This window comes from Gemmatimonadaceae bacterium, assembly GCA_019637355.1.
Lineage (GTDB): Bacteria > Gemmatimonadota > Gemmatimonadetes > Gemmatimonadales > Gemmatimonadaceae > Pseudogemmatithrix.
On record JAHBVT010000001.1, the window covers coordinates 286,301 to 343,971 of the forward strand.

Annotated in this window: 41 protein-coding genes, 2 tRNA genes and 1 pseudogene (2 of these 44 running past the window's edge); 25 read left to right on the forward strand and 19 right to left on the reverse strand. The window is 69.2% G+C overall.

What is annotated here, in order from left to right:
* The 4 genes and pseudogenes from KF689_01270 to KF689_01285 form a co-directional block, all read left to right on the forward strand.
* Positions 1-232, forward strand: the final stretch of a protein-coding gene (locus KF689_01270; GenBank protein ID MBX3132001.1) for a serine/threonine protein kinase. The gene continues 1,427 nt to the left of window position 1, outside the view; 232 of the gene's 1,659 nt are visible here — the last part of the coding sequence; its start codon lies off the left edge, out of view; it ends in the stop codon at positions 230-232.
* The gene (locus tag KF689_01275) at positions 232-1,854 is read left to right on the forward strand and encodes a hypothetical protein (GenBank protein MBX3132002.1); all 1,623 of its coding nucleotides are present in this window, start codon (positions 232-234) and stop codon (positions 1,852-1,854) included. The genes KF689_01270 and KF689_01275 overlap by 1 nt, the downstream gene beginning before the upstream one ends.
* An 8-nt stretch (positions 1,855-1,862) precedes the next feature.
* Complete coding sequence (locus KF689_01280) at positions 1,863-11,774, forward strand: hypothetical protein (GenBank protein ID MBX3132003.1); 9,912 nt, start codon at positions 1,863-1,865, stop codon at positions 11,772-11,774.
* 10 nt (positions 11,775-11,784) lie between these two features.
* Positions 11,785-11,994, forward strand: a pseudogene (locus tag KF689_01285) (DUF72 domain-containing protein).
* Positions 11,995-12,204: 210 nt separating this feature from the next.
* On the opposite strand, the gene KF689_01290 reads toward KF689_01285, so the two are convergent.
* Positions 12,205-12,744 (reverse strand): hypothetical protein, encoded by a 540-nt coding sequence (locus KF689_01290; GenBank protein MBX3132004.1) that lies wholly within the window; start codon positions 12,742-12,744, stop codon positions 12,205-12,207.
* Positions 12,745-12,763: 19 nt separating this feature from the next.
* Positions 12,764-18,067, reverse strand: a complete 5,304-nt coding sequence (locus tag KF689_01295) for a hypothetical protein (protein MBX3132005.1) — start codon at positions 18,065-18,067, stop codon at positions 12,764-12,766.
* A 223-nt stretch (positions 18,068-18,290) separates the two neighbouring features.
* Between KF689_01295 and KF689_01300 the strand changes: the two genes are divergently transcribed.
* Both KF689_01300 and KF689_01305 read left to right on the forward strand, forming a co-directional pair.
* On the forward strand, positions 18,291-18,986 hold the full coding sequence (locus KF689_01300; GenBank protein MBX3132006.1) for an SURF1 family protein: 696 nt from the start codon (positions 18,291-18,293) through the stop codon (positions 18,984-18,986).
* A 69-nt stretch (positions 18,987-19,055) separates the two neighbouring features.
* Positions 19,056-20,987, forward strand: coding sequence for an acyl-CoA dehydrogenase family protein (locus tag KF689_01305; GenBank protein MBX3132007.1), 1,932 nt, complete (start codon positions 19,056-19,058; stop codon positions 20,985-20,987).
* On the opposite strand, the gene KF689_01310 is transcribed toward KF689_01305, so the two are convergent.
* The 6 genes from KF689_01310 to mgtE form a co-directional block, all read right to left on the reverse strand.
* Entirely contained in the window at positions 20,951-21,673 is a 723-nt protein-coding gene (locus tag KF689_01310) for a cytochrome c (GenBank protein MBX3132008.1), read from the reverse strand. The two genes, KF689_01305 and KF689_01310, sit on opposite strands and share 37 nt — an antisense overlap.
* 22 nt (positions 21,674-21,695) lie before the next feature.
* Positions 21,696-22,682: a hypothetical protein gene (locus tag KF689_01315; GenBank protein ID MBX3132009.1), complete on the reverse strand. Its 987-nt coding sequence runs from the start codon at positions 22,680-22,682 to the stop codon at positions 21,696-21,698.
* 4 nt (positions 22,683-22,686) lie between these two features.
* Entirely contained in the window at positions 22,687-23,274 is a 588-nt protein-coding gene (locus KF689_01320) for a sigma-70 family RNA polymerase sigma factor (GenBank protein MBX3132010.1), read from the reverse strand.
* A 39-nt stretch (positions 23,275-23,313) separates the two neighbouring features.
* Positions 23,314-24,213 carry a DMT family transporter gene (locus KF689_01325; GenBank protein ID MBX3132011.1) on the reverse strand — a complete coding sequence of 300 codons (900 nt, stop codon included), beginning with the start codon at positions 24,211-24,213 and terminating at the stop codon, positions 23,314-23,316.
* Positions 24,191-24,970 (reverse strand): DMT family transporter, encoded by a 780-nt coding sequence (locus KF689_01330; protein ID MBX3132012.1) that lies wholly within the window; start codon positions 24,968-24,970, stop codon positions 24,191-24,193. The genes KF689_01325 and KF689_01330 overlap by 23 nt, the downstream gene beginning before the upstream one ends.
* Before the next feature lie 110 nt (positions 24,971-25,080).
* Complete coding sequence (gene mgtE / locus KF689_01335; protein MBX3132013.1) at positions 25,081-26,496, reverse strand: magnesium transporter; 1,416 nt, start codon at positions 26,494-26,496, stop codon at positions 25,081-25,083.
* A 193-nt stretch (positions 26,497-26,689) separates the two neighbouring features.
* Between mgtE and KF689_01340 the strand changes: the two genes are divergently transcribed.
* The gene (locus tag KF689_01340) at positions 26,690-29,221 is read left to right on the forward strand and encodes a carbohydrate binding family 9 domain-containing protein (GenBank protein ID MBX3132014.1); all 2,532 of its coding nucleotides are present in this window, start codon (positions 26,690-26,692) and stop codon (positions 29,219-29,221) included.
* A 277-nt stretch (positions 29,222-29,498) separates the two neighbouring features.
* Here KF689_01340 and KF689_01345 read toward each other — a convergent pair whose 3' ends face one another.
* On the reverse strand, positions 29,499-29,744 hold the full coding sequence (locus KF689_01345) for a hypothetical protein (GenBank protein ID MBX3132015.1): 246 nt from the start codon (positions 29,742-29,744) through the stop codon (positions 29,499-29,501).
* A 148-nt stretch (positions 29,745-29,892) separates the two neighbouring features.
* Here KF689_01345 and KF689_01350 point away from each other — a divergent pair, with 148 nt between their 5' ends.
* Genes KF689_01350 through KF689_01365 form a run of 4 tightly spaced genes read left to right on the forward strand, consistent with a single transcriptional unit; the run spans position 29,893 to position 33,672 of the window.
* Positions 29,893-30,780: an NAD(P)-dependent oxidoreductase gene (locus KF689_01350; GenBank protein MBX3132016.1), complete on the forward strand. Its 888-nt coding sequence runs from the start codon at positions 29,893-29,895 to the stop codon at positions 30,778-30,780.
* A 3-nt stretch (positions 30,781-30,783) separates the two neighbouring features.
* Positions 30,784-31,992: a cysteine desulfurase-like protein gene (locus KF689_01355; GenBank protein ID MBX3132017.1), complete on the forward strand. Its 1,209-nt coding sequence runs from the start codon at positions 30,784-30,786 to the stop codon at positions 31,990-31,992.
* 49 nt (positions 31,993-32,041) lie between these two features.
* Positions 32,042-33,268 (forward strand): hypothetical protein, encoded by a 1,227-nt coding sequence (locus KF689_01360; protein ID MBX3132018.1) that lies wholly within the window; start codon positions 32,042-32,044, stop codon positions 33,266-33,268.
* 5 nt (positions 33,269-33,273) lie between these two features.
* Complete coding sequence (locus KF689_01365; GenBank protein ID MBX3132019.1) at positions 33,274-33,672, forward strand: DUF2203 domain-containing protein; 399 nt, start codon at positions 33,274-33,276, stop codon at positions 33,670-33,672.
* Here the strand turns inward: KF689_01365 and rnz are convergent.
* Genes rnz through KF689_01380 form a run of 3 tightly spaced genes read right to left on the reverse strand, consistent with a single transcriptional unit; the run spans position 33,660 to position 36,998 of the window.
* On the reverse strand, positions 33,660-34,586 hold the full coding sequence (gene rnz, locus KF689_01370; GenBank protein MBX3132020.1) for a ribonuclease Z: 927 nt from the start codon (positions 34,584-34,586) through the stop codon (positions 33,660-33,662). The genes KF689_01365 and rnz overlap by 13 nt on opposite strands.
* Positions 34,586-35,551: a pyridoxal-phosphate dependent enzyme gene (locus KF689_01375; GenBank protein MBX3132021.1), complete on the reverse strand. Its 966-nt coding sequence runs from the start codon at positions 35,549-35,551 to the stop codon at positions 34,586-34,588. The genes rnz and KF689_01375 overlap by 1 nt, the downstream gene beginning before the upstream one ends.
* 28 nt (positions 35,552-35,579) lie before the next feature.
* The gene (locus tag KF689_01380) at positions 35,580-36,998 is read right to left on the reverse strand and encodes a deoxyribodipyrimidine photo-lyase (GenBank protein ID MBX3132022.1); all 1,419 of its coding nucleotides are present in this window, start codon (positions 36,996-36,998) and stop codon (positions 35,580-35,582) included.
* Positions 36,999-37,164: 166 nt separating this feature from the next.
* Here KF689_01380 and KF689_01385 point away from each other — a divergent pair.
* Positions 37,165-37,237 (forward strand) — tRNA-Ala (locus tag KF689_01385).
* A 150-nt stretch (positions 37,238-37,387) separates the two neighbouring features.
* On the opposite strand, the gene KF689_01390 is transcribed toward KF689_01385, so the two are convergent.
* Entirely contained in the window at positions 37,388-37,864 is a 477-nt protein-coding gene (locus tag KF689_01390) for a hypothetical protein (protein MBX3132023.1), read from the reverse strand.
* Positions 37,865-38,051: 187 nt separating this feature from the next.
* On the opposite strand from KF689_01390, the gene KF689_01395 reads away from it, so the two are divergent.
* The 3 genes from KF689_01395 (at position 38,052) to KF689_01405 (ending at position 41,839) form a co-directional block, all read left to right on the forward strand.
* Positions 38,052-39,359, forward strand: coding sequence for a hypothetical protein (locus KF689_01395; GenBank protein ID MBX3132024.1), 1,308 nt, complete (start codon positions 38,052-38,054; stop codon positions 39,357-39,359).
* A gap of 63 nt (positions 39,360-39,422) precedes the next feature.
* Positions 39,423-40,619, forward strand: coding sequence for a hypothetical protein (locus KF689_01400; protein ID MBX3132025.1), 1,197 nt, complete (start codon positions 39,423-39,425; stop codon positions 40,617-40,619).
* A 35-nt stretch (positions 40,620-40,654) separates the two neighbouring features.
* Positions 40,655-41,839 (forward strand): hypothetical protein, encoded by a 1,185-nt coding sequence (locus KF689_01405; GenBank protein MBX3132026.1) that lies wholly within the window; start codon positions 40,655-40,657, stop codon positions 41,837-41,839.
* Here KF689_01405 and KF689_01410 read toward each other — a convergent pair.
* Complete coding sequence (locus KF689_01410; protein MBX3132027.1) at positions 41,808-42,377, reverse strand: putative metal-dependent hydrolase; 570 nt, start codon at positions 42,375-42,377, stop codon at positions 41,808-41,810. The genes KF689_01405 and KF689_01410 overlap by 32 nt on opposite strands.
* Positions 42,378-42,451: 74 nt before the next feature.
* Here KF689_01410 and KF689_01415 point away from each other — a divergent pair, with 74 nt between their 5' ends.
* Complete coding sequence (locus KF689_01415) at positions 42,452-44,137, forward strand: hypothetical protein (GenBank protein ID MBX3132028.1); 1,686 nt, start codon at positions 42,452-42,454, stop codon at positions 44,135-44,137.
* On the opposite strand, the gene KF689_01420 is transcribed toward KF689_01415, so the two are convergent.
* Positions 44,134-45,210: a histidine kinase gene (locus KF689_01420; GenBank protein ID MBX3132029.1), complete on the reverse strand. Its 1,077-nt coding sequence runs from the start codon at positions 45,208-45,210 to the stop codon at positions 44,134-44,136. The genes KF689_01415 and KF689_01420 overlap by 4 nt on opposite strands.
* Positions 45,207-46,046, reverse strand: coding sequence for a response regulator transcription factor (locus KF689_01425; protein MBX3132030.1), 840 nt, complete (start codon positions 46,044-46,046; stop codon positions 45,207-45,209). Before KF689_01425 ends, KF689_01420 begins: the two co-directional genes overlap by 4 nt.
* A gap of 28 nt (positions 46,047-46,074) precedes the next feature.
* Between KF689_01425 and KF689_01430 the strand changes: the two genes are divergently transcribed.
* The 7 genes from KF689_01430 (at position 46,075) to KF689_01460 (ending at position 52,485) form a co-directional block, all read left to right on the forward strand.
* Entirely contained in the window at positions 46,075-46,281 is a 207-nt protein-coding gene (locus tag KF689_01430) for a hypothetical protein (GenBank protein MBX3132031.1), read from the forward strand.
* 35 nt (positions 46,282-46,316) lie between these two features.
* On the forward strand, positions 46,317-48,068 hold the full coding sequence (locus KF689_01435; protein MBX3132032.1) for a glutamine--tRNA ligase/YqeY domain fusion protein: 1,752 nt from the start codon (positions 46,317-46,319) through the stop codon (positions 48,066-48,068).
* Positions 48,069-48,240: 172 nt separating this feature from the next.
* Positions 48,241-48,313, forward strand: a tRNA-Gln gene (locus KF689_01440).
* A 182-nt stretch (positions 48,314-48,495) separates the two neighbouring features.
* Positions 48,496-49,224: a DUF1080 domain-containing protein gene (locus tag KF689_01445; GenBank protein MBX3132033.1), complete on the forward strand. Its 729-nt coding sequence runs from the start codon at positions 48,496-48,498 to the stop codon at positions 49,222-49,224.
* A gap of 20 nt (positions 49,225-49,244) precedes the next feature.
* Complete coding sequence (locus KF689_01450) at positions 49,245-50,432, forward strand: nucleoside permease (GenBank protein MBX3132034.1); 1,188 nt, start codon at positions 49,245-49,247, stop codon at positions 50,430-50,432.
* 8 nt (positions 50,433-50,440) lie between these two features.
* Positions 50,441-51,787 carry a Gfo/Idh/MocA family oxidoreductase gene (locus KF689_01455; protein MBX3132035.1) on the forward strand — a complete coding sequence of 449 codons (1,347 nt, stop codon included), beginning with the start codon at positions 50,441-50,443 and terminating at the stop codon, positions 51,785-51,787.
* Between the two features lie 38 nt (positions 51,788-51,825).
* Entirely contained in the window at positions 51,826-52,485 is a 660-nt protein-coding gene (locus KF689_01460; protein MBX3132036.1) for a copper homeostasis protein CutC, read from the forward strand.
* On the opposite strand, the gene KF689_01465 is transcribed toward KF689_01460, so the two are convergent.
* Positions 52,463-53,701 (reverse strand): Gfo/Idh/MocA family oxidoreductase, encoded by a 1,239-nt coding sequence (locus KF689_01465; GenBank protein MBX3132037.1) that lies wholly within the window; start codon positions 53,699-53,701, stop codon positions 52,463-52,465. The two genes, KF689_01460 and KF689_01465, sit on opposite strands and share 23 nt — an antisense overlap.
* A 94-nt stretch (positions 53,702-53,795) precedes the next feature.
* On the opposite strand from KF689_01465, the gene KF689_01470 reads away from it, so the two are divergent.
* Positions 53,796-54,851, forward strand: a complete 1,056-nt coding sequence (locus tag KF689_01470; GenBank protein MBX3132038.1) for a COX15/CtaA family protein — start codon at positions 53,796-53,798, stop codon at positions 54,849-54,851.
* Between the two features lie 17 nt (positions 54,852-54,868).
* On the opposite strand, the gene KF689_01475 is transcribed toward KF689_01470, so the two are convergent.
* Both KF689_01475 and KF689_01480 read right to left on the reverse strand, forming a co-directional pair.
* Positions 54,869-55,471: a gluconate 2-dehydrogenase subunit 3 family protein gene (locus tag KF689_01475; protein ID MBX3132039.1), complete on the reverse strand. Its 603-nt coding sequence runs from the start codon at positions 55,469-55,471 to the stop codon at positions 54,869-54,871.
* A 1-nt stretch (position 55,472) separates the two neighbouring features.
* Complete coding sequence (locus KF689_01480; protein ID MBX3132040.1) at positions 55,473-57,185, reverse strand: GMC family oxidoreductase; 1,713 nt, start codon at positions 57,183-57,185, stop codon at positions 55,473-55,475.
* 165 nt (positions 57,186-57,350) lie between these two features.
* On the opposite strand from KF689_01480, the gene KF689_01485 reads away from it, so the two are divergent.
* Positions 57,351-57,671, forward strand: partial view of an Hsp20/alpha crystallin family protein gene (locus tag KF689_01485; GenBank protein MBX3132041.1) — the 5' portion only. Its footprint extends 165 nt past the window's final position; only the first 321 of its 486 coding nucleotides appear in the window; its start codon is at positions 57,351-57,353; its stop codon lies beyond the right edge, outside the window.

The following is a 57,671-nucleotide window of genomic DNA, read 5'->3' on the forward strand; positions in this document are numbered from 1 at the left end:
GGCGCCCGCCGCCGGTGGTCCGGGCACGCTGCAGATCATCCTCACCACGCCTGGCAAGCTGAGCATCGACGGCGTGGACAAGGGTGAACGTGCCCGCTACTCCGAGCCGCTCTCGGCCGGCGACCATCTCCTGCGCGTCGAGCGCGACGGCTTTGTGACCAAGGACACTGTCGTCACCGTGCGCGCCGGCGAAACTGTCCGCGTCACCCTCTCGCTGACCCCCCGCCCCTGATGCGACTCTTCAAGATCCTGGCGCCGCTGGTTGGCGCCTTGTTGCTGTCCGTGCCGGCCTCGCTCGAGGCGCAGTCGCGTTCGGCGTTGCTGCAGCAAGCGACAGCCGCCCTCGACGACTTCGATGCGCCGCGCGCGATCCGCCTCGCGCGCGCCGCCTTGGACCCCTCGCTCGGTCCGCTCGACGCCGACTGGGCGCGCGGCGTGCACGTGCTCACGCAGATCTTGATCGAAGAGCAGCAGCCGGAGCTGGCGCAGACCTGGGCGCGCTGGGCCCTGCGCCTCGAGCCGGAGATGCCAATCGACTCGGTGGCGTTCCTGACGAACGTCGTGACGATGCTGCGCGAGGCCCGCGATGCGGCGCCGCGCTCGGCCGCCGACGAGGCGACGCGCGCGCGTTATGAATGGCCCGGGGTCACCTCCACCGCCACGGAAGCGCGGTTTCGCATCGCCAGCGGCGGTCCCGCCGTGACCGTGCTCGTGCGCGGCGTCGGCCTCGTGGGGCCGCAAGGCCTCGCCGTGCCGCCGGGCAGCTATGAACTCGAAGTCAGCGCCACGGGCTTCCTGCCGCTGCGCGTCACGCGCGAGGCGTTGCCCGGCGTCGCGATGGAGTTCTCGTTCACGCTGACCTCCGCCGCCGCGGCCGCCGCAACGCTCGGCGCCGAGGTGCAGTCGCGCCTGACCCGCGCGACGGTTCCGCTGCAGGTGACGCGCTTCGGAGGCCAGCAGGCCTGCGCCGCCGGCCTCGCCTCCGGCGGGGAGCGGCTCGTGCTCACGTCGTACAGCGCCATCCGCGGCGCCGACGCCGTCGCCGCCAATGGCGAAGTGCGCGTCGCCGCCTGGGACGTGGCAGCCAATCTCGCCGTACTCGTGCTGCCGGCCAATGCGCCGGAGCAGTTGCCCGCGACCAGCAGCGTGATCGACGGACAGTCCCTCTGGGGCGTGACCTTGGCGGAGTGTCGCACGGTCGCTCCGGCGGAGCGCGTGCTGCTCTCGCAGTGGCCGGAGCGCCCGCTCGGTCCGCTGGAGCTCGCCAACGCCCCGGCCGCCGCGGTCGGTTCGCCGCTCGTGGACTATCAGGGCAACATCGCCGGCGTCTGGATCGGTGGTGGCCGTGCCGCGCCGATGGGCGTGGTGGAGCCGCTGATCGCGAAGGCCAAGGAGAACATCGCCGGCCAGCGAACGCTGACGCCGCAGCAGGTGGCGACGCAGGAGAACCATCGCTTCGGCTCCGTGATCATCGCGGTCGACGTACCCAACGCCACGCTGCGCGTGGTGCCAATCGAAGCCTGGCACTGGGAGGAGCTGCGCGCCGAAGGCCCCGCACCGCTGACCTTCCGTGGCGCGGCCGGTCGCTATCGCGTGGAGGCCAGCGCGCCCGGCGTCACCGCGCGCACGCAGGAAGTGACCATCCGCGCCGGTGAGACGCTGCGTTCTTCCATTTCGCTGCGCGCGGTGGCGCAGGGCGGCGCGCCCACGCAGCCCGCGGCGCGCAAGGGCTTGCCGAAGTGGGTCTGGGCGGTGGCCATCGGCGGTGCCGTCGGTGGGGCGCTGGCGTTGGGCGGTGGCGGTGGAGGCGGTAGTTCGGGTGGGACGATCGTGATCGAGGTGCCCAACCCGTGAGCGTCCGCTTGAACTCCCGTCTTCTCGGCCTTGCCGCGGCCACGCTGGCCGTCGGCGTCGTCAGCTCCTGCGACGATCCCACGCGTCCGACCACCGAAGCCTCGCTCTCGCCGAACATCGCGCTGATCCAGCCCGACTCGGCCACGCGAGCGTCGCTCATCCTGCCGCTCACCGGTGTGCGCGCGCGCACGATTGGTCCCACCGGCCGCGTGCTCGACCTCACGCTGCAGGGCAACACTTGGCGCGGCACCATCACCGGCCTCGCCGCCGGCGATTACGAAGTCATCATCGAAGGCCTGGCCAGCGGCCAGGTGCAGTTCTACGGGCGTCTGGCGAGCATCACGCTGGCGCGCGGGCAGCGGGCCCAGCCCGCGGTGCCGTTCGCGGCGGCAGTGCCGACGGTGGCGCCGCCGGCGCTGACCAACACGACCAACTTCTCGCAGCGCGCCCCGATGTCGCGCATCGCCGCGGCCACGGGCTACGTCGTGCAGGTCTCGCAGGACCTGGCCTTCGGCTCCGGCGTCACCGAGTTCACGGCGCCCGACACCAACCCGTTGGTGACGGTCACGCAGCCGGGCACCTGGCACCTGCGCACGCGCGCCATCCTGCCGCAGATTCCCGCCACCAGTGTGCCCTGGTCGGACGTGCGCACGTGGACGGTGATCCAGGCCGCCGGCGGTGACGCCGCTGGCGACGCCGCGCCGATCGTGCTGGTGCCGGAGGCGCCGCAGACGATTGCGCAGCGCAACCTGACGCCGACCAAGCGCAACGACTGGTACGACATCGACGCCGAGGAGGGCGACTCGGTCTTCGCCGAGACCTTCGCGGCGCGGCTGGAACTCGCGTCTGGGCTGAACACGCGCCTGACCTTGTTCGAGGACGACGGCACGACGCAGGTCGCGCAGAACGACGACTTCAACGGCAGCACCGACTCGCGCCTGGTCTATGTGGCCGCGGAGTCCAAGACGTACAAGCTCCGTGTGGACGGGATGGCCAGCACCAGCGGCCACTACGAGCTGCGCACGGAGATCCGTCGGCTGCCGCTGGCGCCGGAGTCCTTGGTGGCGACGATCGTCTCGGGCACCGAGGTGTCGCTGGCCTGGGATGACCGCTCCAACAACGAGACCAGCTTCCGCATCGAGCGCTGCGAGGGCGTGGACTGCACGACGTTCACCGAGATCGGGAACGTTGCGGCCGACGTCGAGACCTTCGCCGCCACCGGCCTGACGCAGGGCAACACCTACCGCTTCCGCGTGCGGGCGCGGAACAACGTCGGCAACTCGGCGTTCACGAACGTCGTCGCGACGGCGCTGATCGGGCCCGCGGCGCCCACGAATCTCGTCGCCACGACCGTCTCCTCGACGGAGATCGGACTGACGTGGACCGACGCCTCGAACAACGAGGAAGACTTCCAGGTCGAGCGCTGCACTGGCGCGGACTGCACGGACTTCGCCGTCATCCAGACGCTGCCGGCCGGCACGGAGGCCTACGCCGACGTCTCGGTCGTGTTCAACACGGCGTACAGCTACCGCGTGCGGGCGCGCAACTCGGTGATGGCGTCGGCGTACTCGGACGAGGCCGCGGCCAACACGATTCCGCCGGCGACGCCGTCGGCCCTCGTGGCGACCGTCACCGGCCCGACGAGCATCGGCCTCGTGTGGGAGGACAACTCCGACAACGAGCTCGGCTTCCGCATCGAGCGTTGCACGGGCGCGGCCTGCACGAACTTCGCGGTGGTGGGCAACGTGGGCCCGAACATCACGGCCTATGCCGACAACGCCGTCGCCAATAACGAGGACTACCGCTACCGGGTGCGCGCGTTCAACGCCGTGGACGGCGTGGATGCCACGAACATCGCGAACGCCAACACGCGTCCGCCGGCAGCGCCCACGGGCCTGACGGCCGAGACCCAGGGCCCGACGGCCATCCAGTTGCAGTGGACGGACAACGCGACGACCGAGACCGGGTACCGCATTGAGCGCTGCTCCTCGGCGCCGGACTGCACCGATTTCGCGTTGCTCACCACCATCGCTGCCGATGCCACCGGGTACACGGACAACGGCGTCACGGTGGACAACAGCTACCGCTACCGCGTGATCGCAGTGGGCGTCGCCGGCAACTCGGCGCCGACCAACGTGGCCGACGCGAACACCCTGCGTCCGCTGGCCCCGACGTCACTGGTCGCGACGACGATCTCGGCGACGGTCATCCGCTTGACCTGGCAGGACAACGCCGACAACGAGACCGGATACGTGCTGCGGCGCTGCGACACGGCGGGTTGCTCGAACTTCGCCATCGTCGCGACCTTCGATGCGCCGGCCGTGACCTACGACGACTCCACGACCGAAGCGGGGACGTCGTACGTGTATCAGCTGCGGGCGACGAACATCGCCGGTCAATCGGATGCGTCGAACAGCGCCGCCGCCAACACCTTGGCGCCTGCCGCCCCCACCGCGTTCACGGCGACGATGATCAACGCGTCGCGCGTGGACCTGGAATGGGTGAACAACGCGCCGGAGGCCACCGGGACGCGCGTCGAGCGCTGCGAGGGCGTCGGCTGCAGCGATTTCGTCGAGATCGCCTTCGTCCCGGAACCCGCCTCGGTGTACTCGGACGAGACGGTGACGCAGGGCAGCGTGTGGCGTTACCGGATCCGGGCGCAGAACGCCGCCGACGTGTCTGACTACACGGCCGTGGCCTCGGCGACGACGGAAGTGCCGGCGGCGGTGGCCAGCCTGACGTACACGATCCTCAACGGCAACCAGGTGCAGCTCGACTGGGACGCCTCGGCCGGCCCGAACCTCGCGCAGTACGCGATCTATCGCTGCACGGGTGTGGGTTGCACTGTGACCGACCTGCTCAACCTGGTGAACAGTGACCAGATCACCTACACCGACGGCAGCGTCACCCCGGGCAACACCTACCGCTACGTGGTGTCGGCCGTGGGTGCCGCCGGCGAGTCGCCGCCAAGCGACGTCGCGACGGTGGAGATCGCCGTTCCTGCCGTCCCCTCCGGCTTCAGCGCGACCGTGCGTCGCGGAGACATCCAGTTGGCCTGGACCTCGCCGCCAGGGGCCGCGACAGTGGAGATCGAACGTTGCGAGGGCGACCCCTGCGGTGCCTTCGCGCTGATCTCGACGCTTTCCGCCTCGAACGGCACGCTGACGGACGCTACGGTCGTTGCCGACCAGGCCTACGGCTACCGGATCCGGGCCGAGAACGCAATCGGCCACGGCGCGTATTCGTCCGTGGCGACCGCGTTCACGACGCTGTCGCCGGCCCCGAGCGGGCTCACGGCGGACGTGATCAGCGGCACGCAGGTGGACCTGCTCTGGACCGACAATGCACTGACCGAGACCGGCTTCTCCATCGAGCGCTGCCTCGGCGATGCCTGCTCGGACTATGCGGTCATCGACACGGTCGCGCCGAACACGCTCAGCTTCTCGGACCTCACCGTCGAGATCGGCAACGCCTACGGGTACCGGGTGCGCTCGCTGGCGCCCTTCGGCGCCTCGGCGCCGTCCAATGCGGTGGAGATTACGACGCGCATCCCCGAGGCGCCGACGGACCTCGTCGCGCAGACGCTGTCGAACACCAGCATCCGCCTCACGTGGACGGACAACTCGGACAACGAGCAGGACTTTGCCATCCAGCGCTGCGCGGGCGTCGATTGCACCGTGCCGGCCGGCAGCTTCGCGACGGTGGCCGCGGGCCAGACGGAGTTCGTGGACACCGGTCTCGACGCGAACGAGACGTACACGTACCACGTGTTCGCCGCGAACGCGGTCGGCAACTCGGCGCCGACCAACACGGCGACGGCTACGACCAACCTCCCGGCAATCCCGGCGTCGATTGAAGCCTTCGTCACGGCGGGGGACATCATCCGGCTGGTCTGGCAGGATGCCTCCGCCGACGAGGATGGGTTCCGCGTCGAGCGCTGCGTCGGCGCCGGCTGCACGGACTTCGCCGAGATCGCCGAGACGCTTGCGGACGTCGCGGAGTACTTCGACAACCCGGTGATCGACGGCACAGTGTACCGGTATCGCGTGCGCGCCTTCAATGCGGCCGGCAACTCGGACTACAGCCCCGTGCGCAGCATCACGGCGGGCCTGCCGGTGCTGCCGGGCGAGGTCACGGTCACGACCCTCAGCGGGACGAGCATCCGCATCACCTGGGCCGACCTCTCGGACAACGAATCCGGATTCCAGGTGGCCCGCTGCACCGGTGACGGCTGCACGGGCTTCACAGCCCTCAGTGGTGTCGCTCGCAACACACAGGAGTTCATCGACAGCACCGTCGTGCCGGGCGAGATTTATCGGTTCCGGGTCGCCGCCTCGAACGGCGCCGGCTCGTCCGGCTTCACCGATTACGTCGATGGCAACACGATGACGCCGGATGCCCCGAGCGACCTCGCCGCCACGACCTTCTCGGCTTCGCAGATCAACCTTACCTGGACCGACAACGGCCCGTACGAGACCGGCTTCCAGGTCGAGCGTTGCGTCGGAGCGGGCTGCTCCAGCTTCACGCTGCTCACCACCGTGCCGGCCGACGCGACGGAGTACGCGGACACTGGCCTCGCGCAGAACGAGAGCTACAGCTACCGGGTGCGCGCGGTGAACGCCGTCGCCAACTCGGCATACACCGACGTGGCCACGGCCACCACCGACCTGCCGGCCGCGCCGACGGACCTGGCGGCGCTGCCGCTCTCGGCCACCGAAGTGGAGCTCAGCTGGACCGACAACGCGAACAACGAGGAGAACTACCTCGTCGAGCGCTGCGAAGGCACGGACTGCTCGGATTTCGCCTTCCTCGCCCTGCTGGGCGTGGACGTCGAGACGTACAATGACGCTACCGTCCTCGCCGACCTGACCTATCGCTATCGGGTGCGCGCGATCGGTAGCGCCGGTCCGAGTCCCAACTCGAACGTCGCCGAGGCCATCACCTCGGTACCGGGCGACCCCAGTGACCTCACTGCGACCACGCTGGCGTTCAACCGCATCGACCTTGCCTGGACGGACAACGGCGTCAACGAACTGAACTACCGCATTGAGCGCTGCGTCGGCCCGGCCTGCTCGGACTTCACGGAGCTCACCGTCTTGCCCGCAGGCACGACCGAGTACAGCGACGAGACGGTCGATGTCGACCTCTCGTATCAGTATCGTGTGCGTGCGTCGAACAACGTCGGCGTTTCGGGCTACAGCAACGAGGCAGCCGCCAACACGCTGCGGCCGGCGTCGCCCAGCGGCCTCGGCGCGCAGGCCGTGTCCGCCACGCAGGTAGACCTGACCTGGACGGATAATGCCGACAACGAGCTGGGCTTCATCATCGAGCGCTGCGCGGGCGTGAGCTGCACGGACTTCGCCGCCATCGACACGGTCGGCGCCAACGCCGCGGCCTTCGCGGACCAAACGGTCGACGCCGAGCAGGATTACCGCTACCGCGTCTTCGGCTACAACGTCAGCGGCCTGTCCGACGCCATCGCGGCGGTGGACGCCAACACGCGCGTCCCGGCGGTGCCGAGCGACTTCACCGTCGAGGTGCTCTCGGCCAACGCGATGCAGCTCTCGTGGACGGACGAGGCGGACAACGAGGTCGGCTACCGCATCGAGCGCTGCTCGGGCGCCGGCTGCACCAGCTGGCTCGAGATCGGCACCACCGGACCGGATGCCACGGGCTTCACGAGCACCGGCCTGGTAATCAACACGTTCTATCGCCACCGCGTCCGTGCCTACAACGCCTCGGGTTCGTCGGCCTATACGCCGATCGTGCAGGTCGGCACCTTCCCGCCGACGGCACCCAACACGCTCGTCGCGACGACGCAGACCGCCACGCAGGTGAACCTGCAGTGGAACGATGCGTCCACCAACGAGGACGGCTTCCAACTGCAGCGCTGCACCGGCGCCGATTGCTCAAGCTGGGCGGTGATTGACACGCTGCTGCCGTCGTCGCCGAGTTCGGCTACGGGCACGCTCAATGCCGCCGATATGAGCGTAGTGGCCGGCGAGTTCTACCGCTATCGCCTGCGTTCCTTCAATGGAGTCGGACTCTCGGCCACGTTCTCGAACATCGCCGAGGCCAGCACGACGGTGCCGGCGGCGCCGAGCGCGTTGGTGGCCAACCCGGCCGGCCAGACCACAATGAACCTGCAGTGGTCGGACAACTCGGCGGACGAGACCGGCTTCGTTATCGAGCGCTGCCTTGGCAACGCGTGCACGGACTTCGCGGTCGTAGACTCGGTGCCGGCGAACGCCAGCGACTACGCCGACACCGGCGTAACCGGCGACAACATCTACCGCTACCGTGTGCTGGCGTACGGCAACGGCAACTCGGAGTACTCCAACATCGCGTTGGGGTCGACGATCATCCCGGCGGCGCCGGCGTCCCTCGTGGCCGTGGCCCCATCGGATGACCGCGTTGAACTGACGTGGACGGACGCGGCCGACAACGAGGACTTCTATCGGATCAGCCGTTGCACCGGCGCCGATTGCACGAACTTCGTGCAGATTGGCCTCCTGCCGCCCAACAGCAGCGCCTTCGACGACGAGACGGTGGCGGTCAACACGCTGTACCGCTACATCGTCACGGCGGTGAACGGGGCGGGCGAGTCGGATGCGAGCAACATCGCCGAGGCAGAGACCGACGTGCCGGGCCAGCCGACGGACCTGGTGGCGACCATCGAGCCGGGACCGCAGGTGCGCCTCGACTGGACGGACAACGCGACCACCGAGACGGGCTTCGAGATCGAGCGCTGCGCCGGCGTGAGTTGCACCGACTTCACCCTGCTCGCGACCGTGGGTGAGGACGTGACGACGTACACCGAGTCGGTGGGCGTCTCCGAGGCGTATCGCTACCGGGTGCGCGCGGTCACGGCCACGCGGGCCTCGGGTTACACCGGCATCGTGCTCGCCAGCACGAACCCGCCGGCGGCGCCGACGGACTTCGCCAGCAACATCACGACGGACAAGGTGGACCTGGTCTGGACGGACAATGCCGACAACGAGCTCGGATACGAGGTCGAGCGTTGCGACGGCACGGACTGCGAGACCTTTGCGCTGCTGGAGACGCTCGCGGCGGGTTCGACGACCTACCGCGATCTCTCGGCCGTCATCGATACCATCTATCGCTACCGGATTCGCGCAGTCAACGCGTCGGGCGAGTCGGATTACAGCGGCACGGTGACCGTGTCGACCTACCGCCCGCCGGTGCCGACTGACTTCACCGCGACGCCGCAGTCGGCGACGTCGGTGCAGTTGGCGTGGACCGACAACTCGGTCATCGAGACGGGCTTCGAGATCGACCGTTGCCTCGGTGCCGCGTGCACGGAGTTCGTGACCGTGGCGACCCTCAGCGAGAACACCACGGAGTTCCTCGACATCACGTTGACGCCGGACCAGACCTACACGTACCGGATGCGGGCGCTGAACGTCTGGGGCGCGTCGGATTACACGGCGGTCGCCGAGGCGTCGACGGACATCCCGCTGCCGCCGAGCGACCTGATCGCGACGCTGGTGTCGGAGAACCGCGTCGACCTGCAGTGGACGGACAACTCGGGTGTGGAGACGGGCTTCACGATCGAGCGCTGCGCCGACATCCCGAGCGTGGAGTGCAGCGACTTCACCGAGCTGACGACGCTCGGGGCCAACGTCACATCCTTTAGCGATGAGTCGGTGGTCCTCGGCCAGCGCTACCGCTACCGCGTCCTGGCCTTCAGCGCGGCGGGTGCGTCGGACTTCTCGGCGGTGGCGGAAGCCACGGTCGAGGTGCCGGCGGACGTGACGCTTGACGCGGCCGCGGTGGTCTCGCCGACTGGGGTGGACCTCCAGTGGACGCCGGTACCCAACGCCGACGACTACGTGGTGGTGCGGACCAACATCAACACGGCGGAGGTCGATACGGTCGCGACGTTGCCGCATCCCACGGCGCAGTACCTCGACGTGGCGACCACCGGTGAGACCTATGAGTACCGCGTGGTGGGCGTGAACGTGATCGGGGCGGGCGGCGGCACCGTGCTCACGGCGTCGCTGAACCCGCCGCCGGCGCCGACCGACGTGGCTGCGGTGGCCCTGTCGCCGACGCAGGTGCAGGTCACCTGGACCGACAACGGGATCGACGAGATCCGGTTCTGGGTGCAGCGCTGCGATGGCTCCGACTGCGAGGACTTCGCGAACATCGTCACGCTCGGCGGGAACGTCACGGAGTATCTGGACGAAGACGTGGTGCCGGGCGGGAAGTACCGGTATCGCGTGACGACGGCGAACGAGGTGGGTCTCTCGGTTCCGTCGGCGGCGGTCTTCGTGAACCTGAGCGCGCCGGATGCGCCGAGTGGCCTGTCGGCGACCGTTACCGGGGCGACCCAGATCACGGTGCAGTGGACTGTGAACTCGGACAACGAGACCGGCCTGTCGCTCGAACGCTGCTCCGGCACGACCTGCACGGACTTCCTGCAGATTGCGTCGCTGTCGGCGGGGGTCAACACGTACCTGGACAACGGTGTGGCGATCGGCCCGACGTACCGGTACCGCGTGCGGGCCTTTAACGGGGTCGGGCAGTCGGACTACTCGAACATCGGGCAGGCGACGATCGAGCTGCCGAGTGGCATCGGCGCACTGACAGCGACACCGGTCAATGGCGAACGGATCGACCTGGCCTGGGGCGCGGCGGCGGTGGTTGCCGGATATCGCGTGGAGCGTTGCACCGGGCCGGCCTGCGAGAGCTTCGCGCCGATCGCGAACGTCTCGGCGGCGACCCTGGGCTATGTGGATGACAACGGGCCGTCGTACGGCGGCACGTTCCGGTATCGCGTCGTGCCGTTCAACATCGCGGGCGACGGGACGCCGTCCACGCCGGCGCAGGTGGCGCTGGTGCTGGCCGCGCCGGTGCTGACGCAGCCAATCGTCCAGAGCCTGACGGACGTGCAGCTGGACTTCAGCTACGCTTCGACCTGGGAGAGCGGAATCGAGATCTTCCGTTGCGAGGGGGTGGGCTGCACGCCAGCGCTGTACACCACGCTGCCGAAGGGGAGCACGACATTCTCCGAGGGCGTGGCACCGGCATCGGATTACGCATATGCCGTGCGTCAGGCGACCGTGGGTGGAGCGTCGGGCTTCAGCGTCCTGCGTCGGGCGCGGACGCCAATCACGCTGTCGAACGCGGTGGCGGTCACCGGGCTCGAGGATTCGCAGGGCGGGGCCGAGCGGCACTTCGTGTTCAACGTGCCGGCCGATGCGCTGGGTGTCCGCTTCCAGATGGGCGGCGCTGGTGCGACTGGCGATCCCGACCTCTACGTGAAGTTCGCGCAGCCGCCTCTCGCGACGGAGGTGCTGAACGACGCCACGAACTGCGTGCCGTACATCGGCGGCACGTCGGAGACCTGCACGTTCAACACGCCGGTGGCGGGCAACTGGTTCGCGATGACGCGGGCGTTCTCGCCGTACGGGGGGACGGAGCTGAAGGCGTCGCTGGCGCAGCGGTTTGGGTGGCCGGGGGCGCAGGTGAATACGGCGTGCTGCTTGCAGGATCTCATAATCGGCCAGAAGGTCGAGCTGACTGAGCCGGTGTCTGTCACGCACTTTGGCGCGACCCTCGCGTCGTCGGTCGGCGGATTGCTGCGACTCGGCATCTACTCCAACCGCGTGGCTGGCGAGGATCAGCCTGATCTCCTCGTCACGCAGCTCGAACTGGCGGCCCCGGCCACAGGATTGGTTGAGGCGCCGGTGTCCGAGGTCATCCTGCAGCCAGGCAAGTACTGGATTGCCGCGGTGACCAACTTCAACAGCGTATTTGCCTCAGAGGGCGTGTCGCAGCGCATCTGGTACTACTTCCGGGCGTACGGAAGTGGTTTCGAGGCGACCTGGCCGTCGACGGACATCTTCGTGACGAACTACCAGGCGTTCAACATCTGGTTCCGCGGCTACCGCTGACCGTCTACGCCAAGGCTTCGTCGCCGTCGAGGTCGACTCCACCTTCTACGCCGTGCCAGCGGTGAAGACGGTGCGTCGCTGGGCCGACGTCGACGAACGTGCGCGGGCTGCAACCAAGCTGGGTCAAGTCCCGAAAGCCCCGGCCCAGTTGGTGGAGCAGCTGGGCTGTTCTAGCAGGGGGAAGCCGCCGAAGCGGCCGTACCGGCGGTCCCAGCAGTAGGTCTCGTCGCTCCATCGAGGACGCGCGGTTCCCTCCGCCTGATTCGTGCGTCGTTTACGACCAACCAGGGCGTCTGTGGCGCGCCGCAGGTCTTCTTGGGCCTTCGCGAAGCCGACGAGATGTGTGGCAAGCATCGCGCCGGAAGGGACGAAGAAGGCGGCCTGGTGTGACCTATGTCACGCCAGGCCGCCTTCTCTGCTTTCGTCTTCGCTACGGCGTTCCGATCGGCCTCAGTTGGACGCGGGACTCGTCGGTCAGGCGTAGCCGAACTCCCCCGCGGCCTGCACAACGGACGCTACTGGTATCCGCCACCACGTATGTCCCGTCGCCGCAGAGCAGGCGCGCGCCGATTGGCACGACGGGCTGCTGGGCCTCCGCGCGGGCCCGCGCCTGCTGCTCGGCCCAGGGCACTTGGGTCGCGGCTGGCTTGGCGGAGTCGCTCTGCGCCTCAGGTGCCACAATGCCGCGGCGTTCCGAGACGGCACCCGGCTGCTCGATCGCCACCCCACGTCGGTCGGCGTTGTGGGTGGTCGGGAAGCGGACCAGCACGCCGCCGCGGGTCGCGCAGGCCGCATCGGCCGCGCCGGGTGACGGATAGAAACCGTCGCGACAGCGCAGCGTCGCGCCATTGGGCCCCGTGCCACGCACAGTGCCAGCGGACGCCGGCACGGCCGTCTCAGTCGGCGGGGCTTGCTGGGCGCCGAGCGGAGCCGCTAGGGCAAGCGCCGCCACCGCGGCCAAGGGAAGCATCAATCGAATGGATCGCATCTTATGGTCGCTCCACCGCATACAGCGGCAACGTGAAGGTTCTGAAGTTCGGGCTGGTCACCGTGATGGAGCTCTGGCCGGGTGTTTGCGCGCGCACCCAGAAGGTGAGCAACTCGCCATCCTCTCCCACGATAATCGTCGACACGGTGCCAGTGCCATCCGAGATCGCGAAGGTCGTGTCCACCGCGAAGCTGAACGTCGTGGATTCCGTGACGAAGACGGCGTTCTGGTCCGCGTCGCGGAGGCGCAGCGTAATCAGGGCCGAGTCACCGACCACGATCGCCTGCGGGCCCTGTAGCAGCGTCAGGTAACCGGCCTCGACAACGATGAGCGTCGTGTCGGACTTGAGGTTCGGTGCGCTGAGCACCAGCGTGTCCGTGCCGCTGGTCAAGCCCGTCAGCTCGAGTGAGTTGTACGATCCGTAGACGCCGCTGTTGAACTCAATGGTGCCAGGCGAAGCGGCGAACCGTCCCGCCAGCGCGGAGGCAGTTGCGGTGACCGGCACGTAGTCCAGACTCGTGTACACCGAGAAGCCTGGCTGACGACGCGTGCCCGGTGTGAGGCGCACGAGGGCATCGGCGCTGCTCGAGAGATACGCCTGCCCGATTTCCAGCGAGGACGTGCTCGTCAGCATCGACGCGAAACCCGGTGGGCGATCATCCTCGACGCGCAGGACGGCGCCGCCGGTGGCGAGTGCCATCGGGCCTGGCGGCGAGGCGTAGTACGCGTCGGCCGGGTAGGTGAACGACGTCCCCGCGGTGTCGAGCAGGTCCGGCCGGTCGGTCGTGAAGCGCATCGGCACCGGGGAGGCCATCAGTCGTGTGCTGCGGGTCAGCGCGTCCACCACATAGAGCTCGATGGCCAGCGGGAAGCCGGCCGCGGAGACGTAGGCGTAGTGCTCGATCTCGCCGCGCGTCACGATGACGTCGAGCTCGTACTCGTTATAGCCCGGCGCCGAGGCGATGACGCGCGCCGACCCCACCGTGTCGCCCGCCGTGATCGGGATGTACGCGTAGTCGTCGTAGGCCGCGATGAGCACCGAGTCGGGCACCTGGACCAGCGACGGCTGCGTCGAGTGCAGGTACACCCACATCGGCTCCGGCGAGGCGTAGCCGCGCGAAACGTACACGTCGTAGTCGTCCGTCTTTTGTCCCATCCCGATCGACATCCGGTCGTACACGTCGTTGTAGTAATAGCCGCCCGTGAGGCTGCGCGGGTTCACGAACACCGTGACCGTGTCGGGCCGGATGATGCCCTCCACGTCCTCGACCACCAAGGTCGCGGTGCCGGCTTCGAGGAACCGCACCGCCGCCCCGTACGTCGGGTAGTAGTCCCCTTCCTCGAAGACGATGGAGTCCGTCTCGACGACCGCCTTGCTCTCGTCGAGCGACAGTACGCGGAGCTTGATCGGTTCCCCGGCGGTGCGGTAGACGTATGAACCGAACTCCGAGAGGATGGCGCCGATGTCGGTCAAGAGCTGGCCGGCGCGTGGGTCGCCATAGAGCTCGAGCCGTGCCCAGGACTCGACGACCTCGAACGCCAGCGTGTCGGAGTTGTAGCCGGGCGCGCTGGTGATGAGGGAATCCACGCCCAGCGCGCGACCCACCACCCAGCCGAAGCTCGACGTCGCGCCCGCCGCAAACTCGCCGGAGAAGCCCGTCACTTCGACTTCACCTGGGCCGGTCCGTTGATTCGTGATCGGCAGCGCGCCCTGCGGTGGTCCGTTGCGGTACGCCGTGAAGGACGTGGCCAGGCGCTGCCCCACCCATTGCGATGAGGTGGTCTGCAGCACGTAGGGGTTCACCGTCAGCAGCGCGGTGGACGAGCTGTCGTAGGCCGGATCCTCGGGCACCAACCAGAGTCGCGCGCTGCCCGGGGCGACGGGACGGTACTTGCCTTGCGTGTTGCTCGCCAAGCTCGACGGGACGAACGTGACGATGGAATCGACGACGGCGATGACGGCCGGGTCCGACGAGCGCAGGCGCGCCCGCACGGTGTCCAATGCCGCCCGCGTGGTGCTACCGTCGCTCATAAATGCCGCCGCCGTGCGCACGACGCTGTCGGCGGCGCTGCCTGAGGCGTTCACCAACGTGCGCCCGCGGGACACCGTCACGGTCACGTTCATCGGCGACAGGTTCGCGCCCGAGAACTGGATCTGCGTGCTCCCGACTCCCGTGCCGACCACATAGGCCGTGCCGTTCGAATTCGACGCGCCCACCTGTACGGTCGGCGTCAGCACCTGGGCCACGGCGGTGTTGAGGCTCGTGACGGCCACCGCGCGCAGACCGGTCGGCGACATCACGTTCGGGATGCTGAACGAGATCGGCGTGATGACGCCGACGCCGCCGGTGGTCGAGAACGTGAAGGTGCTCGGGGCCGCGGTGTACGTCGTGATCTCCACCGAGTCCGCCGCGACGCCGTCGATCTCCGCCACGATGTAGCCGCTGCCGAGGCCGAGCGTCTGGAACGCGATGCTGCTGCTCCACTGGTCCGCCGGAATCTCGCTGGTGGTCTGCTCCAGGAGGATCACCGACGGGTTGTCGGTGCGCCACGTGAGCCCGACTGCGGAATGCACGCGGAAGCTCGAGAAGCCGTCGATCGACGTGAGGCCGGCGCGGACGGTGCCGCGCGACTGTTGCGGCAGGTACGTCCCGGTCACGTCATCGATCAGCAGCTTCGGCGCCGTCACCACGACCGGGATCGAGTCCGCGGGCAGGCCCGGCGACTCGAAGACGACGTACGTCGACCCTTCGCTCAGCCCGCGCACCGCGAACGGCGGCGATGCGTAGTCATTGAGGCCGAGTCGAATCTCCGCGGGCACGCCGGCGATGGCCGGGTGCCGGCTCGTCACCGTGATGACGCGCTCTCCCTTGAGCGGGGAGCGGCCGCTGATGGTCGAGCGGATCCGGAAGTACTGACCGGCACCCACCGTGCTCGTGAGATAGTAGTCTTCCCAGTACACCGAGTGCACGGGGGGGAAGACGCCCAGCGAGGACCAGCCGCCTGCGTGGTTCGGCGCCGAGATGTCGAGGTCCACCCAGCCCGATCGGCCCGCCTCACCCGTCGTCACGACCGTGAGGTTGCCGAAGAGCTGGCCCTCGGGCACGAGGATCTCCACCGACTCACCCGGCGTGCCGACGAGATTGAGCGGACCGCTGGCGCTCGCCGTCACGTCGCCGCTCTGCACAGCACCGCCGCCGCCGCAATAGTAGTAGTACGCGCTCACGCAGGCCTCGGCCGGCCGGCCCAGCCCGGTACCGCCGGCCACGAGCGCCAGCGTCGTGTCGAGCGACGTCACCGTAACCAGCACGCCGCCAGGCCCAGCCGGCGACGTCAGGCTCACCAGCAGGCGCACCGTATCGCTCGTCTCGAAGTACGGATACTGCGGTTCGAGAAGTCCGACGCTGGACTGTACCACCGTCACGAGCACCGAATCATCGCCAAACTCGGACGACATCCGCACCCAGGTCACGCCCTCCACGTTGCCCTGCAGCCCCGGCGTCACCACCGTCTGCCCCGCCGGGATGTTCACCGTGCTCGAGCTCCACTGCGCGATCGGCTCGTCCACCGTCAGCGTCACCGTCACCGGCGTCGGCGACGGGTTCGTCAGGTAGATCGGGATGCCGCGGCTCCCGCCGATCGGCACGTAGGTGTAGTCGAAGCCCGCGAACAGCGAGATGCCTTCGCTCGCCACCAGCGTGGCGTTGACGTTCAGGCTCACGCCGCCGATGGCGGCGCGCATCTGCTGCGCGCCGGCCTCGCCCAGCGTCCACGCAACGCCCACGCGACCGTCGATGTCCGTCACCGCCGACGTCGGCGAGAGCGATCCGCCGCCCGCCTGCACCGTGAACGTGACCGTGGCACCGACCACCGGCTGCTCGAAGGTGTCGAGGAAGCGCACACGGATCGAGTCCGCCAGCTGCGTGTTCGCCGGCGCCGACTGCCCGCCGCCGCTCACGAGCACCGCCGTGACCGCCGGCGGAGCCGCCACGTCAAAGAGGTTCGACTGCGCCGGCGGCAATTGCTCGTGCGTGGCCACGAGGCGATAGCCCGTCCCGCCCTTGTTCACCGTAAGGCCCGTGAACGTGGCCACGCCCTCCACCGCGTTGACGGTGGTCGTGCCCACGAGCGCCGCACCGGCGCTGCCGCCGCTGAGGCCGAGTGTCACCGGGCCGCCGAAGGTCGTGATGATCTGGTTGGCGCCGTTGCGCACCGCGACTTCGATGCCCGGGAGGTCTTCACCGCCCGTGATGTTCGACGGCTGCGACTCGAACGTCAGGCTGCTCGCGGCGCTCGCAACCTGCGTGCCGGTGAAGACGGCGTTCAATGCGGGCGACGCCACGCTCGCCGTCACGCTGCCCGCGCCAGCCGCCGCGCCCGCCGTCCACGTCACTTCGGCGTAGCCGTCCGCGTCGCTCACCACCGTCGGCTCGCTCACCGAGCCGCCGCCGCTCGTCACGGCGAAGTTCACGCTCACGCCGGCGACACCGAGCGCATCTGACGCGATCACGCGCACGCGCAGCTTCTGTGCGAACTCCGCGCCGGTCAGTGCCGACTGCCCGTCGCCGCTCGCCTTCACCAGGCCACTCGGCACCGGGAGGATCTTCACCAACGCCGAGTCGCGCACGCCCGTGAGCGACTGCGCGATGATCCAGGTGCTCCCGCGCGCGCCGACCAGGTTCACCGTGCCTGACGCCAGCGACGGTACCGCGGCCAGCGCCGGGTTTCGTGAGAGGAACCCGATGATCGCGTTCGGGACCACGACGTCCTGGCCATCGTAGCCCGTCGCCGTGAACGCCACCGACTGGCCGGAGTTCGCCTCGGCCGTGTCCGGGTCGATGTCGATGCGCGCGAACGTCGCCCCCGGGACTGTCGGGGCGAGCGGAACCACCACGGGCGGCGGCGGCGCGTTGCGGTCGCGCCGCGCCAGCACCGTCACCGGACCACCCGCAAAGACCGTGTCGCCGGCGGAGTTGATGTAGCGCAGGAAGGCGCTCAGGACCTCGCCCTCGGTCCCGGCTTCGCTGCTCAGCGGCACGAGGATGTTCAGCGGAATCGAGTCGGCGTCGGCAGGGAACTCCACCACGCTCGACGCGGCGACGGTGTTGTCCGAGCGTCGGAGCTCGATGCGCACCCGCGTGAACGGCACCAGGCCGGCCACGCTGTGCATCGTCCCGTCCACTTCTTCCACCATCATCGGACGGAAGTCCGGCAGGAAGTGCAGCGCCACGGGGACCCCGCGCCCGCCCGGGCCGGTGATCTCGCGGCCGCAGCTGAGCAGCGATGCGAACAGCGTGAGCGCCAATACGGTGGCGCGATGTCTGACGGGGCTCGATCCTGGCACGTTCGGGTACTCGGCAATGAAGGGGAATCGACTTCCTATGTTACTGCCTTGGACACGGCCCCGCGAGCGAGACTCGCCGGACAGCCGTTAGCTTCCGTTCACGATGGGGGAGTTGCCCCGTCTCGGGCGGTGACCGGCGACACACCAGCGTCGTGCAGCAGCCCCGACTCCGTGCCTCCACACTATGCGCATCAAACGCCTCCTCGCCCTCGTAATTCCGCTCGTCTGCGCCGCCCTGTTCCTGCGGCTCGGGATGTGGCAGCTCGACCGCCATCGGGAGGTCGCTGGCGAGAACGCGGGGCTCGCCGAGCGCCTATTGCTGCCCGCGGTCGAGCTCTCTACCGTCGAGGGCGGTCCAGACGAGGTTCGTTGGACGCGGGTACAGACCGGCGGACGCTTCCGCTACGACCTCGAGCAGGTCCACGCCTCGCGCCCGTCGCAGGGCTCGCCTGGCGTGCATCTCCTTACGCCACTTGAACTTCCGGGCACGGACACCCTCCTGCTCGTGGTCCGGGGCTGGGTGTACTCGGCCGATGCGTCCTCAGCCGAACAGGCTCGCTGGAGGGAGGCGGATTCGGTCACGCTGCGCGGATACCTCCTGCCGTTGCCGGATAGCGGTCCGCCCCCGCCGGCGGACCGGCCCACGCTCATTCGCGCGCTCAACCGCCGGGCGATGGAAGCCCGCACGGGCCGCCCCTTCGCCCGCGTGCAGCTCGTGATGACCTCTGACTCCGCCGCCCGCGCCGACTCCGTGCCGCGCCGCCTGCCGCCGCCCACCGTGGATGCCGGCCCCCACCGCTCCTACGCCGCGCAGTGGTTCGCCTTCGCGATCATCGCCGTCGTCGGGGGTGTATTGCTCTTTCGCCGCACTCCGGGGTAGGGTACAGACACCCTGCGGGAAGCGCTGCGACCCGCGATCGCTGGACCAACATCCCTGGAGGTGGCCGCAATGGCCGACCAGTCCCACGCCCTCGCCTCCGAGCAGGAGGCGCGCGATGTCGCCGAGGACGCGCGCGAGTCCGAGTGGCAGCACCCGAGCTTCGTGAAGGAGCTCTTCCTCGGCCGCTTCCGCGCCGACCTCGTCCATCCGCACCCCGCCGACGACCCGGCCGCGATGCGCGACGCCGAGCCTTTCCTCGCCGCGCTCAAGCACTTCCTCGAGACCGAGTACGACGCCGACCTCGTCGATCGCAGCGGCGACATCCCCGAGGCCTACGTCCAGCGCCTGCGCGAACTCGGGGCCTTCGGGATCAAGATTCCCAAGGAATACGGCGGGCTGGGCCTTTCGCAGATGGCCTATGTGAAGGCGATGGAGCTCGTGACGAGCAAGTGCGGCTCGCTCTGCGCGCTGCTCTCGGCCTCGCAGAGCATCGGCGTGCCGCAGCCGCTCAAGCTCTTCGGCACCGAGGAGCAGAAGCAGAAGTTCTTCCCGCAGATCGCCAAGGGCGGCATCACCGCCTTCGCGCTCACCGAGGTGCACGCCGGCTCTGACCCCGCCAACCTTGCCACCACCGCGCGGCCCAGCGAGGACGGCAAGCACTGGATCATCAATGGCGAGAAGCTCTGGTGCACCAACGGCACCCGCGCCGACCTCTTCGTCGTGATGGCACGCACGCCCGACCGGATGGTCAACGGCAAGCTGCGCAAGAAGCAGATCACCGCGTTCATCGTGGATGCCAAGACCCCCGGCATCGAGATCAAGCATCGCTGCCGCTTTATGGGCCTGCACGCGATCGAGAACGGCTGGCTCTCGTTCACCGACGTGAAGGTGCCCGCCGAGAACATCCTCTGGGGCGAAGGGCAGGGGCTCAAGCTCGCGCTCATCACGCTCAACACCGGGCGGCTGACCATCCCCGCCAGCGTGGCCGGTGCGACCAAGGGCCTGCTCAAGGGTGTGCGGCAGTGGGCTGGCGAGCGCGTGCAGTGGGGCCAGCCCATCGCCAAGCACGAAGCCATCGCGCATAAGCTCGCGCGGATGGCCGCCAGCACCTTCGCGATGGAGTCCGTCGCGTACCTCTCGACGGCGCTGTACGAACGCGGCGGCACCGACATCCGTCTCGAGGCCGCCATCGCCAAGATGTTCAACACCGAACTCGCCTGGCGCAGCGTGGATGACGCGCTGCAGATCCGCGGCGGCCGCGGCTACGAGACCGCCGACTCGCTGCGCGCGCGCGGCGAGACGCCGCTGCCCGTCGAGCGCGCGATGCGCGACTCGCGCATCAACCTGATCTTCGAAGGCTCCAGCGAGATTATGCGCCTGTTCATCGCCCGCGAGGCCGTGGACGCGCATTTCTCACGCGCCTTCCCGATCGTCGATCCCAAGAGCACGTTCGGCACGCGCGTGAAGTACGCGCTGGCGGCGGCGCCGTTCTATGCGACGTGGTATCCGGCCCGCTGGATCCCCGAGTTCCGGCGCTTCGGCGAGTTCGGGCGCAACGCGCGGCATATGCGCTACGTGGCGCGCACGACCAACCGCCTCGGGCGCACGCTGTTCCACGCGATGCTGCGCTTCGGTCCCAAGCTCGAGAAGCGGCAGATGGTGCTCTTCCGCGCCGTGGATATCGGCGCCGAGCTCTACGCGATGAGCGCCACGCTCTCGCGAGCGCAGATGCTCGCGCGCGAGGGGAATCGCCAAGCCATCGCGCTCGCCGATGCCTTCTGCCGCGAGGCGCGCGACCGCATCGAAGGCAGCTTCCGCGCCCTGTACGGCAAGCACGACGGCTCGCTGTACCGGCTCGCGCAGGCCGTGGTAAAGGGCGACCACGCCTGGCTCGAACAGGGCATCGTGGATGGATACGGTGCGGCGGCGGGCCATACCGCGCCCGCCGCCGTACCGCCCCCGGCTCAGTCGCGCGACGCCACCGACCTGGCGTTGAGGTAGGCCGCGATCTCGCGGGCCTCGCCCGCAGTGACCTCCAGTTGCGGCATCACCGCCTGACGCGACCCGAAGCGGGGCTGCGTCGGGCGCAGTGCGTCGGTGTCGGTCATCTTCTGCACGAGGAACTCTGCGGGGAAGCTCCGGCCCGTGAGGTCAGGCCCCACGCGCATCTTGGGGTAGTCGCGCAAGGCGGCGTCGTCGGCCTTGGTGTGGCAGCCGACGCAGCCCTTGGCGACGAACAGCGCCCGGCCACGACCCAGCGAATTCGGCGCCGCGCTCGACGCGCGTGTCACACGCGTGCCGGCCGCGTGCACCGTCATCGGGAGCAGGTCCACCGTCCAGCCGTGATAGTCAGTGTCCACGCGGACGTGCAGCGGTTCGGCGCTGCCCGGCGTGAACGTTGCCCGGTACACCCCAGGCTCGCGCGTCCGCTCTGCCTCCACGCGCTGCCGTTGCCCCAGCAACCCGCCCGACCGCAACTGCAGCACCGGTGCGCGTCCGGTCATCAGCTCCTCCCCGTGCTGCCGCAGCGTGAAGGTCAGCGTCGTCGCCTCGCCGACCACGACGGACTCGGGAAGTTCGTGCACCGTCAGGATTGCCCAGCCGCCACGCAGCGCCGGCGCGGCGGCCGTCACCGCCGCCAGCAGGCCCGCCCCGCCCAACACCATCCCCAGCGTCCTCGCGCGCATCCCAACCTCCGCCGCCAAAGGGTCAGTCCATCAGCCACAGCCAGACCCGCTGCGCGGCGACCACCCACATCGGTCCCGGTTCCTCGCCCCACATCGGGTGGAGCGAGCGCCGCCAGCGATCGAGCATCTGACGGTCGAGCGCGACGATTCCTTCCGTCGTGACGCCGGCCGGCCGTTCGGCCCGCGCGGCCAGTGCATCGATCACGCGCCGCCGCGACGGTCCCTCCACGCGCTGCAGGAGATGCCAGAGCGTGATGCCGGTCGTCTGGCGCCGCACGATGGCCGGCAAACCCGCGTCGAGGCTGTCGAGCGCGGCGAGCGTACGCTCCACTGCCGCGCCGCCACCCTCGGCGGCGGCCACCCGCTCAAGGCTCGCGATGACTTCGCGCGGCCAGCTCGGGACGTGCGGGATGCCAGGCACGCCGCCGGCGCGCACGCGCGCGCTCAGACCCGCTGGCACCAGCACCCGCGCGTCGCCGCGGCCGAGTTCCACCCACCCGGCGGAGACGTGCAGCGCCGTGCCGCCGTCCTCGGTCACCTCCAGCTGATAGACACAGCCGAGATCCGCGGCGACGGCGCTCGGCGTCTCGACGAAGAACAGCCGCGGCGGCGCGGCGATGACGGCGTCCAGCGCGCCGCGCTCCAGTACCAGCCGATGCTCGTGCCACGCCCCGCGCGCGATCCGCGCGCGCGAGCCCGGGGCCAGCGCGACCTCGCCGATGCGACCGACCGCGAGCCGCAGCGTGTCGTCGCCGGTCTCCAGCCAGTTGCTGTCGAGCGCGACGCCAGACGCCGCGGCCATCGCGACCCACTCGGAGGGCGCGGCGAACTGCCGGTACGTGCCGGCGCCAGCGCCGAGCACCAGTGCGGCCAGTGTGGCGGCGACGGCGACCATCGGCGGCAACGGGCGCCGCCAGCGTGGCACGTCAGTCGTCGCCAAGCGCGCGCGGATCGCCGTCCAGTGCCGCTCGGGATCCGGGAGCGGGGCTTCGCCCAGGCGACGGCGCATCTCGTCAGGCTGCATCGGGAGCCCCCGTCGCGCCGACGCGCGTGTCGCCGCCGAGCCGGCGACCGATGGCCTCGTGCGCCCGGTTCAGCCTGGAGGCGACCGTACCCGCCGAGACGCCCAACGCCGCGCCGATCTCGTCGTAGGAGAGGTCGTCGTAGTAGCGCATCAACACGACCATCCGGAGCTTCGGCGACAGGGCGTGGACGGCACGATGCAGTGCTGGGTCGCCCGCCTCCGTCGCTGGCGACGATTCATCGACCGGATGCAAGGCCTCCGGCAGGTCGCCGACGAACACGAAGCGCCGCCGTCGCCGCAGCTCGTCGATGCAGGCATTCGCCACGGCGCGGTACAGGTAGGTGCTCACCCGCGACTCGGCTCGGAACCCGCTGGCGGCATTGAAGAAGCGCACGAAGACCTCCTGGGTCGCGTCCTGGGCGGCGGCGCCGTCGCCCTTGAGATAGTGCAACGCGATGGCGTGTACGCGGTCGCGGTAGCGGTCAAAGAGCGCACGCTGCGCGGAAGGCTCGCCGCGGCGGCAGCCCTCGATCAGCGCGACGTCATCCGGCGTCGCTGGCGCGCTCGAGTGACCCATCTGGCAATGAGACGCGGCAAGGGGGAAAATCCTTCCACGCTACGCTACGCGGTCGCGCCGGAGCTGCAACAGCAGCACCGCCCCGATGATCAGCACGCCCCCCAGCACCGTCGGGAGCGTCAGCGCCTGCCGGAGCACGAGCACACCGAGCAGGGCCGTCAGGAATGGCTCGACGGTGGAAACGATCGCGGTGCGCACGGGGCCGAGCCGCACCAGGCCCATCAGGAAGAACACGCCGGGCAGCACCGTCGAGAACAGGGTCAGCACCGCAATCACCGCCCAGGTGCTCGGCTCCATCCGGTACGTGAACGACCCGTCGCTGACGGCCAGCACGAGGAAGGCCAGCGCCGAGCCGATCTTCCCGTACGCAGACACCGGTGCGACGGGATGGTCCTTGGCCAGCACGCGCATCATCGGGATGTACGCGCCGTAGATCATCGCGGCGCCGATGGCCAGTGCCACGCCGCGCCAGTCGAGGCCAGCTGCGCCTGGCATCCCCACCATCACGCCGATGCCGGCGAAGCTCAGCGCCAGCGCGAGGGCGCGCCGTCCGTCCAGTCGCTCGGCGCCACGCACACTCTGCACCAAGGCCACCCACGCGGGATACGTATAGAAGAGAAACGCCAGCGTCGCGGCCGGGATGTACGCCAGCGCGCTTAGCGCGACGAACACGAGCAGCGCCTGTCCGCCGCCGCCCAGCGCCACGAGCTGCAGCATCTCGTTGGGGCGGATGCGCTTGTAGTTGCGCGCGCCCACCCAGGCCACGAGCACCACGGCGGCTAGCGTGTAGCGCCAGGCCAGCACGGTGGCGAGGGTCAGGCCGGCGGCCGTCGCCAGCGACGTGAGGATGGCGACGGCCGCGAAGCCGGCCGCCGCGAGCAAGGTGAAGAAGGTGCCGGCGCCGAGGGCGCCCGCTTCAGGCCGCGTGGGGGAGTTCATCGATGGGAGGGGTGGCGCGTTCGAGCACGACGATGGCGGCCACGATGCAACCGCCGCCGAGGAGGGTCGGCACGCCGAGCGGCTGCCGGAGGATGAGCAACGCGAGCACGGCGGTGAACAGCGGCTCGGTGGTGGAGAGGATTGCCGCGCGCACGGGCCCGACGACGGCGAGTCCGCGCAGAAAGGTCAGGAAGGCGACGACCGTGCAGTACAGCGCCAAGATCGCCGCGAAGCCCCAGGCCAGCGGGCTCATCGTGCGCAGCAGCACGCCGTCGAGCGCCGCCGCGATCGCGAAGATCGTCGCTGCGCCGGCAATGAGGAACGCCGACGCCGTCTCCGGTGCGAGCGTGCCGCGCAGGCGCTGCAACAGCGGGATGTACAGCGCGTAGATCACTGCCGAGAGCAGCGCACGCCAGACACCGGGCCAGGGCAGGGCAAGGTTCCAGGGCGCACCGACCATCATCGTGATGCCCAGCAGCGCGAGCGCCAGTGCTGCCACGCGCACGGGCGTCAGCCGCTCGAGTCCAGCTACGGCGGCGAATATCGCCACCCAGGCCGGATATGTATAGAAGAGGAAGCCGAGCGACGCCGCGGGCAGCCACTGCAGGGCCGACAGCGAGAAGTACGTGACCAGCGACTGCCCGCCGCCGCCGAGCACCATCAGCGCCAGCACGCGTTGCCACGGCACGTCGGCAAGCGCGCGCGGCCCGGCGAGCGCGGCCAGCACCGGCGCCGCGAGTGCGTAGCGCCAGGCCATCAGCGTCAGCAGCCCGACGCCGACGCGCGCCCCGAGCGTCGTGACGATGCTTAGCGCCCCGTATGCGCTCGCCGACGCGATGATCAGCAGTGCGGCCCGGCGGGATGTGGTCAGAGCAGCGTCCCGCGCAGGAGCAGCAGGGCCATCGAGAAGTAGAGCACCACGCCGGTCACGTCCACCAGCGTCGCCACCAACGGTGCCGATGCGCTGGCGGGGTCGAAGCCGGCCCGCCGCAGCACGAAGGGCAGCATTCCGCCGGTGAGCGTGCCGAAGAGCACGACGCCGACGACCGTCGCGCCGATCGTCGTCGCGAGCAGCACGTAGTGCTCACCGAAGGGATAGAACCCCATCCACTGCCAGAGCAGGATCCGCAGCACGCCGACCAGCGCCAGCAGGAGACCGAGCACCAGCCCCATCCCCGCCTCGCGCAGCAGCACGCGTGACCAGTCGCGCGGCCCGAGCTCCTGCAGCGCCATCGCGCGGATGATCAGCGACGTCGCCTGCGAGCCCGAGTTGCCGCCCGAGGAGATGATCAGCGGCACGAACAGCGCCAGCACCGTCGCCGAGGAGATCGCGTCCTCGAAGAAGCCCATCGCCGCCGCCGTGAACATCTGTCCGACGAAGAGCACGATCAGCCACGGCGTGCGCTTCTTGAGCAGGTCGAGGAAGCCCACCTGCAGGTAGGGCTCCTCCAGCGCCTCGAGGCCGCCGAACTTCTGCACGTCTTCCGTCTGCTCCTCCTGGATGACGTCGATGACGTCGTCCACGGTGATGACGCCGAGCAGGTGGCGGTCCTCGTCCACCACGGGGACGGCGGCGAGGTCGTAGTTGGACGTGAGCTGGGCGACGGTCTCCGGATGCGCGTCCGCAAGCACGGTGACGACCTCGCTCCAGGCGAGATCGCCGAGCTTCGTGCCCTCGGGCGCCGCGAGCAGCTCGCGCAGAGAGAGGACGCCGGTGAGCACGCCGCGCGCGTCCACCACGTAGATGGTCTGCATCGCCTCGCGCCGTCCTGCGCGCGCGATGGCGCGAATTGCCGCCAGCGCCTCCTCCACCGTTTGCTGCTCCGGCACCGAAACGAACTCGGTGGTCATCAGGCCGCCGGCGGTGTCCGGCTCGTAGCGCAGCAGCGCCTCGGTCTCGCGGCGCTCGCGTTCCGGGAAGGCTTCGAGGATGTGGTCGGCCGCCTCCTCGTCCATCTCCTCGAGCGTGTCCACGCGCTCGTCGGGTGTCATCCCCGCCACCAGGGCCGCCGCCTGCTCCGGTTCCATCGTCTCGAGCAGGTCGGTGCGGAGTTCCTCGCTCAGGTACTCCAGCACCTGCGCGGCGCGCGGCACGGGCAGCACGGCCAGCAACTGCGGCACCAGGGCGCGGTCAATCAGTTCGGCGACGTCGGCGAGGTCGGCCGGGTGCAGCTCCTCCGTCTCCGCGGCGACGGACCGCGGATCCGTCTCGAGCAGGTCGAGGATGTCGGGCGCTACCAGGGCGGCGAGAGACCGCTCGGGCTCGATGGGCGCTGGTTGCATAGGAGCGGCGGACGGGGATGCCCGAAAGTAAGCCGGGCGGCGGACGGGTGGAACCCGCAGCGGATGGAAGGACGAAACCCTTTGCCGCGTCTGTCTGTCGAAACTGGCACGACACCACGGGCGTACGCCCGCCTACGCCGTCCCACGCAGGGCCCGTCCCCCACCGGGTACCTCACACACCCGGATCGTTCCGATGTTCGTTGAGCTCTTGCTCGCCTTTCAGACGGTGGTGGCCACCGGCCCTGCAGCCCCGCCGCGCGAGCGTGCGAAGGATCCGCCGCCCCCGCGCAGCATCCCCGCCCCGACTGCCCGCGGCGCCACGGCCGCCCGCGCCGAAGTCCCGCCCGTGCTCGATGGCCTCGACACCGACGAGGTCTGGCGCAGCGCACCGGCCATCACGCAGTTCCGGCAGTTTGATCCGGTGGAAGACGGTGACCCTCGCTACCGCACCGAGGCTCGCGTCGCCTACGATGCCAAGTACCTCTATGTGTTCGTGCGCGCCTATGATCCGGCGCCCGATTCCGTGATGGCCTTCCTCTCGCGCCGCGACGCCCGCACGCAGAGCGACTACATCCACCTGATGGTGGACAGCTACAACGACAAGCGCACCGGCTTCCGCTTCACCGTCAACCCGATCGGCGTCAAGCGCGACGTCTACATCTCCAACGACGGCAACGAGGACCTCTCCTGGGACGGCGTCTGGGATGCCGTGACCAAGGTGGACGAGCAGGGCTGGACGGCGGAGTATCGCATCCCGTTCAGCCAGCTGCGCTTCCCCGAGGCCGAGGCGCACACCTTCGGTTTCGCCATCTGGCGCGACATCGCGCGGCACAACGAGCGCATCTCGTGGCCGCTGTACCGCCGAACGCAGATGGGTTTCGTCTCGCAGTTCGGCGAGGTGGACGGGTTCCGCGGCATCGCGTCGCCGCGCCGCCTCGAGGTGCTGCCGTACTCCGTGACCAGCGACGCACCGCGTCCGACGGCCACCGGCTTCGGCCGCCAGCAGACCCTCACGCTCGGCGCCGACGTGAAGTACGGCATCACGTCCAACCTGACCCTCGACGCCACCGTGAACCCCGACTTCGGCCAGGTCGAGGCCGACCCGGCGGTACTGAACCTCGGGGCCTTCGAGCAGTTCTTCGAGGAGCGGCGCCCGTTCTTCCTCGAGGGCGCCGGCATCTTCAACTTCGCCAGCAACCTGTTCTACTCGCGTCGCGTCGGGCGCGCGCCGCAGCTCGGCGGTACCTACTATCGCGACGACAATCCGCTCAACACCACGATCCTCGGGGCCGCCAAGGTCACCGGGCGCACCGCGGGCGGATTGAACGTCGGCTTCGTCAATGCCGTGGCCGATCGCGAGCTCGGCGATGCCGGCCGCACGATCGAGCCGCAGACCAACTACGCCGTGCTGCGCCTCTCGCAGGACCTGCGCAACGGCAACTCCGGCGTCGGCCTGATGGCGACCGCCACGAACCGCTCGCTCGACGATGACACCCGGCGCTTCCTGCGCGAAGGCGCGTACGCGCTCGGCGTGGACGCCCGTCACCGCTTCGGCCCAAACAACAACTTCCAGGTCTCGGGCTCGGCCGTGGGTTCGCTGGTCACCGGCAGCCAAGAGGCGCTGTGGCGCACCCAGCGCAGCGCCGTGCACCAGTTTCAGCGCCCCGACTCGCGCTACGAGGTGGACTCGAGCCTCACGCAGATGGCCGGTTCGCGCTTCAACGTGAGCCTCGGGAAGAACGGCGGCGGCATCACCCGCTTCAACACCGGCGTCACGCGGATCAGCGCCGGCTACGAGGTGAACGACGCCGGTTTCCAGACCCGTGCCGACATCACGCAGAACGGCAATTGGTTCGGCCTGCAGTTTATGCAGCCCACCAAGCTCTACCGTCGGCTGTTCGTAAACTTCAACCAGTGGAACGACTTTACCACCGACGGCTTGCACCTCAACACCGGTGGCAACATCAACATCAACGGTGAACTGCCCAACCAGTGGTGGTTCTGGACCGGGTTCAACGTCAACGGCATCGGCGAGGTCTACGATGACCGCGTGATGCGCGGCGGCGCCGCGCTGCGGCGCAACCAGCGCGTGAACACGTGGTTCGGCTTCGAGACCGACCGCCGCAAGTCCGTAGCCTACGTTACCGAACTGTGGGCCGTCTTCAAGGATGTGTCCGGTTCGTACAACTGGGGCGTCGATCCGATGCTGCACTTCCGCGCCGGGGGCCGCGTGCAGGGAAGCGTCGCCCTCAACTACTCGGAGTCCGTCAACGACCAGCAGTGGTACAACAATTTCAACACGCCCGGTGGCGTCGCCTACACTTTCGCGCGGCTTGAGCAGAAGACGGCCGGCGTCACCACGCGTCTCGACTACACGATGACGCCGGCGCTCTCGCTGCAGCTCTACGCCCAGCCCTTCGTCACGGCCGGCGACTACTCCGACCTCCGCGAGGTCGTCGCCCCGCGCGCGGACCGCTATGAGGACCGCTTCCAGCCCTACACGGCAGCGGAACCCGACGACTTCAACTTCAAGCAGTTCCGGTCCAACACCGTTCTGCGCTGGGAGTACCGTCCGGGATCGGTGCTGTTCTTCGTCTGGCAGCAGGGCCGCCAGGACTTCCGGAACCCCGGCAGCTTCGACTTCGGCCGGGATTACGGTGACCTGTTCCGGACACGGTCCGATAACACGTTCCTGATCAAGGCGAGCTACTGGTTCAGCTTGTAGGACGGATGACGGAGGACGGAGGACGGAAGACGGAAGGGACCGTCCTCCTTCCGTCTTCAGTCTTCCGTCTTGAAACCCAGTAAACCCTCCGGCCGTACCCAGTGTCTGAAGGACTGCAGGACCCGATGGAGAGTGGCAGTGGGGTGCGGGCCGGTGCTGGTGGGGGGCCGGCCGACCCCCCTGCCCACTCACCAGAAGGGGTTCCACTACGCAACGCGACAACTCAAGGGGCCTCTGGCGATGTTGTGAAGGGCATCGTCGGGGGCCTCTTGGGCGTCTAGGCCAGCGGCAACTCCCGCGGCAGCCGGCGCAGCGTCGTGAGCACGAACCCCGCAGCAGCCACCGCCGCCCCAAGCTCGGCCTCCAGGGCCTCGAGCTCCGCGTCCCGCCGCTCGCACTCGATCTCGGCGCGCCCCAGCTCCACCTGTGCGCGCAGTACTCCAGGCACCCCCGCGAGCGCGGCAAACACCGCGTGCTTGGCGTGGACCGCCACCATTCCGGAGATGACCAGTTCAAGGCGCACGCCGGAAACTAAGGGCTCCGCGCGAGGCCGAGGACGGTTGGAGTCCCCGTCCCAGGCGCCGAACCGAATACCTTGATTCATCTCCCCGCCGCCTCCCATCTCCCGTCTCCCCGCCGTCACCCACCTCCCACCTCCCCTCTCCCCCGCAATGTCCATTGCGTTCCTCGGCCTCGGCGCCATCGGCACCCCGATGGCCCGCCACCTCGCTTCCCGCCCCACGCCGCTGCGCGTCTGGAACCGCACCGCCTCGCGTGCCGCAGCCTTTGCAGCCGCCCACGGCGCGACCCACGCCGCCACCCCAGCCGACGCCGCCCGCGGCGCCGACATCGTCATCACCTGCTTCCCCGTCTCCCGCGACGTGGAAGCGCTGCTCGACGGTCCGGACGGTCTTCTCGCTGGGATGTCGACCGGCAGCACGCTCGTCGACTGCACCTCGGGCGATCCGGCCACGTCGCGGCGCATCGCGGCGCGACTCGCGGCGCGGGGCATCGGATTTCTCGACGCACCGGTCTCGGGTGGCGTCGCGGGAGCGGAAGCCGGCACGCTCACCGTGATGGTCGGCGGGGATGCGGCCACGCTGGAACGCGTGCGTCCCGCACTGGAGGCCTTCGGCAAGCGCATCGTGCCCTGCGGCTCTGTGGGAGCCGGCGACGCGGTGAAGGCCGTCAACAACGCCCTGCTCGCGCAGCACATCATCGGCACGGCCGAGGGCCTGCACGCGCTGGCCGCGATGGGAGTGGATCCAGCCGTCGCGCTTGAGGTGATCAACAATTCCAGCGGGCGTTCCAACGCCAGCCAGAACCTCTTTCCCGAGCGGGTGCTCACCAAGGCCTATCCGCGCACGTTCCGCCTCGCGTTGCTGGACAAGGACGTCGGCATCGCTGCCGGCATCGCCAAGGAGGCGGGCGTGCCGGCGCCGTTGCTCGACGCGGCCAGCGCGCTGTACCGCGAGGCGCACGCCGCGATGGGCGAGGAGGTGGACCACGTCGAGATAGTGCGCTGGCTCGAACAACGAATCGGCGGTGGGGCTGCGTAAACCGTGCAATCGCTCCGTCATCACTTTCCCGCGCTGCAGCGCAGCCACAATCGACTCCCGGTCGCGTACTTCGACGGACCCGGCGGCACGCAGGTCCCGCAGATGGTCGTCGACGCGATGGCCGACTACCTGCTGCACCACAATGCCAACACGCATTGGGTGTTTCCGAGCAGCGTCGAGACGGACGCGATGCTGATTGCGGCGCGGCAGGCGCTGGCGGACTTCCTCAACGCGTCGCCGCGCGAGATCTCGTTCCACAACAATATGACCACCGGGACTTTCCACCTCGCGCGCGCGCTTGGGCGCGCCTGGGGCCCCGGGGACGAAGTCGTCATCACCGACCTCGACCACCACGCCAACGTCGCGCCGTGGCGCGCGCTTGAGCGGGAGCGCGGCATCACCATCCGCCGCGTGGAGGTGGACGCGTCCAAGGGCGAGCTCGTGCTCAGCTCGCTCGAGCGCGTGCTCTCGCCCAAGACCAAGCTGCTGGCCATCGGCGCCGGCTCCAACGCCTTGGGCACCATCACCGACGTGGCTGCCGCGGCGGCGCTGGCGCACCAGCTCGGCACGCTCGTGTACGTGGACGCCGTGCACTACGCGCCGCACCAGCTCGTGGATGTGAAGGCCTTCAACTGTGACTTCCTCGGCTGCTCGGCCTACAAGTTCTACGGGCCGCACGTGGGCGTCATCTACGGGAAGGAGCGACTGATCGGCGAACTCGACGCGCCCAAGCTCGAGCCCGCGCCCAACAACGCGCCGGACCGCCTCGAGACCGGCACACAGAACCACGAGGGCATCGTCGGTGCGGCCGCCGCCGTGGACTTTCTCGCGTCACTGGGCTCCGGTAGCACGCGGCGCGACCGCCTCGTCTCGGCGTTCCACCTGCTGCACGAGGACGCCAGCGCGCTGCTGCGTCGCCTGTGGGAGGGGCTGCACGCGATTCCCGGCGTCACGGTCTACGGCCCGGGCCCCGATCGGCCGCGCACGCCGACGGTCAGCTTTACCGTGGACGGCGTGCCCAGCGAGCAGGTGGCGCGCGGGCTCGCCGAGCGGGCGGTCTTCGTGAGCAACGGCGATTTCTACGCGTCCACCGTCGTGCGCCTGCTCGGCCACGGTGACGACGGGCTCGTGCGCGTCGGGGCAGCCTGCTACACGACGATGGACGAGGTGGAGCGGCTGCTGGCCGGCGTCGGCGAGATCGCGCGGCGTTGACGGCGCGGGCTTCGCCTGAGGGCAGGGGCGACGCGGCTATATTCCATCGATGCGCCGTCGCGCCGTCCTCCTCTCGGTCGCCCTCCTTGCGGGTCTCGCCTGCGAGCGCGTGGACCCGCCCGCGCCCGCGCCGCCGACGGAATTCCTCGTCGTCGCCGGCGACTCCGTGTTCTGGATCCGCTCCGAGGTCGACGGCATCCGTGTGCGCGGTGCGCCGATGGTCTTGGCTTTGGTGGGCGGACGGCTCGCCGAGCTATACGTCACGGACGAGGACCACTCGTTCTACGACGCCATCTACGTGGGCCAGCGTTTGTACAAGCGCGACTTGATCACCGGCGATTCGCTGCAGCTCTTTGCGGACACCTTGATGCGCGTCCTGGCGCGCAACTACGCCGCCGCCAATCCTGACGAGCAGCCGCTCGGGCCGGACGAGCAGGGCAGCGAGCAGCCGCGCATCGTCGGCAACGCGGAGGTGCTGGTCGTCTCGATGCTCGGTCCCTGGGCGTCGTATGAGTACCGCACCGACGTCGACGTCATCGGACGACCGTCCTCGCACGGCGTCCGCCGCGGGGTGCTCGACCTGCGCACGGGACTGCCGTCCACGCTCGAATCGCTCTTCGGCCGCGACGCGGCGCGCACACTGACGGCCGAGGGACAGCGGCAGTGGCGCGAACTCCGCGACTCCACCTTGTCCGCCGCGCGGGCGACGGACGGGGAGAAGTCGCTCCGCGCCGAGTACGACCGCCTGCGCTTCGACGCGCGCAGCTTTGGCCTCGACGTCGCCTCGCGCGAGGTGCAGCTGCGTTTCACGCTGGCGCAAAGCGGCGCGCTCACGCCGTCGGCCGCGTTCCATCTCTATCCGATTCCCGTCGAAGAGCCGGCGTGGTGGGCGCAGTATCGTGACGACTACCCGGTCCACGCCGCGGACGGCAGCCGCGAGTGGCCGCGGCACGAGCACACGATCGTCGCGCGGGCGGCGTCCGGCCCGGTCCCCCGCGTCGCATTTGCACTGCGGGATGACGGCGGTGAGGAATGGCCGCTGGGCTTCGTGCCGGCGCCCGTACAGCGTGTGCTCTGGCTGGATGATTCCGTGATGGCCGAAGGCACACGCGACGCGCTGCTGCGCGCCTTCGACGAAGCCGCCCTCTACGGCGACGACACGCGCGTGGCCCGTCGGGCCGCACCGCCCACCGGGGCGCGCCTGCTGCCGGCCGCGGCGGGCGTGCGTCCGTCGCTGCCCGTGCGGCGTCATCGCCCTCCCCGCAAGCGGAGTTGACCCCCGTGACCGCCACCGACCAAGCCCTCTGGACGCCCGAGCGCGCCAACCGCGCGCTCCCGCTGGTGCGCCGCATCGCCGACGATCTCGTCAACGCGTATCGCCGCTGGCAGGAGCTGGTGGAGCGCTACGAGCTGGCCTCGCTGCGCAGCACCGCGACGTCTGCGGATCCGGAAGCCGAGTTGCTTGCGCGCGGCGTTCAGCAGGCGGCTGCCGAGATCGAGGGCTTCCTGACCGAACTCACCGAGCTCGGCGTGGAGTGCAAGGGAATGGAGCAGGGGCTGATCGACTTTCCCGGCGAGCGCGAGGGCGAGCCGGTGTACTGGTGCTGGATGCGCGGCGAGCCCCGCGTCGCGCACTGGCACGCGCGCGACGCGGGATTCGCAGGCCGTCAGCCGATCTGATCGGCGTAGGGGACGGCCAGCTCCATCCCGTCCTTGGCGAGAATCACTTCGCCACTAAACACCTCGCGAGCCTCGCGCCCGAGGTCGCTGGGATCGCGCGAATAACGCGCCGAGAAGTGCGTGAGCGCGAGGCGCTTCACGCCGGCCATCTTGGCGACGGTCGCCGCTTCGCGCGCCGTCGAGTGCATCGTCTCGGCGGCGCGCGCCTGGTCTTCGTCGCCGAAGGTCGCCTCGTGCACGAGCAGGTCGGCGTCGATGCTGGCTTCGATCGTCGCGGCGCAGGGGCGCGTGTCGCCGGTGATGACCACGCGGCGGCCCGGGCGCTCGGGGCCGACGAGCTCCGTCGGCGTGACGACGCGGCCGTCCGCGAGCGTGATCGACTCGCCCTTGTGGATGCGGCCCCAGAGCGGGCCCTCGGGAATGCCCATCGCGCGGGCGTGCTCGGGGTCGAAGCGGCCGCGGCGGATGTCCTCCACGAGGGCGAAGCCGAGCGCGGCGCCCTTGCGATGCTCCACCTCGAAGGCGCGGATCTCGTAGTCCTTGCGGCGCACTACCGCGCCCGACTCGAGGTCGGTCACGGTGAGCGGGAACGTCAGCTTCTCGTTGCCCAGTCCTTCGGCGCGCTTGAACAGCGCCTGCGCCCCCTTCGGGCCCCAGATGCGCAGCGGCGCCTCGCGGAGCTGCAGTGCCAGCGTCTTCATCAGGCCGAGCACCCCGAGGAAGTGGTCGGTGTGGAAGTGCGTGAAGAAGATGTCCTCGAGCGTGAAGCCCACGCCGTAGCGCATCATCTGGCGCTGCGTGCCCTCGCCGCAATCGAACATCAGCGTCTCGCCCTCGCGCACGAGCGCGAGGGAGGACACGCCACGTTCAACCGTGGGACGGGAGGCGGAGGTGCCGAGGAAGGTGAGATGCATCAGGTCAAATCTAAGGCCGCGAGGGTCGCCGGCTCGATGTTGCCCCCGCTGATGGTCACCACGGCCGGGAATGCCTCCGGCCGCAGTGCACCGCTGCGCAGCGCGGCCACGCCGACCGCGCCCGAGCCTTCGACCACGACGCCGTGCGCCCGGTGCAGGTAGCGAATCGCGTCGGCGATGTCGGCCTCCTCGACCGTGGCGATGGCGTCGAGCGCGGCCTTGCCCTGCCGATACATCTCGTGGTCCACGCGGCCGGCCAGGCCGTCGGCCAAGGTGGGCAGGTCGGGCACGTCCACGGCGTGGCCGGCCGCCAGCGCGAGGGTCATCGCATTCGTGCGGATGGACTGCGCGCCGAGCACGCGCACCTGCGGCGCGGCCGAGCGCACGAAACCGCCGATGCCGCCCACCAACCCACCACCCCCGACGCATACGATGAACGTCGCGGTGCTCGGCAGTTGCTCGAACACCTCGAGCGCCACGGTGCCCGCCCCGGCGAGCAGTGCGCGCCCCGTGCACGGGCTCACGAAGGTCGCGCCCTGTGCGCGGGCGAAGGACTTGGCGGCATCCTCGGCCGCGTCGTAGCTCGGCTGTGAGTCGTCGATGCGTGATCCGTACGCCGCGATCTTCTCGCGCTTCACGGCGGGCACCGAGCGTGGGACGAATATCGTCGCCGGCACGCCGAGCTGCTGCGCGGCCATCGCGATGCCGATGCCGTGGTTGCCCGCCGAGGACGCGACGACGCCGGCGCGGCGCGCTTCGTCCGGGAGCGCGAACAGCGCGTACAGTGCGCCCCGCAGCTTGAACGATCCTCCGTGCTGGGCACATTCCATCTTGAGCCACACGTCGCCGCCAAGCTGCGCCGAGAGCGCGGCGTCGCGCAGCAGCGGCGTGCGCAGCACGTGCGGCGCGATGCGCGCGTACGCGGCTCGGACTTCCTCGGCGCTCGGCAGGATGCTCGCGGGCATCCCGAAAGTTACCTGCAGCCGCGCAGCCTCAGGCGGGGAACATCCGGATGTAGGCCTCGGCGTCGAACTTCTTTCGCGCCCGCTCCAGTGACATCGGCCGGATCACCCCGAACACCGGCTTGTCGAACCACGGCCGGTCGAACTTGCCGAAGCACCACTGGATGCCGCCGTAGCTCGAGGGGTCGCGGCCGTCGAGTCCGTACTTGTTGTTGAGCAGGATGAGGTGTTCCAGCGCGTGCTTGTAGCGCGCCGTCCACAGCAGCACCGACTTACCCCAGAGCATCCGCGTGACGTTGTGCATAAAGCCGGTGCGCACGAGCTCGCGCTGCGCGGCGTTCCAGAGTTCGTCGTGGCTCTCGGCGCGCTCGAGCTGCGCCAGCGTGTAGATGGCCTCGCGCGGGTCGTCCTTGTGCTTCGCCATCGAGCGGTGCACCCAGTCGGGCAGGCCCTTCAGCTTGCCATACTCGGGATTTCGGACGCAGAAATTGAACGCGAGCTCGCGCCAGGTGACCAGCTCGTCGGCGAACTTTTCGGCGGACGCCTTGTGGCCCGCCGCGCGCACCGTGCGCAGCACCTCGGCGGCGGAGATCTGTCCGAAGTGCAGGTAGGGAGAGAGCCGCGAGCTGCCGTTGGTGTCGGAGGGCTCGTTGCGGCGCTCGGCGTAGTCGGCCAAGGCGTCGCCGCAAAAGGCAGCGAGTCGCGCGCGGGCGCCGTCCAGTCCGCTCGCGAAGGGTACCGGCGGCACATCGTGGTCAATCTCGCAACTGGCCACCGTGGCTGGCAGGTCGAGCGTGTCGAGCGCTAGGCGGTCTACATCCAGCGACGTCCAGAGGGCGTCGGGGAAGCACGCGCGCGGGCCGCGGTCCTCCACGCGCTCGAGGGCGTGGTCGAGGACCTTGGCGATCTTCGGGCGGATGGTCCGTGCGGCGTACTCTTCCTTCACGAAGGCCCCGAAGGGCACGATGCAATGCGACTCCACTTCCACCACGCGCACCGGGCAGCGCGCCGCGAAGCGCTGCGTGCGCTCCGCGACGCCGGCGGTGGGAAAGAGATCGGTGACGACCAGCGCGGCGCGCGCGGCGAGGTGGTCCACGCTGCGGCGATCGTCGTCGCGGCGGCGGCGCAGTACGAACTGGTAGCGCAGCCCGAGCGCTGCGGCGCGTCGGTGCAGGGCCTTGGCGTTCTCCAGGATGACCGTGTGTATGCGGTCGTTGGCGTGCTCGTAGGTGGGATCCAGGCCTTGGTGCACGAGCAGGGGCCTGCCGAGGGCGTCGGCCTGGAGGACGGCGTAGCGCAGGGCCCAGTTGTCCTCGAAGCGATGCGTGGACTGCATCCAGTAGAGCACGTATTCGCCGTCCGGGCGGGCAGGCACGGCGTTGGCGTCGCGGCGGCGGAGGGCCAGTTGGCCGCGTACGTATTCGGATTCGAGGCGGTGCGGAGCGGTCACCAGCGTCCAATGGCAGGGGGTGGCGCCGGGTTCCCGTGGCCACTAGGTTTGAAGCATCGGCGGCCTCGCTCCAGTCCCATCGGGCGAGGCCGTATGCGTGACCGGGAACTTGGTAGGGTCGTCAGGGGTAGGTACGGACGACGAGGGCCTGACCGGTGCGCGTTCTGGGGCTGTAGCTCAGCTGGGAGAGCGCTGCAATCGCACTGCAGAGGTCAGGGGTTCGATCCCCCTCAGCTCCACTGGATGTAACGCTGGTTCCCAATGCAGGACGTAAGCCCGCCGCCGCTCGGTAGGACGTAGAGTTCCAATGACGGCGAGCGTGGCACCCTGCGGGACCAGCTGAAACGACAACGGCGCGGACCATTGGTCCGCGCCGTTTTGCGTTGGCGTCACTCGCTGATTTCGATCACGACATAGGTCCGTCCGACGATTGTCCACAGCTCCGTGTGAAGCGTTGCCGGCAGCATCATCCGATAGACGCCTGGGGCGAGGCCCTCCGGTGCCCGCAGGCGAAACGCCACCTCGGCGAACTCCGGAACTTCGATGGCCCGCGCGCCGCAGCCGAGGTCCCACACGGCCTCCGTACCGATCTCGAAGGCCGTATCAGGATTGGTGGCCACGTTGTCCGGAAACAACTTGAGGTCGGCACGGACGATGCACCCGGTGAGCTCGTATCGGTGCTGGCCGACATTGATGGCCCGTACGTCAAACTCCTCGCCGGCCTTTACGGTCACCTGTTGCGGCGTGAGGCGGAACTCAAGCATCGACGGCTGCGTGACGGCCGTTGCGCCGTCGCAGCCCATCGAGACGGTCAGCACGGCGGCCGCGAGAAGTGGGCGCAGGGCTCTCGGTGAACGGATGAACATCAGGGTGCTCCAGAATCATGGTGGAGTGTCGTGTGACGGTTGCAGGCTACACCGTGTGATACAGCTTCCGCGAGGTCCGCGTCACTGCGAAGTGATGAGCCGTCAGACGTCTTCAATTCGTCACGCCGCAGGAGCGGTTCGTCACCGTGCCGGCGCCGTGCTGGGGTCGCCAAGGTGACTCTCTTGCATGCATCGCACACCGACGACTTCACACGGCTTCAAGGCACTGGCGCTCGTCGCGAGCGTGGTCTTCGCAGTTCCGGTCGCGGCGCAGGCACAGGATGCCGCCGTTCGGCGGAGCGTGGCGCCGACGGACGGCACGCTCGCGCGACTCGTGCGCGAGCACAGTCACGCGCTGCACCTGAGCGACGCCGGGGAGTTGGACGGCCCCGGGGCGCTGTTCCTCCGCGAGGTCTCGGCACGCGCGCAGTTCGTCGCCCTCGGCGAAGACCACAACATCCGCGAGGTGCCGCTCGTGACGACGGCGCTGTTTCGCCTGCTCAACACGCAGCACGGATTCGAGTACTTCGCGACCGAGCAGGACCCGCTGATGCTCGAATGGCTGAGTGCGGATGCCGCGCGCGGCGGCCGCGACTCTGTACGCGCGCTGGGTCGCCGCTATCCGTATGGCTTCACGTTCGCCACCGACCAAGAGCTGACGATGCTCGCGGACATTGCGGCGCAGAGTCGCGCCGGGCATCGCCCGCTGTGGGGGGCCGAGCAGGCGCCGGGGGCGACGCACTACCTCGACGCGCTGCGTCCGTACGCGACGACTCCCGAGGCCGCGCGCCTCCTGGTGTCCCTGCGGGCGTCCGCGCGGGCCTCCGAGGGCGGCGATGGCGCGCCCGGCGACGGCTACTTTATGCAGCGCGACCGCGGCAAGCGCAGCGATCTCGAGCGGCTGCGCACGGCGGTCGCGCCCCGTCCGGGATCGCGAGCGGAGTTCCTGCTCGCGACGCTGCTGATGTCCGACTCGATCTACGCGCTGTACGCTCGCGCCGTGGACGGCGAGCCCACGGGGTTGGCCAGCAACTGGACACGCGAGGACTATATGAAGCGGCGTTTTCTCGCGGAGTATCGTCTCGCCGAGGCCGTCGATCGCCGCGAACCCAAGGTCTTGCTCAAGTACGGCGGCTGGCACATCCGCCGTGGGCGGGGCCCGGGTGGCGTCTTCACGCTCGGGACGCTGATGCACGAACTCGCCATCGCCAACGGGCACGAAGCCCTGACCGTGAGCCTCGTCGCGTATCCGGAGCGCGCGCTGTTGGAGAAGAGTCTCTTCGGGATGCCTTGGGCGCCGCTCGTGCCTGATTCCGGCTGGATGGTGGTGGACCTCCGTCCGCTCCGCGCGTACGCGCACGCGGGCCGTCTGCGCGACGAGATCCCGGAACAGGCACGGCAGCAGTTCTACGACACCGTCTTCGGCTACGACCTGATGATCTTCGTGGCCGGCGCGACCGACGGGACGTACGAGATCACGCGTCGCACGAGGTAGCCGTCGCGATCCTGACGTGCTCGCGTGTGCTGCGCGCCCGTCGATTCCTGAACCGGAGGTCCTGTGTCCATCGTCCGTCACTCGCTTCTCGCCGGCATTCTCGCGGCAGCATCCGCTGTCGATGGAATCGCCCAATCCATCGCGACGTTGCCAAACGCCGAGCTGCGGCTCGCGGAGTCGTTCACCTCGATCACGAGCGGCTCGCTGCGTGAGTTGCAGGATGGCCGCGTGGTGATCGCGGATGTCCGCGACCGACTGATTTTCGTTGCCGATCCCCGAACGGGCACCGTCCGGCGGGTGGCACGCGAGGGCAGCGGTCCGCGGGAGTACCGGCTCCCCCTGCGCCTGCTCGCGGCGCCTGCGGACTCGACGTATGTCTTCGACCCGATGAACCAGCGCTATCTCGTCATCGCGCCGGACGGTGCGCCGTCGCACAGCTTCCGGATGCAGTTCCCCCAGGGCGGTCCCGGCGCAGAGTTCGCGTCGCTGGCGAGCCCACGTGCGATCGATGCGCAGGGCCGAATCTACAGCGAGGCCGCAGGCATCGAGATCGGGCCCGGCGGCCCTCGCGCTGCGGATTCCGCGGCCATCGTGCGCTACGACCCTCGATCCCACCGACACGATACCCTGGCGTACGTGCAACTGCCCCGGGCACCGGCCTCGTCAGCTGGCGGATCGGGTGCGCGCCCGCTGGTCGGTGGCGCGAATCCCCTGCAACCCCGCGACGAGTGGGTCGTGTTCCCCGATGGTCGGGTCGCCGTGGTGCGTGCCGAACCGTACCGCCTCGACTGGGTGTCGGCCGACGGGGTGCTGAGGCGCGGGACTCCCATCCCGTTCACGCGCATCCGCGTGACGGACGCCGATAAGCGCGAGGAGCAGGCGCGGCTTGCACGCGCACTCGGCGGCGCCGTGATGGTGCAGATGCCCGATGCGGCGTCGGGCAGTCCGCCTCGCGCCAGCGCCGGCCCCGGCCTGAACTTCCCGGTGCCGGGGCTCGATGACTGGCCGGAGACGAAGCCGCCATTCCGGTCCGGCGCGGGGAGCGTCTTCGCGCGCGGCAACGGCGAGGTCTGGGTGCGCCGGACGGAACCGGCCGGCGCCGAGGGGAGCCTGTATGACATCCTCGACGGCACGGGTGCTGTCACTCGGCAGGTGCGGCTCGCGCGAGGCTGGACGCTGGTGTCCGTCGGCGAGCAATTTCTCTGGACCACCGTCAGTGACGACGATGACCTGATCTTCCTGCAGCGCCATCGCTACTGACCTAACGAGGTGTCGCGATGCGTGCTCCCGTGCCTATGGCCCTGACGATTGCCGCGTGGGCGATTCGACTGTTTGCGGCTGACCCGGCGCGGGCGCAGGAACCACCGCCGCGGCCATTGCCGGCCGTCGCGGACGAGCATCCCGACGGCGTGAGCAGCGTTGCGGGGCTTGCCGAGCTCCCCGACGGGCGCGTGCTCGTCAGCGATGCGCGGGAGGGAATGCTGCGCCTCTTCTCGTTTGACGACGCGTCGCTGCGCGAGGTCGCCTCCCACGGGCGGGGTCCCCGCGAGTACCTGAGTGCCGGCGGGCTCTACCGCCAGCGCAATGGCGAAGTCTGGCTACTCGATGCGCTGCAGCGCCGCTACCTCGTGCTGTCGTCGCGCGGCGACGCGCGGCGCACGCTGCCGTTCGCCGCGCCGCCGACCCTTGGCGTCTCGATGCGCGCCGGCGGGGATCCGCACCGCGTGGACGGTCGGGGCCAGGAGTACGAGCGCGCGCGTCCCGGCGCCCGTGGGGCCCCGCAGGACTCCGCGGTGCTGCTCCGGCGACGCGGTGCGCGCACGGACACCGTGGCGTGGCTACGGAATCCCGAGATGACGACGATCAACGCGCTGGGTGCATCGATCACCACGCTGCAGCGATTCTCGCCGTCCGACGGCTTCGCGGTCGCGGAGGACGGCAGCGTCGCAGTCGTGCGCGCGGACCCCTACGGCGTGGAATGGCGCGAGGCCGCGGGGCGTATCCAGCGCGGCCCGGTGCTGGCGACGGCGTTGCTGCCGGTGACGGCAGCCGACCGCGATTCCGCCGAGCTCGCGTCGCGGGAGGCGATGCAGGGCGCGGCGTTGCCGCGCATCACGGAGACGCTTCCCGACGGGACCACGCGCGATGTCGACCTGCGCAGCCTCGCGCCCAGCGTGCCGTCGGCGACGCACAAGCCGGCGTTTGACGTGCGCCGCGTGTACGTCGACCGGGATGGTCGGCTCTGGGTGGGCCGGCAGATGCCGCACGGCGCGCCGACGGTGTACGACGTCTTCGATACCGCCGGTGTGCGCATCGATCGCGTGCAGTTGGCGCCAGGCTACCGGCTTGTCGGATTCGGGGTCGGACGCGTCTACGTCGCACGCAGCGACGAGGACGGGCTACTCTTTCTCGGACGCGTCCCCTACGCGCCGCCGGCAGCGCCGGCGGCTACCATCCCTCGCGCTTCCGAAGTTCCGTGATATGCGCCACGTGATGCCGCCCGTGCCAGCTGTAGTTGCTGAGCGAGCTGTCGAGCGTTTGCGGGCCGGCATCGGGGTGCAGGTACGACGCGGCAAACCGCTCGGCGGGTAGCGCCAGGAGCAGCGCCGCCCAGCGCTCGTGGATTGCGTCAAGCAGTCGGAGCGATACACCGATGGGCAGCGTGGCGTCAGGCAGCTCGGCCCAGCGCGCCTCGTCGTACGGCTTGATGGTCGGGTTCGCCTCGGTGAGCGCCAGCTTCTGGCGCACGTAGCCATTGGCGTGCGAGTCGGCCACGTGATGCACCAGCTGCCGGACGGTCCAGCCACCAGGGCGGTAGGGAGTGTCGAGCTGCGCGTCGCTGAGCCCCGCCACGGCCGCGTGCATCTGGGCCGGCAGTGCGGCGATGTCGCGGATGTGGTTCGCACGCCACTCAGGCGTCACGGGGCCGGCGGGCGGCCGCCAAGGGCCGATGGGATAGCGAAGAGCGTCAGTCACGGTGGCTCGGGGCCTGCGGCACGGGTGTGAGGGTGAGGCAATCCGTCGGTCACGCGGGATGTGCAGTCCATCCCGCGGCACGCGACTCAGCGGAATCTGCGTCGCAGACTCCGCGTATGCGACCCATCCTCGCGTTCGCGCTGACGGCCAGCCTTCCGGTGCTCGGCGGTTGTCTCGGGATCCTCACTGCGGATCAGAGAGTCCCGCGGCTGCCCGGTACGCACAACATCCTGTTCGTCGGCAACTCACACACGTACACGAATAATCTGCCGGCGATGGTCCGCACGCTCGCCCGCAGCCTGGGAGACACGGCGCTGCGCGTCGCGAGCATCGCGGAGCCCAATTACGCGCTCGATGATCACTACTACCGAGGCGTCGTCCATCAGGCGCTCGAGGGTTCGTCGTGGCGCTGGGTGGTGCTGCAGCAGGGGACGTCAGCGCTGCCCGAGTCGCAACTGCATCTGCAGGCTTGGACGCGGGTGTTCGCCCCGATGGCGCGCGCAGCGGGCGCGGAGCCCGTGCTCTACCAGATCTGGCCGATGCTTTCGCGCCGTTTCGACGCCGAGGCGGCACTGCTCAGCTACGCGACGGCGGCGCACGTGGTCGAAGGCATCCTGGCGCCGGCAGGTGACGCGTTCACGGCCGCCCTCGACGCCGAGCCTCCGCTGAATCCCTACGCCACGGACGGAATGCACGCCAGTCGCGAAGGCACCTACCTCGCCGCGCTGGTGCTGCTCGAGCGGATGCTGGGCATCGCGCCGGAGTCCCTGGCCCCGGAAATCCCCGGAGGGAGTTCCGACAGCCTGCGTGTGCGGCGCCTGCAAGCGGCCGCACGCGTGGCCTTGGACCGCACGCCAGCGCGGCCAGGGCAGGGTGCTGAGGTGCTGCGCGCCACCGACTCCGTCCGCGTCGTGCACCCCGACACGATGTTCTTTGCGGAGGGACTCGCGGTCGATTCCCGCGACGGCACTCTCCTCGTGACGAGCATTCGGCACCGCAACGTGCTGGTCGTTCCGCCGACCGACGCGGTACGGTGGCTTCTCGGTGGCATTCCGGCGCCGGGCGTGGGTGCGGTGCTGGGCGCGGTGCTCGACACCGATCGCGCGACGCTCTGGCTCAGCACGGCGCGGCTGCCGCATATGGCGCCTCGGGCTGGTGATGACGCGGTCACCGCCGAACTGCTGGAGCTCTCGTACCCAGACGGCGCCATTCGTCGCCGATGGCGGCTCGGCGACGGCCAGGGTGTCCCGGGCGAGATTGCCCTCGCGCCGGACGGTACGGTACTCGTGAGCGATGGCGTGCACGGGGTGCTGTACCGGTTGCGGGCGGGCGCGTCTGCGATCGAGGTCGTCCGGAGCGCGGCGTTGCGGTCGCCGCAGGGCATCGCGGTGCAACCCGACGGAGGTGCGGCCTACGTCGCGGATTGGTCGCGCGGGCTGATGCGCTGGGATCTGGGCACCGATTCCGTGACGCCCGTGGCGGCGGCCGACGGTCGCACGCTCCGGGGAGTGGACGGACTGCGGCTCCACGGCGGGGCGCTGCTCGCGATCCAGAACGGCGCGACGCCGAACCGCGTGCTTCGGGTGCGCCTCGCCGAGGACGGCCGGGTCATCGTCGGTGCCGACGTGCTGGATGCGCCGGAGGCGCTGGAAGGCGAGATGACCGTGGGCGCGGTGCTCGGCGATCGATTCATCTATGTCGCCTCGAGCGCCTGGCCGTTCTGGACCGAGGAGGGCGCGCGTCGCGCGCCCGAGCGCGCGTTACCGCCGGTGGTGCTGCGCTCCGTGCCGCTCGCGCCTTAAGCGACGCGCCGCGGCAGACGCAGGATCGCGTCCATCCCGTGGTCGGCGCGTGGGCGAAGTTCGAGCGTCGCGGCGTCCCCGTACAGACGGGCGCAGCGTGCCCGCAGGTTGTCGAGGGCGATGCCAGCCCCGCCGCGCGTCGCGGGTGCCTCCCCGGCGTCATCGGGTCCGTCATTGCCGACGCGCAGTTCCAGCCGCTCGCCGTCGCGACGCGCGACAATCTCGACCGTACCCGGCGCGCGCCGCCGGGCCAGTCCGTGCCGCAGCGCGTTCTCCACGAGCGGCTGCAGGGCGAAGGCAGGCACACGCCAGTCGCCGATGCCGTCGTCGACGACCCAGTCGACGCGCAACCGATCGGCGAAACGCAACTGCTCAATCTCCAGGTAGCGGCGCGTCAAGTCGAGTTCCTGATCCAGCGTGCTCTCCTGCGCTTCGCCGGCGGTAAGCGTGGCGCGCAGGAGATCGGCAAGCCGAACTAGCACGTCGCGCGCAAGCGCCGGGTCGCGCCCGATGAGCGTGACGACGGCATTGAGCGCGTTGAACAGGAAGTGCGGGTTGAGCTGTGCGCGCAGAGCCTGCAGACTCGCGCGGGCCACATCCTCGCGGAGCTGCGCCGCCTGGAGCGCCTCCAGCTGCCACTGGCGCTGCCAGCGGAGGCCGGCGAAGGTGCCGACGACGGCGCCGTAGATCACCAGCAGGAGGTCGCCGTACTGCCGGATGCCGATGACGAGCATCGAATCGAGACCGCGGGGCTCGTTCATCCCGAACGCGACCGTCACCGTCCAGATGACGGCGATCTGCGCGAGCACGACGAAGACGCCGAGCAGCGCGTGCGCGGCCAGCGACCGGATGATTCCCCCACGCTCGAACGGCAGCCGCTCGCCGAGCGCGGCGATGAGGGCGGACCACAGGCTCCACGGCAGCCAGATGAGCAGTTGCGCCGTGAGGATTGCGCCGAGCCCGAGGTCCGGATTGAGGCGCGAGGGTACGAGGCGCAGGCCCAGCGTCGCGACCAGCGCCGGCACGACCCACACCGCGACGATGGCGACGCGCAGGCGTCGCGAGCCGGTCACCCGCGTCCTTCCAGCCGGGCGAGGACGGCCTCTCGGCGCGTCCGCGAGATGCGCAGCTTGGTACCGTCGCGCAGGATCAGCACCTGGTCGCCGGCAAACCACGGCTGCAGCTCCTTGATCTCGTCGATGGCGACGATGACGCGGCGGTGCACGCGCACGAAGCGCGAAGGGTCGAGCCGGCGCTCCAGATCCTGCAGCGTCTCGCGGACCGTGTGCCGCCCGCTCGCCGTGAACAGGTCCACATAGTTGCCATCGCTCTGCATCCAGCGGATCTCGTGTACCTGCACCGGATAGCTGCGCTCGCCGCTGCGCACCACGAGGCGCTCGGCGTATCGTGACGCCGCGGCGTGGCCGGCCTCGCTTGCTGCGCGCGCGGTGCCGGGCGCAGCGGCGGCCTCCCCCGTGGGAAGGCCGCCGCCCACGGCCGCGAGCAGGGTGCCCAGTCGCTGGGCTTCACCGGCGAGACTCCGCGCCGCGTGCAGCTGCTCCAGCCGAGCCCAGGCCGCGGCGAACCGCGCGTCATCGAAGGGCTTGAGCACGTAGTCCACGGCGGCGATCTCAAAGGCCTTCAGCGCGTGGGCGTCGTAGGCCGTGACAAAGCAGGTGGGCGGCATCGTCGCGGCGCCCACCCGCTCGACGACGGCAAACCCGTCGCCGCGAGGCATCTGGATGTCGAGGAACACCGCTTCGGGCGACCAGTCGCGGATAGCGGCCACGGCGGCCTCGCCGTCGCCGACCTCGCGGACGTCGGCGTCGGGCGCACGCTCGCGCAGCAGCTCGCGGAGCCGCTCGCGGGCCAGAGGTTCGTCGTCGGCGATCAGGACGCGCACAATCATCTGGCGAATCTACGGCGGATCGGCCGGGATGGCCTGCCCGCGTGGCACGGTGCGCACGGCGGCGGGGACGGAAGGCGCCGCGCGCGGGACGAACCGTCGCCGCGCCTCCCGGGGCGAGCCGTCCGCCCTCTATTCGCCACGCCCCTCCACGCACGAGGTAGTCCCCGTGGCTTTCTTCCTTGGCGACGTCCACCCCAAGGCCCCGCTCGCCATCCGCGCGTTGGCTACGGCCTGAGCCGGTACCCGGAGTGAGGGAAGCAGCGTGGGCGAGTGACCTCAGACGCAGGCCAGTCGGTTAGATTCCCTGCGTCTTCAGTCTCCCGCCTCGTGACCGATTCCGCTCCTACCCGATCCCTGGATTTCATCCGCGAACTCGTCGCCGAGGACGTGGCCACCGGCCGTTTCGGCCGTGCGCCCGCGACGCGCTTCCCCCCGGAGCCGAACGGCTTCCTGCATATGGGGCACGCGAAGTCCATCTGTCTCAACTTCGGCATCGCCAAGGAATACGGCGGCAGCTGCAACCTGCGCTTCGACGACACCAACCCGCTCACGGAAGACGTGCGCTACGTGGAGTCGATCAAGCGCGACGTGCAGTGGCTGGGCTTCCAGTGGACGAACGAGTTCTACGCCTCGGATTACTTCGAGCGGCTGTACGAGATCGCCGAATTGCTGGTCACGAAGGGCAAGGCCTACGTGGACGACCAGACCGAAGAGGAGATTCGGACGAACCGCGGCACGGTGACGTCGGCCGGCACGCCCTCGCCGTGGCGCGAGCGCAGCGTGGACGAGAACCTCACGCTGCTGCGCGGGATGAAGGCCGGCGAGTTCCCCGATGGCTCCAAGGTGCTGCGCGCCAAGATCGATATGGCGCACCCGAATATGATTATGCGCGATCCGCTGCTGCTGCGGATCCGCCGCGACGCGCACCATTACCGTCGCGGCACGGACTGGAAGATCTTCCCGTTCTACGACTTCGCGCACGGCCTGAGCGACGCGATCGAGGGCATCACGCGTTCGCTGTGCACGCTGGAGTTCAAGGACAACCGCGAGATCTACGACTGGCTGGTGCGTGAGGCGGGCTTCGAGAACCCGCCGACGCAGATCGAGTTCGCGCGCCTGGAGCTGGACTACACAGTGCTCAGCAAGCGCAAGCTGCTGCGCCTCGTGAACGACGGCCACGTCACCGGTTGGGACGATCCGCGGATGCCGACGATCGCCGGGCTGCGGCGACGTGGCGTGCGGCCGGAGGCGATCCGCGACTTCGCCGAGACGATCGGCGTGGCGCGGAAGGATGCGCGCGTGGAGATCGCAATCTTCGAGCACGCGGTGCGCAACGATCTGAATATGGAAGTGCCGCGCGTGCTGGCCGTGCTCAAGCCGCTCAAGGTGGTCCTCACGAACTATCCCGAGGGCCAGACGGAGATGCTCGAAGCGCAGAACTATCCGCACGACGTGCCCAAGACCGGCACGCGGCAGATCCCGTTCTCGCGCGAGCTGTTCATCGACGCCGACGACTTTATGGAGAATCCGCCAAAGAAGTTCTTCCGGCTCTCGCCGGGGAACGAGGTGCGGCTGCGCTTCGGCTACATCATCAAGTGCGAAGAGGTCGTGAAGGACGCCGCCGGCAACATCGTGGAGTTGCGCTGCAGCTATGATGCCGAGACCAAGAGCGGCGGCGCCAACAGCGATCGGAAGGTGAAGGGCACGATCCAGTGGGTGTCGGCGGCGCACGCGCTGAGCTGCGAGGTGCGGCTCTATGATCGCCTGTTCTCGCTGCCCGATCCGGACGACGTGCCCGAGGGCCAGGACTTCATCAGCGCGCTGAATCCCGACTCGCTGGTGGTGATTCCCGACGCGAAGGTGGAGCCGACGGTGGCGAAGGACGCGATCGGCAGCCGCTACCAGTTTGAGCGCGTGGGCTACTTCTACTCCGAGCCCGAGGATTCCACGCGGGAGAAGCTCGTGTTCAACCGGATTGTGGGCCTGCGCGACTCGTGGGCGAAGGAAGTGAAGAAGGGCTGAGTGCAGGGCGTGCTGCTGCCGGACGCCACGAATGGCGGAACGGCGGGCCGACACACGGCACCTCGCGCTGCAAGTTGCTGCCGCGCAGCGACTTGCGCCGTTCTCGGCGGGGTTGCTCAGGGGGGCCCGCCCGCTTAGGTTTCGTGTCTCTGCGGAAGCACGCGGAGAGTACTGCCCCTTAGCTCAACTGGCAGAGCGCCTGACTCTGGATCAGGAGGTTCCAGGTTCGAAACCTGGAGGGGCAACTGAGGACGGATGACGGAAGACGAATGCTTGACGGCGGGTGGATCCTTGGGGATTCGCCCGCCTTCTGCGTTGGCGGCCTCGCTTGCGGCCTCGCATCCTTTGCGCTTCCGACTCGGGCTCTTAGGGCGCATCTTCCCCGCGTGGGTTCGTGCGTGGTTTCCCCTCCAGCCCCTGACGCGTGATGCTTCCCCCCGCTTTCAGTCGCAGCCTGGCTGCGGCCTCACGTTCGTCGCTCGTGGTGCTGGCCGTGCTGCTCGCGGCCTGCGCCCCTGTCCGAAGCGCCGGCGAGCTTGCCAGTGCCTCCGCCGCGCAACCGGGCGTGTGGATCGACCTCCAGCGCGCCGATGCCTGGCGCGGGTACCGCAGCGAGACACTCCCCGAGGGCTGGGAGTTCGACGACGCCACCAAGGAGCTCACGCGCCGCCGCGGGACGGACATCATCACGCGGCAGCAGTTCTCCCGCTTCGAGCTTGAGGTCGAATGGAAGGTCGGGCCGCGCGGCAACAGCGGCATCTTCTACTGGGCCACGGAAGACACGCGGGTGATCTACGAGAACGCTCCGGAGATGCAGATCCTCGACAACGGCGGCCACCGGGACGGCAGCACCCCGGCCACCAGCGCCGGCGCCAACTATGCACTGCACGCGCCCGTCCGCGACGTGACGCGGCCGGTGGGTGAGTGGAACGCGGCTCGCGTCGTCGCGCGCGGCGATACCGTCGAGCACTGGCTGAATGGCGTCAAGCTGCTCGAGTACGTCGCTGGCTCGCCGGAGTGGCAGCGGCTCGTCGCGGACTCGAAGTTCAACGCCTGGCCGTCCTACGGAAAGGCGCGGCGCGGGCACATCGGGCTGCAGGACCACGGCGACGTAGTATCGTTCCGCCGGATGCGCGTGCGGGAGCTGGCCCCGTGATCAAGTCCCGTCTCGCGGTGATGATGTTCCTCCAGTACTTCGTCTGGGGCAGCTGGTTCGTGACGATGGGCACCTACCTCGGCCAGACGCTGCGCTTCAGCGACCAGCAGATCGGCTTGGCCTACGGCGCGACGGCCATCGCGGCGTTGATCTCGCCGTTCTTTATGGGAATGGTCGCCGACCGCTTCGTGAATTCGGAGAAGCTGCTCGGCGTGCTGCACCTGGCCGGCGGGGCGTTGATGTGGTTCGTCGCGCAGCAGGCGGACTTCAGCACGTTCTATCCGGTGCTGATCGTGTACGCGGTCTGCTATATGCCCACGCTGTCGCTGTCGAATGCAGTGGCCTTCCACCACATCAAGGATCCGGCCAAGGAGTTCCCGGCCATCCGTGTGCTCGGCACCATCGGTTGGATCGCCGCGGGCATCGTGGTGGGCAAGGTGCTGAAGGCCGACGCGATGGCCCTGCCGATGCAGCTGGCCGCCGGCGCGAGCCTCGCGCTGGGCCTGTTCTCCTTCGCGCTGCCGGCCACGCCGCCCAAGGGGGCGGGCCGCGCCTTCAGCGCCCGCGACGCCTTCGGGCTCGACGCCCTCAAGCTGCTGCGACACCACGACTTTTTCGTGTTCGTGCTCGCGAGCTTCCTGCTCTGCGTGCCGCTGCAGTTCTACTACACCTTCACGAACCTCTACCTGAACGAGATCGGCGCGCCGGACCCGGCCTTCATCCAGACCTTCGGGCAGATGAGCGAGATCTTCTTCCTCATCGCGCTGCCGGTGTTCCTGATGCGCTTCGGCATCAAGACGGTGCTGATGGTGGGGATGCTGGCGTGGGCGGCGCGCTACTTCGCCTTCGCCGGTGGCGACGCTGGCCCGGGGATGTGGATGGTGTACGTCGGCATCCTGCTGCACGGCGTGTGCTACGACTTCTTCTTCGTGGCTGGCCAGATCTACACCGACCAGCGCGCCGGCGAGAGCATCCGCGGCGCGGCGCAGGGCTTCTTCAACTTCGTCACTAACGGCCTCGGCTACTTCGTGGGCGCGATGATCTCGGGCTGGGTCGTGAACCGCTACGCGACCATCGACGACGTCGGTGGCGTGACGCTGCACGACTGGTCCAAGATCTGGCCGATTCCGGCGTATATGGCCCTGGCCGTCGCCGTGTTGTTCCTCCTGCGCTTCAAGAGTCCGTCCAAGTCTCCCGCCACCAACTGAGGATCACGATGTCTCGTGAACGAACCGTGGACCGCCGTACCGTCGTGGGCGGCCTCGCCGCCGCCGGCGCACTCGCCGCCATCCCGCGGCCGCTGCAGGCGCTAGGCGAACGCAGCGCGCAGCCGAACCAGAAGCTGCGCATCGCCTGCATCGGTGTGGGCGGGATGGGTCACTCTGACGTACGCGGAGTCAGCGGCGAGCAGTTGGTGGCCTTCGCCGACGTGGACTGGCGGGCCGCCGAACGCGCCTTCCGGGAGTTCCCGAATGCCAAGCGCTACAAGGACTTCCGCGAGATGCTCGAGAAGGAGCGCAACAACATCGATGCGGTGACGGTCTCGACGCCGGACCACACGCACGCCGTGGCCGCGATGATGGCGCTCAAGATGGGCAAGCACGTGTACTGCCAGAAGCCGCTGGCGCGCCTCATCGGCGAGTGCCGCGCGCTCTCCGCCGAGGCCGCGCGGCGCCCGCGGCAGGCGACGCAGATGGGCAACCAGGGCCACGCGCAGGAGGGCATCCGCCTCATCCGCGAGTGGGTGGAGGCCGGCGTCATCGGCGACGTGGAGAAGATCGACTACTGGACCAATCGCCCGATTTGGCCGCAGGCGCTGAACCGGCCGACGCAGGCGCACAACGTGCCGCCGACGATGGACTGGAATCTCTGGCTCGGCCCCGCCGCCGAGCGGCCGTACAGCCCGGCCTACGCGCCCTTCAACTGGCGCGGCTGGTGGGATTTCGGTACCGGCGCGATGGGCGATATGGCCTGCCACATTATGGACGCGGCGTACTGGGTGCTGGGGCTCAAGTATCCCTCGCGCGTGACGCCGGAGGCGACGCAGCTCTTCGCCGAGACGGCGCCGGCGTCGGAGCGCATCACCTATGAGTTCCCGGCGATCGGCGCGCGCAAGGCGGTGACGCTGGTGTGGCGCGACGGCGGCATCCTGCCGCCGAAGCCGGCGGGTTGGCCCGATTCACTCGACTGGCCCTACTCGGCCACGGGCGGCCAACTCTGGTATGGCAGCAAGGGAATGATCGTCGCGGGCACGTACTCGGAGAACCCGCGCCTCGTGAACGACCAGGCCTGGGCGGACCTGCGCGCGAACCCCGTGCCGCAGAAGTATCCGCGCACGGGCGGCGTGTACCAGGAGTGGATCGAGGCCTGCAAGAACGGGACGCAGCCGGGCTCGAGCTTCGCCGGCTACGCGGCGCCGATGACGGAGATGATCCTCGTCGGCTGCCTCGCGGCGCGGATGGGACAGGTGCTGGAGATCAACCCGGACACGGGCGCGATCACCAACGTCACGCCGCCGAGCGAGTGGGTGAATCCAGTGTATCGGGCGGGGTGGGCGCTGTAGAGCAAGACGGAAGACGGAAGACTGAAGGCGGAAGAGACGTGGAACTGCGACGTCCGTTCATCGAGGCCTACGTCGAGACATCGGCGCAGGCCTCGGCTGCTGTAGCGGCGGGGGCGAATCGGATTGAGCTCTGTGGGGCTGGTGAGGGTGGGGTGACGCCTTCGGTTGCGACGCTGGATGCCGTGGTGCGGGAGGTAGTTGTGCCGGTGCACGCGATGGTCCGACCGCGTGCGGGGGACTTCGTATACTCTGCGGACGAGTTTGAGGCGATGCGGCGCGCGCTACCGCGATTGCGGGAGCACGGAGCGCGTGGGGTCGTGTTCGGTGTGTTGCGCGAGGACGGGCGTCTCGATGCCGAACGGATGGGAGAACTCGTCGCGCTCTGCGATGGGTTGCGCGTGGTCTGCCACCGCGCCTTCGACGCCACGCCCGGCGCAGACGAGTCACTCGAGCAACTCGTCGCGCTGGGTGTGCACGAAGTGCTCACGAGCGGGCAGGCGCCGACCGCACTGGAAGGTGCGGCTACGCTACAGCGTCTGCTGGTGCGCGCGGCGGGGCGCATCGAGATTCTCGCGGGCGGCGGTGTACGGCCGCACAATGTGCGCGAGCTGCTTACGCAAACGGGCGTGCACCGTGTGCACGCCCGCGCGTTCGACGCTCAGGTCATCGCGGGAATCAGGGCTTCCACGTCCCCTTAGCGACCTTCGGGACGTAGCGGTCGATGCCGCGGTTGGGATACGCCAGCGTCTGGCCCTGCTCGGCCGAGCGATACGCCGTCATCAGCATCTTCACGACCTCCACGCCATCGGCGAAGTCCAGCATCGCCTTCTCCTTGCCCTGGAAGACGCGCACGAAGTGGCGGTCCTCGGCGGTGTAGCCGTAGGCCGCGTACTCCTCGGGCACCACCGGCATCACGCCCTGTTCGGCGTTCTGCTTCTCGACCAAGTCCTCGCCGGCGCGGCCGGTGACCTCGCGAGAGAAGAAGAGGTTGAGGCCGGAATCCAACGAATTCCACTTCATCGAGTACTCGGGGCCGAGGAGCTCGGCCGAGAGGCGCAGGCCCGCGCCGACGAAGCTCCACGACGTGGACGCTTCGCCGATGACCTTGTAACCATCGCTGGTCTTGAACTCGATGAGGATGCTGGCGTAGTCCTCGCTGGGGCGCTTGTTGTAGTCAATGCTGCGGCCCATCTCCCGCTGGAGCTTCTTGGCGTAGGCAGGCCGTGACCACTTGAGCGAGGCGATGTGGCCGGTGACGCGCACGGGCTTCACGCTGGAGAGCGGCTTGCCTGGCTCGGTGAGCAGGTGGCGCACGACCAGCGCTGAGTGGCACATCATATCGTTGAGCACCCCGCCGCCTTGCAGCACGCCGTTCCAGAACCAAGGCGCGTGCGGGCCACTGTGCTCCTCGGCGGCGCGGGCGAGGTAGGGGCGGCCGGTGGTGGCGGCGCCGCGGGCCCAAATCAGCTTCTTGCCTGCCTCGACGTGCGGTGCGAAGAGCTGGTTCTCGAGGTAGCCCGTCTTGAGGCCGACGCTCTTCACGAGGCGGTGCACCTCCTCGGCCTCGGCGACGTTGCGGGCCAGCGGCTTCTCGCAGGCAATGCCCTTGAGCGAGCCCTTGCCCGACTTGATGGCGTGGACGATCTCTTCGACGTTCTCGAGGCGGGCTTGGTTGGGGCCGCAGAGCCAGAGGGCATCGATGCGCGGGTCGGCGACCATCGCCGTGATGCTCTTGTAGGCCTTGGCCTGGCCGACGTCGAGCTCACGGGCCAGCTTGGCTGCGCTGGCGGCGTTGCTGCCGTTGGGCGACCAGACGCCGAGCACGTCGGCATCGCGGACGCCCTGCCAGCCTTGGATGTGGAAGCGGGTGTTGAAGCCCGAGCCGATGAAGCCGACGCCGAGGGGAGCGCTCATAAGTTGGACAAGGACTGAAGACGGAGGAGGGAAGGTGGACGAGTATTAGAGATAGCACCGACGCGGCCTCCTGACTATCGTCAAGGCACCCCCGATGACCGCTGATCTCGCCCCCGCCGTGCCGCAGGTCGCGCTCCGCCGCTGGATGCTCGTGAGCATCGCGGCGGTGTTTCTCGCCGTGAGCGTGGGCGGGATCACGCGGCTGACCGAGAGCGGACTCTCGATCACCGAGTGGAAGCCGGTGAGCGGTGTGCTCCCGCCGATGAACGACGCGGCCTGGGAACGTGAGCTCGAACTGTTCCGGCAGATTCCGCAGGCGCAGACGACGCACGCCGGCATCACGATGGGCGAGTTCAAGTTCATCTACTGGTGGGAGTGGTTCCACCGGATCGTGGCGCGCGGTGTGGGACTGGTGTTCGCCGTGCCGTTCCTCTGGTTCTGGGTACGGAAGCAATTGCCGCGGCACCTCTTCTGGCGCCTCTCGTGGCTGCCCGTGCTGACGTTGGCTCAGGGTTTCCTCGGTTGGTATATGGTGCAGAGCGGGCTCGCCCAGCGCACCGAGGTGAGCGCCGTGCGCCTGGCGATGCACCTCACGCTGGCGCTGGCAATCCTCGTCGTGGCGCTCTGGACCTGGGCGGACCTGCGTGAGCGGCCGGCCATCGACGTCCCGGATCCGCGCTGGGAGCGCGCGTCCCGCTGGCTCACCACGCTTATCGCGTTCACCATCGTCACCGGTGCCTTCGTGGCCGGCCTGCGCGGGGGCAAGGTGTACAACACCTGGCCGCTGATGGGCGAGAGCTGGTTCCCGCAGGGCTACGCGCAGTTCTCGAGCTGGTGGTACAACGCGGTGGAGAATCCCATCGCGGCGCAGTTCCACCACCGGATGCTGGCGTACTTCACGACGGCCGCGGCGTTCGTGTTCGGCCTGGTGGCGGAACGTCAGCTGCGCGGGGACGCGCGGCGCGCGACGCGGCTGGTCGCGGCCGCCGTGTTGCTGCAGGTGAAGGTGGGGATCGTGACGCTGCTGCTGGCCGTGCCGGTGTGGCTCGGGGCGCTGCACCAGTTCGTGGGCGTGGCGACGCTTAGCGTGGCGGTGCTGGCCGTGCATCGGCTGCGGTACCCTGACGGAGTCCCGTCAGGGAGCGTCTAGGGCTCGCCGGCGCCGCGTCAGCGGTTGCGCTCCAACCAGGCGACGACGTTCGGCGGCGTCCCCACCCATTCGGCCACCGGCCGATTCCCGATGAAGCCGAGATCGGCGATGCCGATGCGGCTGGTCCAGAAGCCGCTCGACGTCAGGTTGCGGAAGCGCGTGAAGAACTCGACGCCGGGCCGGTCCTGCGCACGGGCGCGCCGCGGGTAGGCGATGGCGTCGAGCACCTCGCGGCGCTGGACATCGGTGCAGGAGATGAAGCCCGCGTTGAAGCGTCGCCGGCACTCGGCGTTCACCCACGCGAGGCCGTCCTTCATCCAGGTGCGGTTGCTCGCGTACTCGCCGAGGATGAAGTCCATAAACTGCGGCACGCCGGCCTCGCTCGCGGAGCCCGAACGGCCGTCGCGAGGGATCACGTAGTCCACGAGCAACCGCACGAGGCGGTATTCGTCGACGGTGAATTGCTGCGGGACGTACTGCCGCCCCTGTTGCTGCTGCTCGGCTGCGACCGCGTCGTGCGCGTGCGCGGCGGCGGCCTCGAGTCCTTCGCGCGGGATGGCCAACGCGGCGGCGCCGGCGGCCACGCTGGCGAGCATTTCCCGACGGTTGAAGTCGCTCATCCTAGAGCCTCCCCGCACGGCGCTGTTCGGTGATGTAGGCGCTGGTGCGCATCGCCAGGGCCATAATGGTCCAGGTCGGATTCTTGTCCGCTTGGGATACGAAGGGTCCACCGTCGGCAAGGAACAGGTTGTCGCAGTCCCAGGCCTGGCAGTTGCGGTTGAGCGCGGAGTCGCGCTCGCTGTTGCCCATCCGCACGCCGCCGAGTTCGTGGATGATGGCGCCGCCGTTGGCGATGCCGTAGCCCTGCTCGCGCGTCGGCATCGCGCTCCAGACCTCGCCGCCCATCTCGGCGATCAAGGCGCGGAAGGTCTCCTGCATATGCTTGACCTGCAGGTACTCCGAGTCGCGCCACTCCCAGTGAAACCTCAGCACCGGAATGCCCCACTTGTCGGTGACGACGGGGTCGAGCTCGCAGAAGGTCTTGTCGTTGGCCACCATCTCGCCGCGGCCGGAGAAGCCGACCGTCGCGCCCCAGTACTTGCGGTATTGCTGCTTGAGCTCGGGTCCGTAGCCGCCGCCTTCGGGGTAGCGCTCGATGCCGCCCATAAAGCCGTAGGTCGGCATTCCCAGCCCGCCCCAGACCTCGATGTGGTAGCCGCGCGGGAAGTCGAGCTTCGCGTTGTCCAGCCACCACGGCATCATAATGTGGTTGCCGCCCACGCCGTCGGCGTTGTGGCGCGGCACGTCCACCAGCGACGGGATGAATCCGGCGACGTCCGTGCCGGTGGTGTCGGTGATGTACTTGCCGAGTACGCCGCTCGAATTGGCCAGGCCCTGCGGATGCCGCGAGGACTTGGAGTTCATCAGGATGCGCGCGCTCTCGAGCGCGCTCGCCGCGAGCACGACGATGCGGCCGCGGATGTGCTTGTCTTCGCCGGTGGTCTTGTCGATGTAGCTGACGCCGGTGGCGCGACCGTCCTCGCCCGTGGTGACCTCGCGTGCCATCGCGTCGGTGATCAGCGTGAGCCGCCCCGTGCGCAGGGCGGGGAAGATCAGCACGTTGCCCGAAGAGAAGTTGCTGTTGGTCATACAGCCGCGATTGCACTGCCCGCAGTAGTGGCAGGGCGCGCGGCCGTTGTGCGGCTTGGTGATGATCGAGAGCCGCGCCGGGATGCAGGTGATGCCCATCCGGTCGCAGGCTTCCTTGACGCGGCGCTCGTAGTAGCGCGGTGCCGGCGCGGGGTGGAAGATGCCGTCCGGTTCGTTCGGCAGGCCCTCGACCGAGCCGAAGATGCCGATCAGGCGATCGACCTCGTCGTACCAGGGCTTGACGTCCTCGTAGGTGATGGGCCAGTCGTCGCCCATCCCGTCAATGGACTTGCGGCGGAAGTCGTCCGGCCCGAAGCGCAGCGAGATGCGGCCCCAGTGGTTCGTGCGGCCGCCGACCATCCGCGCGCGCCACCAATCGAAGCGCGTGCCCTCGGCCTTGGTGTAGGGCTCGCCCGGGATCTGCCAGCCGCCGATGCAGGCGTCCCACTCGCCGAACGGTCGGTCCGGCGTGGACGCGCCGCGGCGCGGCGAGTCGTAGGGCATCTTGAGCATCGCCGAGTACTGGGAGCTGGTATTGTCCCAGTGGCCACCGGCTTCGAGGAGGGCGACGCGGGCGCCGGCCTTGGTGAGTTCGTAGGCGGCCATTCCGCCGCCGGCGCCGGAGCCGACGATCACGACGTCGTAGGGCTCGGGCTGCCGCGTTTGCGAGGGGGATTGAGGCATAGGTATAGAATGCACCAATCGCTCGGCGCGCGTCAGGGGAGTCGCCTACGGGGAGTGCCCTAGGGGCGAGAATCCAGCAATGCCTGACGCCAGTTGCGTCCGGCACCCGACAGCGTGGCGAGGAATGCGTGCGCATCGTATGGGCACTCCAACGGAGGGAGTACGATGTCACCACTCATCAAGGATGCGCCCGCGTCGCCGACCCGGGAGCTTGCGACGATGCGGAACCGGATCCGCCGGTTCTTCGAGGAACCGTTCGGGCTTGACTTCGCGATGAGCCCACGCGCCGATCGGCGCTTCGACGTGCTGGCTTGGTCGCCGGCAGTCGAGGCCTCGGAGACCCCGACGGAGTATGTCCTCACCGCCGAGCTTCCCGGCCTCTCACCGGAGAACGTCGAGGTGGCGATGGCGGAAGGGGTGCTCACGCTGAAGGGCAAGAAGGAGGAGGAGCGCCGCTCACAAGATGCGGAGCGGACGTATCACCTC

What these genes read in the sequence shown, in the direction of transcription:
- KF689_01275 (MBX3132002.1), top strand. Translation starts at nt 232, where the DNA reads ATGCGACTCTTCAAGATCCTGGCGCCGCTGGTTGGCGCCTTGTTGCTG.
- KF689_01290 (MBX3132004.1), bottom strand. Translation starts at nt 12,744, where the DNA reads ATGCTTCCCTTGGCCGCGGTGGCGGCGCTTGCCCTAGCGGCTCCGCTC.
- KF689_01300 (MBX3132006.1), top strand. Translation starts at nt 18,291, where the DNA reads ATGCGCATCAAACGCCTCCTCGCCCTCGTAATTCCGCTCGTCTGCGCC.
- KF689_01305 (MBX3132007.1), top strand. Translation starts at nt 19,056, where the DNA reads ATGGCCGACCAGTCCCACGCCCTCGCCTCCGAGCAGGAGGCGCGCGAT.
- KF689_01310 (MBX3132008.1), bottom strand. Translation starts at nt 21,673, where the DNA reads ATGCGCGCGAGGACGCTGGGGATGGTGTTGGGCGGGGCGGGCCTGCTG.
- KF689_01315 (MBX3132009.1), bottom strand. Translation starts at nt 22,682, where the DNA reads ATGCGCCGTCGCCTGGGCGAAGCCCCGCTCCCGGATCCCGAGCGGCAC.
- KF689_01320 (MBX3132010.1), bottom strand. Translation starts at nt 23,274, where the DNA reads ATGGGTCACTCGAGCGCGCCAGCGACGCCGGATGACGTCGCGCTGATC.
- KF689_01325 (MBX3132011.1), bottom strand. Translation starts at nt 24,213, where the DNA reads ATGAACTCCCCCACGCGGCCTGAAGCGGGCGCCCTCGGCGCCGGCACC.
- KF689_01330 (MBX3132012.1), bottom strand. Translation starts at nt 24,970, where the DNA reads ATGGCCTGGCGCTACGCACTCGCGGCGCCGGTGCTGGCCGCGCTCGCC.
- mgtE (MBX3132013.1), bottom strand. Translation starts at nt 26,496, where the DNA reads ATGCAACCAGCGCCCATCGAGCCCGAGCGGTCTCTCGCCGCCCTGGTA.
- KF689_01340 (MBX3132014.1), top strand. Translation starts at nt 26,690, where the DNA reads ATGTTCGTTGAGCTCTTGCTCGCCTTTCAGACGGTGGTGGCCACCGGC.
- KF689_01350 (MBX3132016.1), top strand. Translation starts at nt 29,893, where the DNA reads ATGTCCATTGCGTTCCTCGGCCTCGGCGCCATCGGCACCCCGATGGCC.
- KF689_01360 (MBX3132018.1), top strand. Translation starts at nt 32,042, where the DNA reads ATGCGCCGTCGCGCCGTCCTCCTCTCGGTCGCCCTCCTTGCGGGTCTC.
- rnz (MBX3132020.1), bottom strand. Translation starts at nt 34,586, where the DNA reads ATGCATCTCACCTTCCTCGGCACCTCCGCCTCCCGTCCCACGGTTGAA.
- KF689_01375 (MBX3132021.1), bottom strand. Translation starts at nt 35,551, where the DNA reads ATGCCCGCGAGCATCCTGCCGAGCGCCGAGGAAGTCCGAGCCGCGTAC.
- KF689_01390 (MBX3132023.1), bottom strand. Translation starts at nt 37,864, where the DNA reads ATGTTCATCCGTTCACCGAGAGCCCTGCGCCCACTTCTCGCGGCCGCC.
- KF689_01395 (MBX3132024.1), top strand. Translation starts at nt 38,052, where the DNA reads ATGCATCGCACACCGACGACTTCACACGGCTTCAAGGCACTGGCGCTC.
- KF689_01405 (MBX3132026.1), top strand. Translation starts at nt 40,655, where the DNA reads ATGGCCCTGACGATTGCCGCGTGGGCGATTCGACTGTTTGCGGCTGAC.
- KF689_01415 (MBX3132028.1), top strand. Translation starts at nt 42,452, where the DNA reads ATGCGACCCATCCTCGCGTTCGCGCTGACGGCCAGCCTTCCGGTGCTC.
- KF689_01425 (MBX3132030.1), bottom strand. Translation starts at nt 46,046, where the DNA reads ATGATTGTGCGCGTCCTGATCGCCGACGACGAACCTCTGGCCCGCGAG.
- KF689_01430 (MBX3132031.1), top strand. Translation starts at nt 46,075, where the DNA reads ATGGCCTGCCCGCGTGGCACGGTGCGCACGGCGGCGGGGACGGAAGGC.
- KF689_01445 (MBX3132033.1), top strand. Translation starts at nt 48,496, where the DNA reads ATGCTTCCCCCCGCTTTCAGTCGCAGCCTGGCTGCGGCCTCACGTTCG.
- KF689_01450 (MBX3132034.1), top strand. Translation starts at nt 49,245, where the DNA reads ATGATGTTCCTCCAGTACTTCGTCTGGGGCAGCTGGTTCGTGACGATG.
- KF689_01455 (MBX3132035.1), top strand. Translation starts at nt 50,441, where the DNA reads ATGTCTCGTGAACGAACCGTGGACCGCCGTACCGTCGTGGGCGGCCTC.
- KF689_01465 (MBX3132037.1), bottom strand. Translation starts at nt 53,701, where the DNA reads ATGAGCGCTCCCCTCGGCGTCGGCTTCATCGGCTCGGGCTTCAACACC.
- KF689_01470 (MBX3132038.1), top strand. Translation starts at nt 53,796, where the DNA reads ATGACCGCTGATCTCGCCCCCGCCGTGCCGCAGGTCGCGCTCCGCCGC.
- KF689_01475 (MBX3132039.1), bottom strand. Translation starts at nt 55,471, where the DNA reads ATGAGCGACTTCAACCGTCGGGAAATGCTCGCCAGCGTGGCCGCCGGC.
- KF689_01480 (MBX3132040.1), bottom strand. Translation starts at nt 57,185, where the DNA reads ATGCCTCAATCCCCCTCGCAAACGCGGCAGCCCGAGCCCTACGACGTC.